The 54436-nt window shown below is 62.0% G+C and carries 60 protein-coding genes (1 of these 60 cut by a window edge); 32 read left to right on the top strand and 28 right to left on the bottom strand.

Features of this window, described 5'->3' with window-relative positions; translation table 11 throughout:
- The 3 genes from fabI to GR197_RS12375 all read right to left on the bottom strand — a co-directional run.
- On the bottom strand, positions 1-507 hold the 5' portion of the coding sequence (fabI, locus tag GR197_RS12385; RefSeq protein ID WP_164009798.1) for an enoyl-ACP reductase FabI. Its footprint begins 312 nt before the window's first position; only the first 507 of its 819 coding nucleotides appear in the window; its start codon is at positions 505-507; its stop codon lies beyond the left edge, outside the window.
- A 122-nt stretch (positions 508-629) separates the two neighbouring features.
- The gene (locus GR197_RS12380; protein ID WP_164009796.1) at positions 630-1835 is read right to left on the bottom strand and encodes a DnaJ C-terminal domain-containing protein; all 1206 of its coding nucleotides are present in this window, start codon (positions 1833-1835) and stop codon (positions 630-632) included.
- Between the two features lie 264 nt (positions 1836-2099).
- A complete protein-coding gene (locus GR197_RS12375; protein WP_037079276.1) occupies positions 2100-2558 on the bottom strand; it encodes an RT0821/Lpp0805 family surface protein in 459 nt (152 codons plus the stop codon).
- A 65-nt stretch (positions 2559-2623) separates the two neighbouring features.
- Between GR197_RS12375 and pdxH the strand changes: the two genes are divergently transcribed.
- A complete protein-coding gene (gene pdxH, locus GR197_RS12370) occupies positions 2624-3244 on the top strand; it encodes a pyridoxamine 5'-phosphate oxidase (RefSeq protein ID WP_164009794.1) in 621 nt (206 codons plus the stop codon).
- Between the two features lie 6 nt (positions 3245-3250).
- On the opposite strand, the gene GR197_RS12365 is transcribed toward pdxH, so the two are convergent.
- On the bottom strand, positions 3251-4288 hold the full coding sequence (locus GR197_RS12365) for a polysaccharide deacetylase family protein (protein ID WP_164009792.1): 1038 nt from the start codon (positions 4286-4288) through the stop codon (positions 3251-3253).
- A gap of 220 nt (positions 4289-4508) precedes the next feature.
- On the opposite strand from GR197_RS12365, the gene GR197_RS12360 reads away from it, so the two are divergent.
- Together GR197_RS12360 and GR197_RS12355 are read left to right on the top strand one after the other, a co-directional pair.
- Entirely contained in the window at positions 4509-5792 is a 1284-nt protein-coding gene (locus GR197_RS12360; RefSeq protein WP_164009790.1) for a D-alanyl-D-alanine carboxypeptidase family protein, read from the top strand.
- 82 nt (positions 5793-5874) lie between these two features.
- Positions 5875-6192, top strand: coding sequence for a pyrophosphatase (locus GR197_RS12355; RefSeq protein WP_164009788.1), 318 nt, complete (start codon positions 5875-5877; stop codon positions 6190-6192).
- Here GR197_RS12355 and GR197_RS12350 read toward each other — a convergent pair.
- The 3 genes from GR197_RS12350 to GR197_RS12340 form a co-directional block, all read right to left on the bottom strand.
- Positions 6164-6703 (bottom strand): GNAT family N-acetyltransferase, encoded by a 540-nt coding sequence (locus tag GR197_RS12350; RefSeq protein WP_164009786.1) that lies wholly within the window; start codon positions 6701-6703, stop codon positions 6164-6166. The genes GR197_RS12355 and GR197_RS12350 overlap by 29 nt on opposite strands.
- A gap of 17 nt (positions 6704-6720) precedes the next feature.
- The gene (tldD, locus tag GR197_RS12345; protein ID WP_164009784.1) at positions 6721-8136 is read right to left on the bottom strand and encodes a metalloprotease TldD; all 1416 of its coding nucleotides are present in this window, start codon (positions 8134-8136) and stop codon (positions 6721-6723) included.
- A 383-nt stretch (positions 8137-8519) separates the two neighbouring features.
- Positions 8520-9191, bottom strand: coding sequence for an invasion associated locus B family protein (locus GR197_RS12340; RefSeq protein ID WP_204330181.1), 672 nt, complete (start codon positions 9189-9191; stop codon positions 8520-8522).
- Between the two features lie 317 nt (positions 9192-9508).
- On the opposite strand from GR197_RS12340, the gene coxB reads away from it, so the two are divergent.
- The 6 genes from coxB (at position 9509) to GR197_RS12315 (ending at position 14819) form a co-directional block, all read left to right on the top strand.
- Complete coding sequence (gene coxB, locus GR197_RS12335; RefSeq protein ID WP_164009780.1) at positions 9509-10393, top strand: cytochrome c oxidase subunit II; 885 nt, start codon at positions 9509-9511, stop codon at positions 10391-10393.
- Positions 10394-10410: 17 nt separating this feature from the next.
- Entirely contained in the window at positions 10411-12117 is a 1707-nt protein-coding gene (ctaD, locus tag GR197_RS12330) for a cytochrome c oxidase subunit I (protein ID WP_164009778.1), read from the top strand.
- Positions 12118-12183: 66 nt separating this feature from the next.
- Positions 12184-13134, top strand: a complete 951-nt coding sequence (locus tag GR197_RS12325; protein ID WP_164009776.1) for a heme o synthase — start codon at positions 12184-12186, stop codon at positions 13132-13134.
- On the top strand, positions 13134-13274 hold the full coding sequence (locus tag GR197_RS31970; protein ID WP_020048779.1) for a hypothetical protein: 141 nt from the start codon (positions 13134-13136) through the stop codon (positions 13272-13274). Before GR197_RS12325 ends, GR197_RS31970 begins: the two co-directional genes overlap by 1 nt.
- Positions 13271-13879, top strand: coding sequence for a cytochrome c oxidase assembly protein (locus GR197_RS12320; RefSeq protein ID WP_164009774.1), 609 nt, complete (start codon positions 13271-13273; stop codon positions 13877-13879). The genes GR197_RS31970 and GR197_RS12320 overlap by 4 nt, the downstream gene beginning before the upstream one ends.
- Positions 13880-13940: 61 nt before the next feature.
- Positions 13941-14819 carry a cytochrome c oxidase subunit 3 gene (locus GR197_RS12315; protein WP_164009772.1) on the top strand — a complete coding sequence of 293 codons (879 nt, stop codon included), beginning with the start codon at positions 13941-13943 and terminating at the stop codon, positions 14817-14819.
- Between the two features lie 552 nt (positions 14820-15371).
- Here GR197_RS12315 and GR197_RS12310 read toward each other — a convergent pair.
- Positions 15372-16013: a chloramphenicol phosphotransferase CPT family protein gene (locus GR197_RS12310; protein ID WP_164009770.1), complete on the bottom strand. Its 642-nt coding sequence runs from the start codon at positions 16011-16013 to the stop codon at positions 15372-15374.
- A gap of 132 nt (positions 16014-16145) precedes the next feature.
- Here GR197_RS12310 and GR197_RS12305 point away from each other — a divergent pair, with 132 nt between their 5' ends.
- From GR197_RS12305 to rnhA, 5 genes are all read left to right on the top strand, one after another.
- Positions 16146-16526: a DUF983 domain-containing protein gene (locus tag GR197_RS12305; protein WP_164009768.1), complete on the top strand. Its 381-nt coding sequence runs from the start codon at positions 16146-16148 to the stop codon at positions 16524-16526.
- The gene (locus GR197_RS12300) at positions 16519-17274 is read left to right on the top strand and encodes an SURF1 family cytochrome oxidase biogenesis protein (RefSeq protein ID WP_164009766.1); all 756 of its coding nucleotides are present in this window, start codon (positions 16519-16521) and stop codon (positions 17272-17274) included. Before GR197_RS12305 ends, GR197_RS12300 begins: the two co-directional genes overlap by 8 nt.
- Positions 17275-17371: 97 nt before the next feature.
- The gene (gene ispH, locus GR197_RS12295) at positions 17372-18373 is read left to right on the top strand and encodes a 4-hydroxy-3-methylbut-2-enyl diphosphate reductase (protein WP_164009764.1); all 1002 of its coding nucleotides are present in this window, start codon (positions 17372-17374) and stop codon (positions 18371-18373) included.
- Between the two features lie 80 nt (positions 18374-18453).
- Positions 18454-19419: a homoserine kinase gene (locus GR197_RS12290; protein ID WP_164009762.1), complete on the top strand. Its 966-nt coding sequence runs from the start codon at positions 18454-18456 to the stop codon at positions 19417-19419.
- Entirely contained in the window at positions 19416-19871 is a 456-nt protein-coding gene (rnhA, locus tag GR197_RS12285) for a ribonuclease HI (protein WP_164009760.1), read from the top strand. Before GR197_RS12290 ends, rnhA begins: the two co-directional genes overlap by 4 nt.
- 248 nt (positions 19872-20119) lie before the next feature.
- Here rnhA and GR197_RS12280 read toward each other — a convergent pair whose 3' ends face one another.
- The 3 genes from GR197_RS12280 to GR197_RS12270 form a co-directional block, all read right to left on the bottom strand.
- A complete protein-coding gene (locus GR197_RS12280) occupies positions 20120-21190 on the bottom strand; it encodes a zinc-binding metallopeptidase family protein (RefSeq protein ID WP_164009758.1) in 1071 nt (356 codons plus the stop codon).
- Between the two features lie 95 nt (positions 21191-21285).
- Complete coding sequence (locus GR197_RS12275; protein ID WP_164009756.1) at positions 21286-21477, bottom strand: CsbD family protein; 192 nt, start codon at positions 21475-21477, stop codon at positions 21286-21288.
- A 113-nt stretch (positions 21478-21590) separates the two neighbouring features.
- Complete coding sequence (locus GR197_RS12270; RefSeq protein ID WP_164009754.1) at positions 21591-22196, bottom strand: YqgE/AlgH family protein; 606 nt, start codon at positions 22194-22196, stop codon at positions 21591-21593.
- A gap of 139 nt (positions 22197-22335) precedes the next feature.
- On the opposite strand from GR197_RS12270, the gene GR197_RS12265 reads away from it, so the two are divergent.
- The 7 genes from GR197_RS12265 (at position 22336) to GR197_RS12240 (ending at position 27414) form a co-directional block, all read left to right on the top strand.
- Positions 22336-23175 carry a protein-disulfide reductase DsbD domain-containing protein gene (locus tag GR197_RS12265; RefSeq protein WP_164009752.1) on the top strand — a complete coding sequence of 280 codons (840 nt, stop codon included), beginning with the start codon at positions 22336-22338 and terminating at the stop codon, positions 23173-23175.
- 141 nt (positions 23176-23316) lie between these two features.
- The gene (locus GR197_RS12260; protein WP_164009750.1) at positions 23317-23802 is read left to right on the top strand and encodes a peroxiredoxin; all 486 of its coding nucleotides are present in this window, start codon (positions 23317-23319) and stop codon (positions 23800-23802) included.
- Positions 23803-24489: 687 nt separating this feature from the next.
- Positions 24490-24648 carry a hypothetical protein gene (locus GR197_RS12255; protein ID WP_164009748.1) on the top strand — a complete coding sequence of 53 codons (159 nt, stop codon included), beginning with the start codon at positions 24490-24492 and terminating at the stop codon, positions 24646-24648.
- A 106-nt stretch (positions 24649-24754) separates the two neighbouring features.
- A complete protein-coding gene (locus GR197_RS32645) occupies positions 24755-24883 on the top strand; it encodes a hypothetical protein (RefSeq protein ID WP_281409520.1) in 129 nt (42 codons plus the stop codon).
- Complete coding sequence (locus tag GR197_RS12250; protein WP_164009746.1) at positions 24880-25629, top strand: metal ABC transporter ATP-binding protein; 750 nt, start codon at positions 24880-24882, stop codon at positions 25627-25629. The genes GR197_RS32645 and GR197_RS12250 overlap by 4 nt, the downstream gene beginning before the upstream one ends.
- Positions 25626-26498, top strand: a complete 873-nt coding sequence (locus GR197_RS12245; RefSeq protein WP_164009744.1) for a metal ABC transporter permease — start codon at positions 25626-25628, stop codon at positions 26496-26498. The genes GR197_RS12250 and GR197_RS12245 overlap by 4 nt, the downstream gene beginning before the upstream one ends.
- A gap of 16 nt (positions 26499-26514) precedes the next feature.
- The gene (locus tag GR197_RS12240) at positions 26515-27414 is read left to right on the top strand and encodes a metal ABC transporter solute-binding protein, Zn/Mn family (protein WP_164009742.1); all 900 of its coding nucleotides are present in this window, start codon (positions 26515-26517) and stop codon (positions 27412-27414) included.
- Positions 27415-27426: 12 nt separating this feature from the next.
- Here the strand turns inward: GR197_RS12240 and GR197_RS12235 are convergent, their stop codons facing one another.
- On the bottom strand, positions 27427-28011 hold the full coding sequence (locus GR197_RS12235; RefSeq protein WP_164009740.1) for a cation transporter: 585 nt from the start codon (positions 28009-28011) through the stop codon (positions 27427-27429).
- 505 nt (positions 28012-28516) lie between these two features.
- Between GR197_RS12235 and GR197_RS12230 the strand changes: the two genes are divergently transcribed.
- On the top strand, positions 28517-28873 hold the full coding sequence (locus GR197_RS12230) for a hypothetical protein (protein ID WP_164009738.1): 357 nt from the start codon (positions 28517-28519) through the stop codon (positions 28871-28873).
- Between the two features lie 249 nt (positions 28874-29122).
- Here the strand turns inward: GR197_RS12230 and GR197_RS12225 are convergent, their stop codons facing one another.
- The 6 genes from GR197_RS12225 to GR197_RS12200 all read right to left on the bottom strand — a co-directional run bounded on the left by GR197_RS12225 (position 29123) and on the right by GR197_RS12200 (position 36342).
- Complete coding sequence (locus GR197_RS12225) at positions 29123-29431, bottom strand: Dabb family protein (protein WP_164009736.1); 309 nt, start codon at positions 29429-29431, stop codon at positions 29123-29125.
- 158 nt (positions 29432-29589) lie between these two features.
- Entirely contained in the window at positions 29590-31770 is a 2181-nt protein-coding gene (locus tag GR197_RS12220) for a methyl-accepting chemotaxis protein (protein WP_164009734.1), read from the bottom strand.
- Between the two features lie 387 nt (positions 31771-32157).
- A complete protein-coding gene (locus GR197_RS12215) occupies positions 32158-32583 on the bottom strand; it encodes a hypothetical protein (RefSeq protein WP_164009732.1) in 426 nt (141 codons plus the stop codon).
- A gap of 149 nt (positions 32584-32732) precedes the next feature.
- Positions 32733-33893, bottom strand: a complete 1161-nt coding sequence (locus tag GR197_RS12210) for a M20 aminoacylase family protein (RefSeq protein WP_164009731.1) — start codon at positions 33891-33893, stop codon at positions 32733-32735.
- On the bottom strand, positions 33890-35134 hold the full coding sequence (locus tag GR197_RS12205; RefSeq protein ID WP_164009729.1) for a Zn-dependent hydrolase: 1245 nt from the start codon (positions 35132-35134) through the stop codon (positions 33890-33892). Before GR197_RS12205 ends, GR197_RS12210 begins: the two co-directional genes overlap by 4 nt.
- Complete coding sequence (locus tag GR197_RS12200) at positions 35131-36342, bottom strand: diaminopropionate ammonia-lyase (RefSeq protein WP_164009727.1); 1212 nt, start codon at positions 36340-36342, stop codon at positions 35131-35133. The genes GR197_RS12205 and GR197_RS12200 overlap by 4 nt, the downstream gene beginning before the upstream one ends.
- Positions 36343-36447: 105 nt before the next feature.
- Here GR197_RS12200 and GR197_RS12195 point away from each other — a divergent pair, with 105 nt between their 5' ends.
- Entirely contained in the window at positions 36448-36930 is a 483-nt protein-coding gene (locus GR197_RS12195) for an Lrp/AsnC family transcriptional regulator (RefSeq protein ID WP_164009725.1), read from the top strand.
- A gap of 15 nt (positions 36931-36945) precedes the next feature.
- Here the strand turns inward: GR197_RS12195 and GR197_RS12190 are convergent, their stop codons facing one another.
- From GR197_RS12190 to thrC, 4 genes are read right to left on the bottom strand one after another with little or no spacing between them, the layout of a single operon-like run.
- Positions 36946-39858: a sensor domain-containing phosphodiesterase gene (locus GR197_RS12190; protein WP_164009723.1), complete on the bottom strand. Its 2913-nt coding sequence runs from the start codon at positions 39856-39858 to the stop codon at positions 36946-36948.
- Positions 39855-40469: a GNAT family N-acetyltransferase gene (locus GR197_RS12185; RefSeq protein WP_164009722.1), complete on the bottom strand. Its 615-nt coding sequence runs from the start codon at positions 40467-40469 to the stop codon at positions 39855-39857. The genes GR197_RS12190 and GR197_RS12185 overlap by 4 nt, the downstream gene beginning before the upstream one ends.
- Before the next feature lie 29 nt (positions 40470-40498).
- A complete protein-coding gene (locus GR197_RS12180) occupies positions 40499-41797 on the bottom strand; it encodes a M16 family metallopeptidase (RefSeq protein ID WP_164009720.1) in 1299 nt (432 codons plus the stop codon).
- Between the two features lie 3 nt (positions 41798-41800).
- Positions 41801-43225, bottom strand: a complete 1425-nt coding sequence (gene thrC / locus GR197_RS12175) for a threonine synthase (RefSeq protein WP_164009717.1) — start codon at positions 43223-43225, stop codon at positions 41801-41803.
- A gap of 276 nt (positions 43226-43501) precedes the next feature.
- Here thrC and GR197_RS12170 point away from each other — a divergent pair, with 276 nt between their 5' ends.
- From GR197_RS12170 to GR197_RS12160, 3 genes are all read left to right on the top strand, one after another.
- Complete coding sequence (locus GR197_RS12170) at positions 43502-44146, top strand: hypothetical protein (protein ID WP_348643277.1); 645 nt, start codon at positions 43502-43504, stop codon at positions 44144-44146.
- Positions 44147-44297: 151 nt separating this feature from the next.
- Entirely contained in the window at positions 44298-44573 is a 276-nt protein-coding gene (locus tag GR197_RS12165; protein WP_164009713.1) for a CopG family ribbon-helix-helix protein, read from the top strand.
- Positions 44573-44935, top strand: coding sequence for a type II toxin-antitoxin system RelE/ParE family toxin (locus GR197_RS12160; protein WP_164009711.1), 363 nt, complete (start codon positions 44573-44575; stop codon positions 44933-44935). The genes GR197_RS12165 and GR197_RS12160 overlap by 1 nt, the downstream gene beginning before the upstream one ends.
- Positions 44936-44959: 24 nt before the next feature.
- Here GR197_RS12160 and GR197_RS12155 read toward each other — a convergent pair whose 3' ends face one another.
- A complete protein-coding gene (locus tag GR197_RS12155) occupies positions 44960-45649 on the bottom strand; it encodes an HAD family hydrolase (RefSeq protein WP_164009709.1) in 690 nt (229 codons plus the stop codon).
- Positions 45650-45800: 151 nt separating this feature from the next.
- Positions 45801-47627, bottom strand: coding sequence for a methyl-accepting chemotaxis protein (locus GR197_RS12150; protein WP_164009707.1), 1827 nt, complete (start codon positions 47625-47627; stop codon positions 45801-45803).
- 364 nt (positions 47628-47991) lie between these two features.
- On the opposite strand from GR197_RS12150, the gene GR197_RS12145 reads away from it, so the two are divergent.
- Complete coding sequence (locus tag GR197_RS12145; protein ID WP_164009705.1) at positions 47992-48210, top strand: hypothetical protein; 219 nt, start codon at positions 47992-47994, stop codon at positions 48208-48210.
- 280 nt (positions 48211-48490) lie between these two features.
- Entirely contained in the window at positions 48491-48919 is a 429-nt protein-coding gene (locus GR197_RS12140) for a hypothetical protein (protein ID WP_164009702.1), read from the top strand.
- A gap of 49 nt (positions 48920-48968) precedes the next feature.
- Here GR197_RS12140 and GR197_RS12135 read toward each other — a convergent pair whose 3' ends face one another.
- Entirely contained in the window at positions 48969-49655 is a 687-nt protein-coding gene (locus GR197_RS12135; RefSeq protein WP_164009700.1) for an ArsR/SmtB family transcription factor, read from the bottom strand.
- 70 nt (positions 49656-49725) lie between these two features.
- Here GR197_RS12135 and GR197_RS12130 point away from each other — a divergent pair, with 70 nt between their 5' ends.
- The 3 genes from GR197_RS12130 (at position 49726) to GR197_RS12120 (ending at position 51681) form a co-directional block, all read left to right on the top strand.
- Positions 49726-50055, top strand: coding sequence for an NIPSNAP family protein (locus GR197_RS12130; protein WP_164009698.1), 330 nt, complete (start codon positions 49726-49728; stop codon positions 50053-50055).
- A complete protein-coding gene (locus GR197_RS12125) occupies positions 50052-50402 on the top strand; it encodes an antibiotic biosynthesis monooxygenase family protein (protein WP_164009696.1) in 351 nt (116 codons plus the stop codon). The genes GR197_RS12130 and GR197_RS12125 overlap by 4 nt, the downstream gene beginning before the upstream one ends.
- A 124-nt stretch (positions 50403-50526) precedes the next feature.
- Positions 50527-51681 carry a site-specific DNA-methyltransferase gene (locus tag GR197_RS12120; RefSeq protein ID WP_164009694.1) on the top strand — a complete coding sequence of 385 codons (1155 nt, stop codon included), beginning with the start codon at positions 50527-50529 and terminating at the stop codon, positions 51679-51681.
- 172 nt (positions 51682-51853) lie between these two features.
- Here GR197_RS12120 and GR197_RS12115 read toward each other — a convergent pair whose 3' ends face one another.
- From GR197_RS12115 to mutY, 3 genes are read right to left on the bottom strand one after another with little or no spacing between them, the layout of a single operon-like run.
- Positions 51854-52219, bottom strand: coding sequence for a nuclear transport factor 2 family protein (locus tag GR197_RS12115; RefSeq protein ID WP_164009692.1), 366 nt, complete (start codon positions 52217-52219; stop codon positions 51854-51856).
- 5 nt (positions 52220-52224) lie between these two features.
- Positions 52225-52839, bottom strand: a complete 615-nt coding sequence (locus tag GR197_RS12110; protein ID WP_164009690.1) for an HAD family hydrolase — start codon at positions 52837-52839, stop codon at positions 52225-52227.
- Positions 52840-52841: 2 nt separating this feature from the next.
- Complete coding sequence (gene mutY / locus GR197_RS12105) at positions 52842-53945, bottom strand: A/G-specific adenine glycosylase (protein ID WP_164009689.1); 1104 nt, start codon at positions 53943-53945, stop codon at positions 52842-52844.
- Between the two features lie 108 nt (positions 53946-54053).
- Here mutY and GR197_RS12100 point away from each other — a divergent pair.
- The coding region (locus tag GR197_RS12100) for a DUF721 domain-containing protein (RefSeq protein ID WP_164009687.1) at positions 54054-54436 on the top strand (383 nt) is incomplete at its 3' end.

The following is a 54436-nucleotide window of genomic DNA, read 5'->3' as shown; positions in this document are numbered from 1 at the left end:
GAGCGCGGCCTTGGCGACGCCCATGACGTTATAGTTCGGCATCACCTTTTCGGCGCCGTAATAGGTCAGCGTCAGCATGGCGCCGCCATCCGTCATCAGCTTCTCGGCGCGGCGTGCGACCGAGGTGAAGGAATAGACGGAGATCTGCATCGTCTTGGCGAAGTTGTCGGCCGAGGTGTCGACGTAACGGCCGGTCAGTTCGTCCTTGTCGGAGAAGCCGATCGCATGCACAAGGAAATCGATCTTGCCCCAGAGCTTTTCGACGTTTTCGAAAACGGCGTCGATCGTGGCTTCGTCGGCAACGTCACAGTGGCCGACGAGCGTCGCGCCGATTTCGGCGGCGAGCGGCTCGACGCGCTTCTTCAGCGCATCGCCCTGGTAGGTGAGCGCGACTTCTCCGCCGTGCGCATGAATGGCCTTGGCAATACCCCACGCAATCGAACGATTGTTGGCGACACCCATGATGACGCCGCGTTTGCCTGCCATGAGGCCGGATGCTTGAGCCATATTTCGCTCCCTAGGAATTCTGATTGATCCTGCCTATGGCATAGGCCGCTAATCGGTTCAAGCTTGGCCTGGATCATCAACTGTTAGGTATCGTAACAAAGGGTGCGAAAGTCATAAATATTTCACAGGAACAGGCCTTCGCGCATGCTCCGCATCAGATCGGTGACTTTGTCGTCGGGTTTTTCCCACAGGATAATGCGCAATTCGACGACGAGATCGCCTCTGCCGCCTTCCTCGCGGGGCAATCCCTGGCCGGGGATGCTGATCGTCTTGTCCGAGCCCGACCAGGCGGGAACCGTAATGTTGAGCGGCCCGTTCGGTCCCTCGATGCGCGCCTCGGTGCCGAGAACGGCATTTTCGATGCTGAGCGGCAGCACGGCGTGCAGGTCGAAGCCGTCGACCGTGAAGCGCGGATCGGGCGCGATGCGAATATTGATGACGGCGTCGCCGCGTTGCATGCCCGGCAGCTTGAAGCCCTGTCCCTTGAGCCGCAGCTCATGGCCATCTCTTGTGCCGGCCGGCAACGCGAAGCCGATTTCGCGACCCTCCGGCAGTGAGGCGGTGATCCAGCCGCTCTTCAGCACGTCGTCGATCGAAACCGTTGCCGTCGCCACCTCATCCGGTGCTTTTTCCAGGCCGGTATCCTTGGCGCCGGTGAAACGGCGCACCAGGGAGGTCAGGATGCTGAGCGGCAGCGGCAGGTTGGCGCCGGCATTTGGCCCAGCCTCGCCGGCCTCCTCGTCGCCCTTGGTGTCGGCCTCCGCGGCGTCGCCATCCACGCGCCTGCCGGCCTCGCCTGCCTGCTGGTTCGGGGCCTGCTGATTCTGTGTCTGCTGGCTCTGGGCCTGCTGGTATTGCGCCTGTTGTGCGCGAGCCTGTGCCTGGCCGCCGGCCGCAGCGCGGGCCTGAGCGCCGAAAATGCGATCGACCATTTCGTCGGCGGGCTCAGCTGATCCGACCTGTTGTCTGGGGCCTTCGGCAGCGGCCTTCTGGGCGGCGCGCGCAAGCTCTTCCATTACCCGCTCGGCATTGGCCTGCGCCGCCTTGGCGCGCAGGGCAGCCTCGCGCGCGGCGTGGCGCTGCTGCATGATCGTCTGTTCGTTTTTCTTGGCTTCCGCCATCCGCACGGCATTGTCGAACAGGCTGCGTTTGCGCGGGTCCTTCAGCGTTTCATAGGCACGGCCGATCTCGGCGAACCGGGCCGTCGCCGTCGGGTCGCTCTGATTGTGGTCTGGATGGGCAGATTTGGCCATATTGCGCCAAGCCGCCTTGATCTCGTCTGCTGCAGCGTCGCGCTTGACGCCCAGAATTTTATAAGGATCGCGCATGTCAAACCGCCGATGTTGCGATGCGGGAAGCCACGTCCTTGCCCGGCATCCCGAAATTCCAATCGTAAAAGCTCAATATCAACTCGGAACGCGCCATCCCGCCGCAAAGGCAAGGACAACCCCTCTCAACGCTGATCGTGCGTCGGAGTTGCTAATCACTTCTTATTTCTGAGGAGAGATGTGCGATGTTTTGCGCCGAATGGTTAGCTCTTTGCTAAGCATGTGGCGGAAAGCCGTCAGGCGTTAACCTGCCGGCGAGCCGGATCAACTTTCTGGCTGAAAGCTCAAAAGCTGCCAGTTGCCGCCGCCGACCAGGCAGGTCTTGCCGTAGAATTTGGCGATGCCGACATAGGAGTGCCGCGTGGTGCGGAACTGGCGGCAGACCTGGCCTGATTCGTTGTTCTCGACGATCGTATCGATGACGCCGGCGCTGCCCGTCGATGCATTCGCCCAGGGAAGCGGCTGGCCCTCGAGCCTTTGCACATCGGCCGAGGTCACAGCGTTGCGCACGGTCATCTCGTCGGAAAGCGTATCGGTGCTCGGCGGCGTCTGCGGCACGGTGCCGGTTGCCACCGACCGATCGACCTTGGCTTCACTGAGAAAATCCATGCCGCCGGCAAGGCAGCCGGAAAGCGAAAGCATTGCAACGCCGATGACGAAGAACACGCTGCTGCGTCGCCGCAGGCCCTTTGTATGGCGATATGACTTTGCTATGACTTCCACCCTGCATCCTGTCCAGTTATCGAAAGCTGGGCGAGTTTTGAATAATCCGGGGCATTTGAACCAATATGTCGGCAAACGAGTTAACAAGCGGTGACTTTACCGAAAGTGGCGAACCCTTCAAGCTCTTTGCCGAATGGCTTGGAGAAGCGGAGGCTTCCGAACCCAACGATCCGAACGCCGTGGCGCTGGCAACGGTCGACGAGGATGGCCTTCCCAATGTCCGCATGGTTCTCCTGAAGGGATTCGACGACGACGGTTTCGTCTTCTACACCAATTTCGAGAGTCAGAAAGGCCTTGAAATTCTGGGCCAGAAAAAGGCCGCCATGTGTTTTCACTGGAAAAGCCTGCGCCGCCAGGTCAGGCTGCGCGGCCCGGTCGAGATCGTCAGCGACGCCGAAGCCGATGCTTATTTCAAGACGCGGGCGCGCGGCAGCCGCATCGGCGCCTGGGCCTCGAAACAATCCCGCCCGCTTGAAAGCCGTTTCGCGCTCGAAAAGGCCGTGGCCGAATATACTGCGCGTTATGCGATCGGCGAGATTCCACGCCCCGCCCACTGGTCGGGCTTCCGCATCCGGCCGACCTCGATCGAATTCTGGAAAGATCAGAAATTCCGCCTGCATGACCGGGTCGAATTCCGCCGGCCCTCGCCGGAAGGCGCATGGGACAAGGTCAGGATGTATCCGTAAGCGGCCCTATTTGCCCATCAGCTTCAGCGGAATGCCGGAGGCAAGCGCGGAGACGTAGCGTCGCTTCTGGTAGAAGCCGTTCAGCGAAATGCGCGAGAGATAGGCGGTTTGCCTTGCCGCCGGCAGGCCCGGCTGGGTGGTGACCGCAGCCTGGAAGCCGAGATTGCGGGCAATCGCCGCCTCGCGCGCGGTCGCAGCCTCCGGTGTGCCGTAGGGATAGGCGATCGTCACGGGGCGGATGCCGGTCACCGCCTCGACGTAATCGGCCGAAACCTGCATCTCGATCCGCGCTTCGGCTTCCGGCAGGCGGGCCAGCGCCCGATGACTGATAGTATGGGCGCCGATTGTTGCGAGCGGATGGGTCACCAGCCTTTGCAACTGGCGGGGCTGCATCACCAGTTCGCGGGTGATATCGGTCGGCTCGATGCCGTTTTCCCGCGCCAGCATGTCGATGGCGGCGACGGCGCGCGCCTCGTCGGAGCGGTGGATATAGGCGGCGAAGCGGTCGAAGGCATCCCATTGCTGCTGCGGATTGTCGAGCGCCAGGCGCTCGCTGCCGCCGCCGAAATCGAAGCGGAGTTCGCTTTGCCGGCGCAACAGGACGGCGAGCGTCTCCCACCAGATGCTGTGCGAGCCCTCGGCAAAACCCTTGGCGACAAACACCGTGAACGGCGCCCGATGCTGTTCGAACACCGGCAGCGCGTGCTCCAGATTGTTAATGTAGCCGTCGTCGAGCGTGAAGGCTGCAAACAGCTTTCCGCCCTCGGGTTCCGCTAGCAGCGCCGGCACCTGGTCGAGCGGTACGAAGCGATAGCCGTCCCGCCGCAGCCGCCGCAGCGCCGTGTCGAGAAAGCGCGGGGTGATTTCGAGATGCGCGTTCGGCTCGAAAGCCTCCGGCACGTGCGGGCGGACATGATGCAGCGTGAAGATGAGGCCGCGTCCACGTGCTTCGCGCATCAACCCGGCGGCGGCGAGAAGCCAGGAGAGCTCGAGCCCGGCGCCGATCGCTGCGCGTTTTGCCAGTCGCTTCAATTGTCCCGTCATCCGGCGTCCGTTCCCAATATTTGCGGGAAAATAGCAAGAGCGACTTAAGCCTTGCTGAATCCCGATTGTGCACAGGTCTCTCATTTCCTGTTAACCAAGACGATGAAAAGACTAGAAAAATGATAGGCGTTGCCTCAAAGTCGCGCCAAACTTACGGCTTCTGTCACATTACGGCACAAAGGCCGATCCATTCGAGAGCCGACGCATCAAGGGGAACTGCATGAGAACGCTTTTGGCGGCTGTTTTGACCGTAACGCTTGCCGTTTCGGCGCCTCTTGCAGCGCTTGCCGGCAGCGCCTCGCTGGTCCTCGATGCCCGCACAGGCAAGGTTCTCGCCGCCGAAAACGCCGATACGCTGAACCATCCGGCCTCGCTGACCAAGATGATGACGCTCTATCTCACCTTCGAAGCTCTGAAGCGCGGCAAGATCGCCTGGGATACGCCGATCAAGATGTCGAAATACGCCGCCTCCCGGCCGCCGACCAAGCTTGGCGTCAAGGCCGGCGGCACGATCACCGTGCGCGAGGCGGTCTATGGCATGATCATCAAATCCGCCAATGATGCCGCCTCCGCCATGGGCGAAAAGCTCGGCGGCTCGGAAAGCGGTTTTGCCGGGATGATGACCGCCAAAGCCCGCCAGCTCGGCATGAGCCGCACCGTCTTCGTCAACGCCTCAGGCCTGCCGGACGGTCGTCAGGTCACCACGGCGCGAGATATGTCGACGCTCGCCATCGCGCTGATGAAGAATTATCCGAACGAATACCGGCTGTTTTCGACGGCAAGTTTCAATTTCCGCGGCCGGACCGTGCGCGGCCACAACAATCTCATGTATCGCTACCAAGGCATGGACGGCATCAAGACCGGCTACACCAACGCCTCCGGCTTTAATCTCGTCAGCGCCGTCCGGGACGGCAACCGCCGCGTCGTCGGCGTCGTGCTCGGCGGCCGCACCGCTCGCAGCCGCGACGACAAGATGGCCGGTCTGCTCGATCGTTATCTCGGCCGTGCCTCGTCTTCCGGCGGTGCAAAGCTGGTGGCGAGCGTCGGCGCCAGGGAGCCTGTCGAAGTCGCGTCCGCCGCCGACGATTCCGATGTTCCGGTGCCGCTCAGCGCACCACGCCAGGCCGACGATCTGGCAGCAAAGAGCCTGGCCTATGCCGATGACACTGTCGTGCCGCTGGAGCGTCCGGTCGCGATGGACGAAATCCTGAACGCCGGCAAGGCGCCGAAAATGTCGGCGGAAAAGAGCGATGGCGACTGGCAGATCCAGATCTCGGCCGCTCCGAGCGCCGATGCCGCGCGCGCACTTCTCGCCCAGGCGAAGTCCGAAGGCGGCGCGCCGCTGGTTTCCGCCTCGCCCTATACCGAGCCGGTCGGGAAGGGCGCCAACAAGATCTACCGCGCCCGCTTCGTCGGCTTCGCAAGCAAGGATGCCGCCGTCTCCGCCTGCGCTGCGCTGAAGCAGCGCTCCTATGACTGCATGCTGCTGCCGGACCACGGCTGATCGTCACATTATCATTCCGGCAATCCCCTCTGGACACACATCGGGAATCAGCGTCTCTTCCATAAACAAAAGGAGAACACTGATGTTGCGTCGTCTTGCCGATCAGTTCGAAATCTCTTCCTCTGCCCATGTCGCCGCCAACGGTATCGAACGCGACGCCGATTGGTTTCTGCTGAAACTGCAGGAGGAAATGGGCGAACTGACCCAGGCATGGAATCGGCTGACCGGCCGCGGCCGTGCGAAAGGCCGCTCGCCTGAGGACATGCGGCGCGATCTGGCCGACGAGACCGCCGACCTTCTCGGTCACTTGCTGCTGTTTGCCCGCCGCAACGATATCGATCTTGCCGCGGCGATCGAACGGAAGTGGCTGTTCAAGCCGGCGGAGGTGCTGAAGGGCTGAGGCATGCCGGCTGCTGGAGTGAGTCGACCTTATGTCGATAAAACTTGCTGTCCACCGCCATCAACGGAAACGAGCGGGGCAGGGCGCTCTTGGCGATCTCGGTGAAGCCGTTCTTCTCGTAGAAGCGATGGGCGGCGACGAATTTGTCTGTCGTGCCGAGGAAGATTTCGATGAGGCCGGCATCCCTGGCGTGGGAAAACATCCGGTCAAGGAGCCGCGCTGCCACGCCGTGTTCACCACCGCGAACCGCGGCGGCGACGAACATCTTGCGCAGTGCCGCCTGATTGTTGCCGATATCCTTCAAGCCCAGCGTGCCGACGATCGCGCCATCCTCGACCGCGACCCAGAACTGCCCCTTGCCGGACTGATAAAAATCCGGGATCACCCGCAGATCCGGCTGCGCGTCGGCTGATATATCGATGCCGAACTCCTGACGCTGGATCGTCAGGATCACAGACAGCACGGCATCGGCGTCGTCTTCGCTGAAACGCCTGATCTCGACCTCCGCCATCACAGGCTCCTTTCGCCTCAGGTCTGGGTGCCGCCGACGGTCACCTGATCCATGCGCAGATGCGGCTGGCCGACGCCGACCGGAACCCATTGGCCGCCCTTGCCGCAATTGCCGATGCCGGTATCGAGCTTCATGTCGTTGCCGATCATCGACACCCGCTTCATCGCATCCGGGCCGTTGCCGATCAGCATAGCGCCCTTGATCGGCGCGCCGACCTTGCCGTTTTCGATCAGATAGGCCTCGGTGCAGCCGAAGACGAACTTGCCGGAGGTGATATCCACCTGGCCGCCGCCGAAGGAGACGGCATAGATGCCCTTCTTCACCGAGGCGATGATTTCTTCAGGCGACTTGTCGCCGCCGAGCATATAGGTGTTGGTCATGCGCGGCATCGGCACATGGGCATAACCCTGGCGGCGGCCGTTGCCGGTGGGCTGCATGCCCATCAGCCGGGCATTCTGCCGATCCTGCATATAGCCGACCAGTTTGCCGTTCTCGATCAGCACGTTGTACCCCGACGGCGTGCCCTCATCGTCGATGGTGATCGAGCCGCGGCGGTTGTCGATCGTGCCGTCGTCGACGACGGTGACGCCGGGGGCGGCGACCATCTGGCCGAGCAGGCCTGAAAAAGCGGACGTCTTCTTGCGGTTGAAATCGCCTTCCAGCCCGTGGCCAACGGCCTCGTGCAGCATCACGCCCGGCCAGCCGGAGCCGAGAACGACATCCATCGTGCCCGCCGGCGCATCGATTGCCTCGAGGTTGACGAGCGCCTGACGCAGCGCCTCGTCGGCGCCGTACTGCCAACTGCCCTCGGCGATGAAATCGCCGAAGCCGATGCGCCCGCCGCTGCCGTAGGAGCCGCTTTCCTGCCGATCGCCTTCGCCGACCATGACCGAGATGTTGATGCGGGTCATCGGCCTGATGTCGCGCACGCGGTGTCCGTCGGCGCGCAGAATGTCGACCACCTGCCAGCTCGCCGCGACCGAGGCCGTCACCTGCCGCACCTTGTCGTTCTTGCCCCGGAGATAGGCGTCGATATCCCGCAGGACCTTGACCTTCTCCTCGAAGCTCGGCTGACCGATCGGGTTCTGGTCGCCGTAGAATTTCTTGTTGGTGCGCTGGGGGGCTGCGGCGTAAGTGCCGGAATAGCCGCGTGTCACTGCGCCCACAGCATCCGCCGCCCGCTTCAGCGCCGCCACCGAGAGATCGCCGGCATGGGCGAAACCGACCGCTTCGCCGGCAACGGCGCGCAGGCCGAACCCCTGCTCGGTGTTGAAGCTGCCGCCCTTCAGCCGACCATTGTCGAAGGTCAGCGCTTCGGCCTGCGCATGCTCGATAAACAGCTCGCCATCATCGGCGCCGGCGAGCGCCTCGGCGACCAGACCACGCATGGTGGCTTCGTCGGCATCGAATAGCGTCAGGAGGTCGGTGGTCATGGTCTGGCTCCAATGGGAATGCGCTTACGCCTTAGATAGGGCTCCTTATGATAAGGAGTGAAGCCCTGCGGTGGAATATTCTTTGTGGGGCAAATTCATTTCAGGAGATGGGAGTGCGCGCGAAGGAGATATAAGCGTTTTGTCGCTTTGCGCTGCAGGGGCGCTCCTGCCGGATGGATTTCCCCGCGCCAGCGTCAAGTTTGGCTGGAAGGTCACCCCATCCTCCGTCCTCCTCGGCCTTGAGCCGAGGATCCATGCCGCCACCGAGGGTGTCGCGTGGATGCTCGGGTCAAGCCCGAGCATGACGGAGGGTGGGATGAGCCTATGGAGCGAGTACAGCAACGGGTGAGGGGGCGAGCGTAGGTGCGCGCGCCCGCAAACCCTCAAGGCAGCGCGTCAAAACCTTCGGCGAAGCCCTTGAGGTCGACGGGGATGCCGATGCCTTCTTCCGGGGTCTGGAAGACGATGAAGGTTGCCTGGGCGCCGCTACGGAAGGTTTTCAGCAGTTCGTCCTCGAGCACGACCTCGGCATAACAACCATCGGCGAAGCAGCGCACGAAATAGGCGCGGCCGATATCCTTGCCGTCGACATTGAGCCCGAGGCCGTTCGGCAAGAGCACGCCGAGCGGCGCCAGCACGCGAAGAATCTTCGACTTGCGGTCGGCCGTCTTCAACACGACGACGGAAAGCCCGACCTCCGGCCGGTCCTCGGCGATGACGTTTTGCATCAGCGCGCATTGTTCGGTCGAGGCGCCGGCCGGCTTGTCGCAGACGACGGACCATGCGCCGTGATTGGATTTCACCGTGCCCGGCGCCTGCGGCTGGGTCTGGCCGGGTGTCACCTGGATATTCGGTTTGGCCGCACTCGGCTGCTGCGGCGTCGTAGCGGGAGCCGGGGCAGGGGCCGGCGCGGCAGCCGGCGGCTTGGCCTGGGCCGGCGCGGGTTGCTGCTGTGCGAAAACGGACGTCGTCGCTGCGGCCGCGATGCTGGCAGTCACGAGAAGCGACTGCGCGAGGGAACGGAAACCCATGGAAACCTCTGGATATCGAATCATTTGCGGCTATTGTTGAAGCTGCCCACCAAAAATGAAAAGCCCCACCCCGTGAAAACCGGGGGACTGCGGCGGAAATTGGACCTTTCCTAAATAATGTGTGGCGCGCGGGTTGGCCGGAAAGCCGATTTTTCATATGCTGATGAAAAACTTGGGATGTTTTGCCGTTCTGGCCTGCCTATGCTTTCAGCAAAAATGCCGCATAGACAATTGCTCTGACCTGTTGCGGCAAATGCCAAACTGTGGTTTGAAGCGCTGAAGATGGCAAGGATTCTGCGTTCTATTTTGCAGGTCAAGCGCTCGAGGGAGATAATAAGGTGATGAAGAAGGCTTATGCAGCTCTGACCGCGCTGGTCTGTCTGCTTTTTGCTTCCGGCACATATGCCGACCAGCCAATGCCGTGGCAGGCGACGCTGCAGCCGGCGGCAACGCCGATCATGCGGGAGATCCACTGGTTCGAACAATATACTTTGTGGTTTATCGTTCCGATCACGCTCTTCGTTCTGGCCCTGCTCATCGTCGTCTGCGTCAAGTTCCGCGCGAGCGCGAACCCGGTTCCCTCGAGGACGAGCCACAACACGCTGATCGAGATTGCCTGGACCGTGGGGCCGGTCCTGGTGCTGCTTCTTCTCGCCATTCCCTCGTTCAACCTGCTGACGGCGCAGCTGACGCTGCCCGAAAACCCCGACGTGACGATCAAGGCGACCGCCACCCAGTGGCAGTGGAACTACGAATATGAAGGTTCGGGCGACAACCCGCTCGCTTTCGACAGCTATCTCCTGAAGGATCAGGACCGCGCTGCCGCCGGCAAGGAAGACAAGTCGGTTTATCCCAGGCTTCTCGCCGTCGATAACGAGCTGGTCCTGCCGGTTAACAAGACGGTCCGCGTTCTCGTGACCTCTGCCCCGACCGACGTCATCCATGCTTTCGCCATGCCGTCCTTCGGCGTCAAGATCGATGCCGTGCCGGGTCGCCTGAACGAGACCTGGTTCAAGGCCGAGCGCGAAGGCCTGTTCTATGGCCAGTGTTCCGAGCTCTGCGGTAAGGACCATGCGTTCATGCCGATCGCCATCCGCGTCGTCTCCGAGGACAAGTACAAGCAGTGGCTGACCGCAGCCGCCAGCGACCTGCCCGGCGCCTACAAGACACTCATGGCCGCAACCGATGGTCCCGCAAAGACCCTCGACGTCGCCGAAGCACAGTAATTAAGGGGATCGGGACAATGGCTGGACCTTCCGCTCACGACGATCATTCTCATGATCACGCCCATCACGACCACGCGCATGATGATCACGATCACCACGATCATGGGCACAAGCCGAGCTTTGCCAATCGCTGGCTGTTCTCGACGAACCACAAGGACATCGGCACGCTCTATCTGATCTTCGCGATCATTGCCGGCATTATCGGCGGCGCGCTTTCCGTCGCCATGCGCATGGAGCTGCAGGAGCCGGGCATCCAGATCTTCCACGGCCTGGCCTCGATGGTCTACGGCTATGAGGGCGATGCCGCCATCGACGGCGCCAAGCAGATGTTCAACATGTTCACCACGGCGCACGCGCTGATCATGATCTTCTTCATGGTCATGCCGGCGATGATCGGCGGTTTCGCCAACTGGATGGTGCCGATCATGATCGGCGCACCCGACATGGCCTTCCCGCGTCTGAACAACATCTCCTTCTGGCTGATCGTCCCGGCCTTCGCACTGCTCTTGCTGTCGATGTTCGTTGAAGGCCCGGCAGGCGCTTACGGCACGGGTGGCGGCTGGACGATGTATCCGCCGCTCGCAACAACCGGTACGCCCGGTCCGGCGGTCGACCTTGCGATCTTTGCGCTCCATATTGCCGGTGCCTCGTCGATCCTCGGTGCGATCAACTTCATCACCACGATCCTCAACATGCGCGCTCCCGGCATGACGCTGCACAAGATGCCGCTGTTTGCCTGGTCGGTGCTGATCACCGCCTTCCTGCTGCTGCTGTCGCTGCCGGTCCTGGCAGGCGGCATCACCATGCTGCTCACCGACCGTAACTTCGGCACCTCCTTCTTCTCTCCGGAAGGCGGCGGCGACCCGATCCTTTACCAGCACCTGTTCTGGTTCTTCGGTCACCCCGAGGTCTATATCCTCATCCTGCCCGGCTTCGGCATGGTCAGCCACATCATCTCGACCTTCTCGAAGAAGCCGATCTTCGGTTACCTCGGCATGGCTTACGCCATGGTCGCGATCGGCGCCGTCGGCTTCGTCGTCTGGGCCCACCACATGTACACGGTCGGCCTGTCGCTCGACGCGCAGCGCTACTTCGTCTTCGCCACGATGGTCATCGCCGTTCCGACGGGTGTGAAGATCTTCTCCTGGATCGCGACGATGTGGGGCGGCTCGATCTCGTTCCGCACGCCGATGCTCTGGGCGATCGGCTTCATCTTCCTGTTCACGGTCGGCGGCGTCACCGGCGTCCAGCTCGCCAATGCCGGTCTCGACCGCTCGCTGCATGACACCTATTACGTCGTGGCCCACTTCCACTACGTTCTGTCGCTCGGCGCCGTCTTCGCGATCTTCGCCGGCTGGTACTACTGGTTCCCGAAGATGACCGGCTACATGTACAACGAGTTGGTCGGCAAGCTGCATTTCTGGGTCATGTTCATCGGCGTCAACCTGGTGTTCTTCCCGCAGCATTTCCTCGGCCTTGCCGGCATGCCGCGCCGCTACATCGATTATCCGGATGCCTTTGCCGGCTGGAACTATGTGTCCTCCATCGGCTCTTACATCTCGGCCTTCGGTGTGCTGATCTTCCTCTTCGGTGTCTTCGAAGCCTTCGCCAAGAAGCGCGTCGCCGGCGACAATCCGTGGGGTGAGGGTGCGACGACGCTCGAATGGCAGCTGCCTTCGCCGCCGCCCTATCACCAGTGGGAACAGCTTCCGCGCATCAAGTAATTGCGCGGGTGTCAGGACGCCGCATGCGATACGGCGTCCTGATATTCTGACATTCAGGACGGAATGATGACGGTCATCGACAATCACGGGACGCTTGCAAAGGACGGCGAATTGTCGGAAGCGAGTGCGCGCGATTATTTCGAATTGCTGAAGCCGCGGGTGATGTCACTCGTGGTCTTCACCGCCCTTGCCGGCCTGGTGCTGGCGCCCGGCCACATCCATCCCGTCCTCGGCCTGATCGCCATTCTCTGTATCGCCGTCGGCGCCGGCGCCTCCGGCGCCCTCAACATGTGGTACGATGCCGATATCGACGCCATCATGAGCCGCACCGCCAACCGTCCGATCCCGGCCGGCCGCATCGCCCCCTCGGAGGCTCTGGCCTTCGGCCTGGTGCTTTCGGGCTTTTCGGTGGTGATCCTCGGCCTTGCCGTCAACTGGCTCTCGGCCGGCATCCTTGCCTTCACCATCTTCTTCTATGCCGTCGTCTACACCATGTGGCTGAAGCGCTCGACGCCGCAGAACATCGTCATCGGCGGCGCCGCCGGCGCCTTTCCGCCGATGATCGGCTGGGCCTGCGTAACCGACAGCGTGACGATCGAGAGCACCGTGCTTTTCCTGATCATCTTCCTGTGGACGCCGGCGCATTTCTGGGCGCTGGCGCTGTTCAAGATGCGCGATTACGAGGCCGTCGGCGTGCCGATGCTGCCGAACGTCGCCGGCGAGCGGGCGACCAAACATCAGATCGTCGCCTATGCGGTGCTGACCGCCGTCTGCGCGGTGTTGCCAACCTTCCTCGGCTTCGCCAGCCTCGGCTATGGCCTGGTGGCCGCCGCCCTCGGCGCGATATTCATCTACTGTTCCATCGCCGTCTGGCGTATGCCCGACGGCGATCTGAAGATGATCCCGGCAAAGAAGCTCTTCGGCTTCTCGATCTTTTATCTTTTCGCTGTGTTCTCCGCCTTGATGATCGACCGGCTGGCGTCGGTGCTGGTCTCGCATACGGGAGGTTGGTTCTGATGGAATTGGTCAAGCTCACGGAAAAGCAGCTCAAGTCGCGCCGCAACCGCAACATCGCGCTCGGGCTGGTGCTAGCCGGCCTCGTCGTTCTCTTCTACGTGATGGCAATCGTGAAGATCGGCGGGGGAACGGCCGGATGAGCGACAACGCCACCGCACCGAAAAAGCCGGCCCGCAACAACGGCGCCGTCGTGATGATGTGCCTGAGCTTCGTGTTCGGCATGGGCGCGATGAGCTACGCCGCCGTGCCGCTCTACCGCATCTTCTGCCAGGTAACCGGCTATAACGGCACGACGCAGCGCGTCGATCAGGTGTCGAGCGTCGTGCTCGACCGCACGATGCGCGTCACCTTCGACGCCAATGTCGCGCCCGGCCTGCAATGGGATTTCAAGCCGGTCGAGCGCGAGGTCAATCCGAAGATCGGCGAAACGATCCAGGTCAATTTCACCGCGGAGAATCGCTCCAACGAAACCCAGCGCGGCCAGGCGGTTTTCAACGTCACGCCGGGCGAGGCGGGCGTCTATTTCAACAAGGTGCAATGTTTCTGCTTTACGGAAACAGACCTGAAGCCGGGCGAGAAGCTCGACATGCCGGTGGCGTTCTACATCGATCCGGAAATCGTCAAGGCCGTGGAATCGAAGAATATCCATACGATCACGCTGTCATACACGTTCTACCCGAAAGAGGGTCCGAAGCCGCTGGCTTTGAATGAGGGTAGAGCGGAAAAGGTTGAAAAGAAACTTTGATCAAGGCTCGTTTCCGGCTATGTCGGGAGCGGAGTGAAGGAAGATATCCGGGGATAGCTACATGGCCGATGCTCATCAGAAGAATCACGACTATCACATCATCGATCCGAGCCCGTGGCCGATTCTCGCCTCGCTCGGCGCCTTCATCATGGCGATCGGCGGCGTCTGCTACATGCGCTACCTGAGCGGTGGCTCCTTCAAGGTCGCCGGTGCCGAACTCGCCAATCCCTGGCTGTTCTACATCGGCTTCGCGCTGGTTCTCTACGTCATGTACGGCTGGTGGGCCGATACGGTGAAGGAAGCCCATGAGGGCGCCCACACCCGCGTCGTCTCGTTGCACCTGCGCTACGGCATGATCATGTTCATCGCTTCCGAAGTGATGTTCTTCGTTGCCTGGTTCTGGGCCTATTTCGACGCCAGCCTCTATCCGCACGAGGCGATCCAGGCCTCGCGCCTGCTCTATACCGGCGGCACCTGGCCGCCGAAGGGCATCGAGGTCCTCGATCCCTGGCACCTGCCGATCTACAACACCGTCATCCTGCTGCTTTCCGGCACGACGGTCACCTGGGCGCACCATGCGCTGCTGCACAACGACCGCAAGGGCCTGATCCAGGGCCTGACGCTGACGGTGGTGCTCGGCGTGCTGTTCTCCTGCGTGCAGGCCTATGAATATGCCCACGCGCCCTTCGCCTTCAAGAATTCGATCTATGGCGCGACCTTCTTCATGGCGACCGGCTTCCACGGTTTCCACGTGCTGGTCGGCACCATCTTCCTGGCCGTCTGCCTGATCCGCGCCATGCGCGGCGACTTCACCCCGAAACAGCATTTCGGCTTCGAGGCCGCGGCCTGGTACTGGCACTTCGTCGACGTCGTCTGGCTGTTCCTGTTCTTCTGCATCTACGTCTGGGGCGGCTGGGGCGCCCCCGTCGCAGCCGGCTGATTGCAGCGATATTCGAATAGAAGGCGGGCCTGGTGCCGGCCTTTTTTGTATGTGGAATTTGGGTCGATTTTGATTCCGCGAAATGCGAGGATAGTTTTGTTTTCCGCAATTCCGGGCGCAAATGGCTACGCGTTTTCACTGGCGTTGCTCGTCGTTCCCCCACGCTCCGTCATCCTCGGGCTTGACCCGAGGATCCATGCGACGAGCACGGAGAAAGGCGAGGGCATTTCACCGATGCCATCCCTCTTCGCGAAGTCTGCCACCGTTCCCGCAGCCTCGCAGCGACGGTCTCCCAATGCTCTCGAGACAAGACGAGGCGTGGGCATGGATGCTCGGGTCAAGCCCGAGCATGACGGAGGGTGGGGGCACGATGGGCAAGAGGCGCACACCCGCCCTCGCTTCGTCATCGGCGACCCGTCCTTCGGACCCCCGTAAACGGGGCGAGGGGACGTGCCCCGCGAGAGCTCAGCGAGGGACGGAGAGGGTGTGCGGCATATTCCCTTCTCCCCTCGCGCGGGGAGAAGGTGGCGGCAGCCGGATGAGGGGCCGATCTCACCGCCCGCCAGCAATGCGCTCGAAAGCCGAGGGCTCGGATATGCCGAGGTCGAGGCGCAGGCGGATCGCCTCGGCGCATTCGAGCGCTGTCAGCACCGACGTGTCGAGTTCCATGTCATAGATACCAGGCCGGTGCACTTCATCCTGCCAGCGTTGCACCGGCTCGGGGATGGCCACCTCTTCGGTGGCTCTTACATACAGTGTCTCGCGGCCTTCCTGTTTGAATTCCCGCCGCTGCATGATCGTCTCGATCGGACAGTGCACGCCGACGAACAGCACGGAAAAGCCTTCCAGGCGCCGGGCGCTGTCGCCGAGAATGCCGAGCGGCTGCGAGTAGCTGTCATGATGGCCGAGATCGGCGACCACATTGAGCCCCAATCCGGCGTGGATGGCGATCGATTCATAAAGGGCCGCATAGAGGAACGGCACCAGTTCTTCGAGCTCCGGCCGCTCGCCGCCCGGCCTCAGGCCGATCCCGGGCAGGTAACGCTTCGGCGTCATGGCATTGTAGCCGTCGACGCCGAGGTTGATCCACGGCCCCTCGAATTCCTCCTGGATTGTGCGCGCAATGCTGGATTTGCCGCTTCTGGGCGCACCGTTCAGAATAATGATCTGGCCGGCATGGTTGTCATTGGTCATCAGTCTTCTTCTTCTGTTTGGCGCGAATCACTGAGGCGAAACCGCGCAGGCATTTCCATTCGGGATGCGAATACTTTATGGGAGAGTTAAGGCAGGATGGACTGCAGAGAAGGAATGGCCAGAAGGAATGGCATGAGCGAAGATAGCGCCCATTTTCCCCCCGTCGACCCGATCAAGACAGGCATCAAGGGCTGCTGCCCGCGCTGTGGCCAGGGCAAACTGTTCGATGGTCTGCTCGGGCTCAAGCCGCGTTGCGCTGCCTGCGGCCTCGATTATTCCTTCGCTGATTCCGGCGATGGCCCGGCCGTCTTCGTCATCCTCATCGTCGGCTTCATCGTCATCGGCATGGTGTTGTGGCTGCAGGTCAATTACGGGCCGCCGATCTGGGTGCACATCCTGCTGTTCGGCCCGCTGACGATCATCCTGTCGCTCACGACGCTGCGTTGGTTCAAGGGCATCCTGATTGCCATGCAGTACCGCCATAATGCCCGCGAAGGACGCCTGAGTGACTGAAATAGAGCATGTCATGCCGCGCCGCCGGCTGCCCGTCATCACCGGCATCCTGGTGCTGATCGCCCTTGCTATCCTGATTTCGCTCGGCACCTGGCAGGTGGAGCGCCTCCACTGGAAGGAAGGCCTGCTTGCCGATATCGCCGCGCGCCAGCTGGCCGCCCCCGTGCCGCTTGCCGATATCGAGGCGATGGCAGCAATTGGCGGCGACATCGAATACCGCAGGGTCACCGCCACCGGCCGTTATCTCAACGACAAGGAGCGGCACTTTTTCGCCACCTGGCGCGGCCAGACCGGCTTTTACGTCTATACGCCTCTGGAGCTTGCCGACGGGCGCACGCTCTTGGTCAATCGCGGCTTCGTTCCCTATGAGAACAAGGAGCCGGAAATGCGCATGCAGGGCCAGCTGACCGATCAGCAGACCGTCACGGGTCTCGCCCGCGAAAAACTTCCCGGCAAACCCTCCTGGGTGGTGCCGGACAACGACGTCGCCAAGAACATCTTCTATTGGAAGGATCTCGACGTCATGGCCGAAAGCGTCGGGCTGGACAAGGCGCGCGTCATTCCGTTTTTCGTCGACGCCGATTCCACCCCCAATCCGGCCGGCCTGCCGATCGGCGGCGTCACCCAGGTGGCTCTGCCGAACGACCACCTGCAATATGCCTTCACCTGGTATGGGCTTGCCGCGGTGCTCATTGCCGTGGTGGCGATCTCCTGGTTCCGCAAACCCGGCAAGCAGCCGGCGCAATAGTATCGCTTCAATTCTCGCTTATATTGGGCTAGAGGTCGATTGCCCCTCGCGGGACCTGTGGCAGGCACAGGGTTGAAGAATGCATGACGGAACAGACATGAATATTGCGGCGAAACCTCCTTTGACGATCAGGCTCTGTGGCCCGCGCGGCTTCTGCGCCGGCGTCGACCGCGCCATCCAGATTGTCGTGCTGGCGCTGAAATCCTATGGCGCGCCGGTCTATGTGCGTCACGAGATCGTCCACAATCGTTATGTCGTCGAGGGGCTGGAAGCCAAGGGCGCCGTCTTCGTCGAGGAGCTGGACGAGATCCCGGCCGAGCATCGCGCCCAGCCGGTGGTCTTTTCAGCACATGGCGTGCCGAAATCCGTGCCGGAGGATGCGGCGAGCCGCAACCTGTTCTATCTCGACGCCACCTGCCCGCTGGTTTCCAAGGTCCACAAACAGGCGATGCGTCACAATCGCCTCGGCCGCCATGTCGTCCTCATCGGCCATGCCGGCCACCCGGAGGTGATTGGCACGATGGGGCAGCTGCCGGAGGGATCGGTATCGCTGATCGAGACGATCGAGGATGCCGACGCCTATATTCCGATTGACGCCGACAATCTCGGTTACGTCACCCAGACGACGCTGTCGGTCGACGATACCGCCGGCGTCATCACCCGCCTGCACGAGCGCTTCCCGAATCTGACGGCGCCGGCAGCGGACTCGATCTGCTATGCGACGACCAACCGCCAGGAAGTGGTCAAGCAGGCCGCCCCCGGCTGCGATCTCTTCATCATCGTCGGCGCGCCGAATTCCTCCAATTCCAAACGTCTCGTCGAAGTGGCGCTGAGGGCAGGAGCGAAGAAATCGATCCTGGTGCAGCGCGCCGCCGAACTCGACTGGAACGCGATCGGCACGATTTCGACGCTCGGGCTTTCCGCCGGCGCCTCCGCCCCCGAGGTCATCGTCAACGAGATCATCGAGGCGTTCCGCGCCCGCTTCGACGCCCGCGTCGAGCTGGCCGAAACGGTGCAGGAAACCGAAAATTTCCTCGTCAACCGCGAATTGCGCAGCATCGAGCTGACGGCGGCCGACATGGCCTTCGTCAACGGCTGATCATATCAAAACCTTATCGCGACGCCGGGTCGTCAGTCCGGTGGATCCAACACCAGCAATGCATGAAGGCGAGACCTCACTTGGCAGTCTATACCGATATCGCCGAAGACGATCTGAAGTGGTTCCTGACGGAATATGACGCGGGCACGCTGCTTTCCTACAAGGGGATCGCCGAAGGCGTCGAAAACTCGAATTTCCTGCTGCATACCTCCGAGGACCCGCTGATCCTGACGCTCTATGAGAAGCGGGTGGAAAAGACCGATCTGCCGTTCTTCCTCGGCCTGATGCAGCATCTTGCCGCCCGCGGCCTGTCCTGCCCGCTGCCGCTGCCGCGCCGCGATGGCGCGCTGCTCGGATCGCTGTCGGGCCGCCCGGCGGCGCTGATCTCCTTCCTCGAAGGCATGTGGCTGAGAAAGCCGGAAGCCAAGCACTGCCGCGAAGTGGGCCGGGCGCTGGCCGAAATGCATGTCGCCGGTGATGGTTTCGAACTGACACGCCCGAACGCACTTTCCGTCAATGGCTGGCAAACGCTCTGGGAGAAATCCGAGGCGCGCGCCGGCGAGGTCGAGGCCGGCCTGCAGAACGAGATCCGCAGCGAACTCGCTTTCCTCTCCGCCGCCTGGCCGAAGGGCCTGCCGGCCGGCGTCATCCACGCCGACCTCTTCCCGGATAACGTCTTCTTCCTCGGCGATCAGCTCTCCGGCCTGATCGATTTCTATTTTGCCTGCAACGATCTGCTCGCCTATGACGTCTCGATCTGCCTGAATGCCTGGTGCTTCGAAAAGGACGGCGCCTACAACATCACCAAGGGCACGGCGATGCTCGAGGGTTATCAGAGTGTCAGGCCGCTAAGCGGCGAAGAGATTGCCGCCTTGCCGGTGCTGTCACGCGGTTCGGCGCTGCGGTTCTTCCTGACGCGGCTCTATGACTGGCTGACGACGCCCGAGGGCGCCATGGTCACCAAGAAGGACCCGCTCGAATATCTCCGCAAGCTGCGCTTCCACCGGCAGATCAAATCGCCGGCCGAATATGGATTGAGCCTATGAAACATGTCGATATCTTCACCGACGGCGCATGCTCCGGCAATCCCGGCCCCGGCGGCTGGGGCGCGGTGCTGCGTTATGGAGACACCGAAAAGGAGCTGTGCGGCGGCGAGGCGGATACGACCAACAACCGCATGGAACTGCTGGCGGCGATCTCGGCGCTACAGGCGCTGAAGAGCCCCTGCGAGGTCGATCTCTATACCGACAGCGCCTATGTCAAGGACGGCATCTCCAAGTGGATTTTCGGCTGGAAGAAAAACGGCTGGAAGACCGCCGACAAGAAGCCGGTGAAGAATGCCGAGCTCTGGCAGGCCCTGGAACAAGCCCGGGACCGCCATAAGGTGACGCTGCACTGGGTCAAGGGCCACGCCGGCCACCCGGAAAACGAACGCGCCGATGAACTTGCGCGCCGGGGCATGGAGCCGTTTAAGAAGGGTAAGGCGGTTTCGTTTTGAGGGCGCGCGGCGATTGTGGGGACTACGCCTGCGCCTGAATGCTGCCCCTCACCCTAATCTTCTCCCCGTAAACGGGGCGAGGGGACGGGCCCTGCAAGAGGTCAGTGGAAAACTGAGAGGTTGCCGCAAATCCCCTTCGCCCCGTTTACGGGGAGAAGGTGGCGGCAGCCGGATGAGGGGCAGGCGGCGATCTCCCACAGTCCCGTGACGAGCACAGGAATGAAGGTGAGGATAACTCACCCCACCCGCTACGACGCGGTCGCCGCCCCCTGGATCAGCCGGTGCAGATATTCGAGTTTTGCCACGACAGGTGAGGACAGCACGAAGGGGTAGGAGTCCGGTTGGCCCATGCTGCGCTGAATGGCGTTGATTGCCAGGCTGAGCGGCACCCAGGCGCTGACCAGTTGTTCGGCGCTCTTTGCCCGGTAGGGAAGGAAATCCACTTCGCCGGCGATTTCCTCATGGCCGCGCGGATCGATGGCGATGCCGAAGGCGCGGGCGGTTTCGAGCGTATCGACGATATGGAGGTAATGGGCGAAACATTCGGCAAAATCCTCCCAGGGGTGGGAGGCCGCATAGGCGCTGATGAAATTGTCCTGCCATCCCATGGGCGCGCCGCCGGCATAGTGGCTTTGCAGGGCGGCTGCATAATCCTGCCGCTCGTCGCCGAAGACGGCACGGAAATCCGCCTGGCCGCCGCGGTCGCGCACCAGCTTGTTCCAGATGAAATGGCCGGTCTCATGGCGGAAATGGCCGAGCAGCGTGCGATAGGGTTCGTTCATCGAACTGCGTGCCTGCTCGCGCGTCGCATCGTCGGCCTCTGCGGCGCGGATGGTGATCAGCCCTTCCTCGTGGCCGGTCATGGCCGGCACGACATAGCCGTTGCTCTCGATCGAATCCTCGAGGAAATCGAACACCAGGCCACCTTCAGGATCCTGCACCCGATCGGGATGCGGCAGCCTCCAGCGCAACAGCGAATAAAACAGATGACGCTGCGCCTGGCTGATGCGCCGCCAGCGATCGATGCCGTTCTGAGTATCGGTGTTCGGAACCAGCCGGTTATGGCGGCAGGCAACGCAGAATTCGCTCTCACCATCGCCATCCACCAGCCAGTTGCAGATGTCGAGGCCGGCATTGGCGCAGAAGCGGACTTCACGGTCGGGATCAGACACAAGCTGCCAGAGCGTCTCGTCGCGCGGCTCCAGCGCATGCATGGCGAGATCGCCGGGCAGGAAGCCGAGGCGATGGTTGCAGCGCACGCATTGGCGGTTGTCGAAGTGGACGACCTGATCGCAATTGTCGCAGGCGGAAAGCTTCATCGTATGTCCCTGCAAAGCATTGGTGTGGCGGATTAAAAATGCCTGCCGCGCGAGGGGCGCAGCAGGCATGGTTCTTAAACGGATGAGCTTGCGGCTCAGAGCCGGTCGACGGCGCCCTTGAGCTTGTCCTTGACCTTGCCGGCTGCGACCTGACCCTTGCCCTTGGCTTCCTGAACGGTGCCCTTGGCCTGCATTTCGTGGTCATCCGTGGCCTTGCCGACGGCCTGCTTGGTCTTGCCGGCAATTTCATTTGCCTTGCCGGAAATCTTGTCGCTGGTGCTACCCATATGTGATGTCTCCTTCGTCAGCCGGGCCTCTTGCCCGTGTTTGCCGAAATGAAACGTCACCCAGCGCAATTCGTTCCAGACCTATTCAGGCCAGTCAGCTCAGGTAAATAATCTCAGGCATGCCCGGCTTCCGCCGAAAGCATGGCAGCGGTAACGCCCATGCCGGCGAGCGCCCGCTCATATTTGTCGTCGAGGCTGCGGTCGAAGATCAGGGCCTCATTGGCCGCGCAGGTGAGCCAGCCATTGTTGACGACCTCGTTTTCGAGCTGGCCGGCGCCCCAAGAGGAATAGCCGAGCAGCATCGTCGCGCGTGTTGGCCCGTCGCCCTTGGAGATGGCGCGCACGATGTCGAGCGTCGCCGTCAGGCAGATGTCGTCGCTGACGGGGATCGAGGAGTCGCTGGAATAATCGTCCGAATGCAGTACGAAGCCGCGGCCGCTTTCCACCGGGCCGCCGGTCTGGATCGGGAATTCGCGCGCCCGCTTCGGCAGCACGATGGAATCTTCCTGCTTGATCATGTCGAGATGCAGCAGCACATCGGTGAAGGTCAGGTTTTGCGGGCGATTGATGACGAAGCCCATGGCGCCGGCATCCGAATGAGCGCAGATATAGATCACCGTGCGCGCAAAATTGCGGTCTTCGATCCCGGGCATGGCGATGAGGAACTGGCCATCGAAGAAGCCACGTTCCCGTCTGTTCTTCAGCGTCGATAAGGACATCGTTCCTCCTGCTGCCAACCGCACCGAGGCTTGACACCGGAAGCATGGGCCAATGTCACAGATCAATCAACCAAAAATGAAGATTTAAATTGCCGCGACTTCTGGCGGCCAAACACCACTTTCGGTAAACCGTTGTTCCATGATGATTATTTCCTCAGTCCCGCGCCGGCTTTTCCTTGCGGTCATCTCGATGGGCGCAACCTTCGCCATCCATTGTTCCGCCCACGCGGAAATGAGCCCCTGGGCGGAGAACGAAGGCGGCCGCATGCGCCTCGTCGCACTCGCGCCCGATGCCGGCGGCAAAATCCGCGCCGCTCTGCAGATCGAGCCGAAACCCGGCTGGATCACCTATTGGAAAGAGCCGGGAAACACCGGCATTCCACCGCAGTTGACCATCCCGGCGGGCAGCGGCGTCAGGCTCGATGCCATCGGCTATCCCGTTCCGAAACATTTCTTCAACGGCACGGTCGAGGATATCGGCTATGACGCGCCGGTAACGCTGCCGCTGTCGCTCAAAGCGGCAGGCAAAGGCGAAGTCGAGATCGACGCCTTGGCCTTCATCGGCATCTGCAAGGATATCTGCATTCCCTTCCAGGCGAATTTTCAGCTGAAGCTTGGTCCTGCCATCCAGTCGCACCCACAGGAAGAGGCGATCCTTGCGGCGGCCGATGTAAGCCTGCCGAAGCCGCCATCGGCCGATTTCGATGTGACGGCGCAGGCGATGGCGGCTGATCAAAAGACGCTGTCGCTGACGCTGGTCTTGCCGGCCGAGGGCAAGGGTGCGCCCGATATCATCGTCACCGGGCCGAGCGGCTATGCCTTCACCAAGCAGATCGGCGGCAAACGCGACGGCGCTGTCTTCAAGACCAATGTCGCCATCGGCAAGCTGCCGAAGGATTACGACATATCGGGCAAGCGCTGGGGCGTGCTGGTGATCGATGGCGAAAGGGCGATGGAGACGACCGTTCCTTTTGAGTGACGGGCTTGCCTTTGAATGCCCGGCCTTGCCTTTGAAGGAGCCGATCTTATAGTCGCCGCAGATCTCTCTGCGGTGCCCGCCGCCGCCAACGCCAGAACCTCAACAAGCCGGCCGCCAAAGCCGGAATTCAAGGAGAAAACCATGACCATCGCAATCGGCGACAAGCTTCCTGCTGCCACCTTCAAGGAAAAGACCGCTGACGGCCCGGTCGAAATCACCACCGACCAGCTCTTTTCCGGCAAGCGCGTCGTGCTGTTTGCCGTGCCGGGCGCCTTCACGCCCACCTGCTCGCTGAACCACCTGCCGGGTTATCTCGAAAACCGCGACACCATCCTCGGCAAGGGCGTCGACGACATCGCCGTCATATCAGTCAATGACTGGCACGTGATGGGCGCCTGGGCGCAATCCTCCGGCGGCATGGGCAAGATCCACTTCCTCGCCGATTGGGACGCCGGCTTCACCAAGGCCGTCGGCCTCGAAGCCGACCTCTCCGCCGGCGGCCTCGGCCTGCGCTCAAAGCGCTATTCGATGCTGGTGGAAGACGGCGTTGTGAAGGCGCTGAACATCGAGGAAAACCCCGGCCAGGCCACGGTTTCGGGTGCTGCCGCGATGCTGGAACTACTCTGAACGTTTGAACAATCTGGCCCTCACCCTAACCCTCTCCCCGTAAAAAACGGGGAGAGGGGACGTGCCCCGCGAGACGTCGGCGAGGGACGGAGAGGTTGCGGCACACCCCTTCGCCCCGTTTACGGGGGTCCGAAGGACGGGTCGAGACCCTTGGCTCGACCCCGGTTGGTGCCGGCAGGCGGATGAGGGGCACACGCCGACGGCGCGTTTGGCAGAAACGTTCCCCCCATCTCCGTCATCCCAGGCCTCCGAGCCTAGGATCCACGCCCGGTGCCGATCGAGGGCAGGGTGGATCCTCGGGTCAAGCCCGAGGAAGACGGAGGGTGGGTTGCTTTGGGAGCAAAGGCAGCGATGTTTGGCGGGATGCAAGCGCATTGCGCCTCCGTCGATCGCTTCCTCTTAGGCCGTGAACTCGTCAATTTGCGGCTCCGGAAAAATTGTCACGGGACCTGAAACCCAATGAAGTTGGCCTAAGAAGGTCGTAAGCCTGTGAAGGGCTCGTTCTGGCGTTTCCGTCCGCGTCCATTGCCTGCGTTCCACAGCCGTATCGATATAGCGGAATTCGATCAGACCCGATGGTTGCGCAGAGATCCGAAGATGGGCCACGGAGGGAGGGTTATGCCCGGTTTGCTGGATGCATAGATCAGCCATTGAGGTCCATCCAAACAGCGCGTGCCGAAGCGAACTATGAGCGATGAAATCGGCAAGCCGCTCAACGCCCCGCAAGGCAGAGGAAAACTTTTCGTCGGCCGAATTTTCTCCCACGCTGCGGATGTGATCAACAATAAGGTGCCAGGGTCTGATCATCCGTTAAGTCTGGCCCGGCAGCGCTTGGCTGTCAAATAGCCGCACCTCCCTATCCAGCAATAACAATTTCGCCAACAAACCTCGCCTCAATCTCGCCGCAATCGTTATAACATAACCGTAATGTTATTACATTGTAGGATCAACCATGCCCCCGAGCCCCGACCGCCCCTCCGTCAGCCTGCTGGGACAGTCGGCTTTTTCAAGGGTGGTCGGCATCTCGTTGGTCGTTGCCGCCCTTTGGCTGGCCATTCATTGGGCGGTTCTGCTGCCATGACGCCGGTGATCCGTATCGACAATCTGACCGTCGCCTATAACCGACATCCGGCCATCCACCATGTCTCCGGCGCCTTTGCGAAGGGCAGCCTGACGGCGATTGCCGGGCCGAACGGGGCGGGTAAGTCGACACTGTTGAAGGCGATCATGGGGGAGCTTCGTCCGGCCGAGGGCAGGGTCGAGCATCGGCTGGGGCGGGCGGAATTCGGTTATCTCCCGCAGGCGGCCGAGATCGACCGGCGTTTTCCGATCTCGGTCATCGATACCGTCATGCTCGGCGCCTGGAAGAAAACCGGAGCCTTCGGCCGCATTGCGCCAAGCGAGATGAAGCGGGCAGGCGAGGCGCTGTCCGCGGTCGGGCTCGAAGGTTTCGGAAAACGTCATGTCGGCTCGCTGTCGGCCGGCCAGTTCCAGCGAGTGCTGTTTGCCCGCCTGCTGCTGCAGGATGCCGGCATCATCCTGCTCGACGAGCCGTTTACGGCAATCGATGCCCGCACCACCAGGGACCTGATCGATATCGTCAGCCGCTGGCACGGCGAGGGCCGCACGGTGATTGCCGTGCTGCATGATTTCGAGCTCGTCCGGGCGCATTTCCCCGAGACCCTGCTGCTTGCCCGCGAATTGGTAGGATGGGGGCCGACCTCCGAGGTCATGTCGTCAGCCAATCTGCTGAAGGCACGCGCCATGGCCGAGCGATGGGATGAGGATGCCGAGGCTTGCGGCCCCGAACAGGTGCCGGCGGCATGACGGTCTACGATCTCTTCCTCGCGCCCTTTGCCGATTTCGGTTTCATGCGCCGGGCGCTGGTCGCCTGCCTTTGCCTCGGGCTCGGCTCCGGGCCGATCGGCGTCTTCCTAATGCTCAGGCGCATGAGCCTGATGGGCGATGCCATGAGCCATGCCGTGCTGCCGGGGGCGGCGATCGGTTATCTCGTCGCCGGCTCGCTGTCGCTGACGGCGATGGGGCTCGGCGGCCTCATTGCCGGCTTGTCGGTGGCGCTGCTTTCCGGCGCCGTCAGCCGGATGACCGTGCTGCAGGAGGATGCGAGCTTTGCCAGCTTCTATCTGGCTTCACTGGCGCTCGGCGTGCTGATCGTCTCGCTGCGCGGCTCGAATATCGATCTGCTGCATGTGCTCTTCGGCACCATCCTGGCGATCGATGCTTCTGCCCTTTATCTGATCGGCGCGATCACCTCGCTGACCCTCGTTACCCTTGCCGTCATCTACCGGCCGCTGGTGGCCGAATGTTTCGATCCCGGCTTCCTGCGCGCCGTCGGCGGGCGCGGGCCGGTCTATCACGTGCTGTTTCTGCTGCTGGTGGTGTTGAATCTCGTCGCCAGCTTCCAGGCGCTCGGCACACTGATGGCGGTCGGCCTGATGATGCTGCCGGCAGCCATCGCCCAGCTCTGGTCGCGCAGCTTAGCCGTGATGATGGCGATATCAGCCGTCAGTGCCGCCGCCTCCGGCTATCTCGGCCTGATCGCCTCTTACCATCTCGAACTTGCCTCCGGCCCGACGATCATCATGACGGCGGCGATCCTCTATGCCTTTTCGATCTTTTTCGCGCCCTCCGGCATCGCCCGGCGCTTCTTTCCCCGCCCGCATTTAAAGGGCTGATCCCAAGGAGACTTCGATGACACCGCACAGACTGCTTCTCTGCGCAGCAATCCCGGCTTTGATGGCGCTGTCGGCCATGCCTGCCTCCGCCGAAACATTGAAGGTTGTGGCGTCCTTCACCGTGCTTGCCGATGTCGTCAAGCAGGTCGGCGGCAACCACGTCGATGTGAAGAGCCTCGTCGGGCCGAACGGCGATCCCCACGAATTCGAGCCGTCCCCGGCCGACGCCAAGAATTTGAACGCAGCTCAAGTGACCTTTGTCAGCGGCGAAGGGCTGGAAGGCTGGATGGACCGGCTGATCACCGCCTCGGGCTACAAGGGCAAGCCGGTGACGGTCTCCGAAGGTATCGACACCCGCACCATGGATGAGGACGGCGAAAAAATCACCGATCCGCATGTCTGGAACAGCCCCGTGAACGTCAAGATCTGGGTCGCCAATATCGAAAAGGCGCTGTCATCGGCCGATCCCGCCGATGCCGCTGCCTTCAAGGCCAATGCCGAGAAATACACCAAGACGTTGGACGAATTGAATGCCTACGCCCATACGAAGTTCGACAAGGTCGCCGACGATCGCCGCAAGGTGCTGACCAGCCATGATGCCTTCGGTTATTTCGGCCGCGAATATAATGTCACCTTCCTCGCCCCCCTCGGCCTCTCCACCGAAAGCGAGGCCTCGGCCGCCGACGTCGCCAAGCTGATCGACCAGATCAAGGGCGAGCATGTGAAGGCCTATTTCTTCGAGAATTCCAACGACCCGCGCCTGGTCAAACAGGTCGCCAAGGCAACCGGCGCCGAGCCCGGCGGCGAGCTCTATGTCGAATCGCTCTCCGACGCCAAGGGGCCGGCGCCGACCTATGAGAAGATGTTCCGCTACAATGTCGACCAGCTCGCCGCCGCCATGGCGAAATCGAGCTGAGCGGGCGCCCAGTCAGGCTGCGGCCCGGTGCTCGTCACGGGCCGCAGTCCATACCTCGCGCGCCGCATCGACATTCATGATTGCGATCCCGATCCCGACGATCAGATCGGGCCACGCGGACGTCCAGAAAAACGCGGTAATCAATCCCGCACCGACGATTGCGATATTCGCGACCGCGTCGTTTCGGGCGGACAGGAAGGCCGCCTTCGTCAGGCTTCCACCGTGATCACGAAAGCGGGCGAGCAGCAAGGCGCAGCCCAGATTGACGACGAGGGCGCCGAGGCCGGTCAGGGATAACGCAAAGGCCTCGGGCGCAACAGGCACGGTGAACTTCTGCCAAGCGGTCCAGATCGTGGCAATCGCCGGTGCGAGCAGAATTGCGGCGAGTGCCATGCCGACACGGGCTCGCGACCGCACCGACCAGCCGAGCGCCATCAGGATCAACAGATTGACCGAGGCATCTTCAAGGAAATCGACCGAGTCTGCGAAAAGCGAGACTGACCCGATCGAAAGGGCGACCGTGAACTCGATTCCGAAATAGGCGAGGTTTGCGAGCGCGGCGATCGTGACGGCGCGGCGAAGGGCGGAGCTATGCATGTCCGTATCAGCCTTTTCCATAAACCAGCCAAGGAGGGGCCGTTTGCTCGCGGCTGCGAGACGCTGCTGCAAGCCGCTCGGGCCGCCAGCCACTAACCTAAATGTAGAATATCAAACTTTGCTTCAAAGCTTCGCTTTGCAAAAAGGACGTGGAGATTTTTCGGAGTCTCCACTCCTATTCACCCAGATGGTCGCTATGGAGCACAGCAGGATGCCTTTTGCTCGTGGCGGAGCACGGAGGTCCAATCCGTGCGGTCTGCGCAACAGAAGTTTGACTTCACCTCGACGCAGCGGAGCAGTATGCTGATAGCGCGGTTGTTCGACCCGCCTCCGTGTGCCTCCACGCATCACGGCGATGGCCCTAGAGGCGCAAGCGACCTACCTGACCGCAAGTGTCTGGTAGCAAAAACAACCAATCGACGTATCGGAAAAGATCGCGCGTTCTTGGCAATCAGTGCGCAACCTCCCGGCGTTTTTCGAGGGGCTGCCTCTAAGGAGGTATGCAATGACACTCGCCACATCAACAGTATCCCTGATCACACTTGGGGCGATCTCCGTCTGCACTATTGTTCGAACCGACGCCCATCAAGCGAAGAGCGGCTGGACCTATCCTCCGGCGTGCTGCAATGCTCACGGTTTGATTGGAGATTGTGAGGCCATTCCCACTCAGAACATCAGTCGTGGGCCTCGCGGTTTTTCCGTCTTCCTGCATGCGGGCGACCACCACCTTGCGACAAAACCACACCTGTTCTTCATTCCGTATGGGGACGAAATCCCCTCCGGCGACGGCCAGTATCACATCTGCCTCCATCCGACGGAAAACGACGTGAACTGTTTCTTCTCGCCGCCTGACAGTATCTAACCACCTTTGCAAGCGGGGCCGCCGCTAGCTTCCCTTCAAGGGCAAGCACGCAGTTTGTCTTTCCTGTATCGCTGGCGCTGATGGTATTCGAAGTCGTCTTTGGCCTTCCAAAGAAATCTCCGGCATGAGCGATACCCCCGATAACCAGCGTTATAAGGGGCATTGCTGAACATGGTTCGAACGATTCCACATTTAAGTTAGTGGCTGGGCTCGGGCCGATCCCGTTTTCTCGCAGACCGCCGGCGGCTCTTACAGATTGAGGTCGAAGACCAGGATGCCGGCGAGGCCTCCGTCCGTCGACGAGACGATGCGCTCGCCGACGGTCACATGTTCGGGATGGATGAGATAGGCGTCGCGCGCCTCGGCACTCTCAAAGGTCACGGCAAAACCGTCGACGAAGCCGCCGTGCAGCCCCTCGGGCGAAACATTCGGCCCGTATTTGATATCCAGGATGCCGGGAATGACCTGCTTGAGCGCGGCGATTGCCGCAAACAGCGACTGTTTGTCGTCTCCAGTCACCGCGGTCTTCAGCCGCAGGAATACGCAGTGCAGGATCATCAGTGCTCCTCCCGATTTTCTGTGTCGGCAGAATAGCCGCGAAAGCCGGGAGGGCAATGAGAATATTTCCACGCCGGCATTGCGGCGTGAAGCTGGCTTTTTTGTTATGCAGGTCGGTGTCTCAGAACCGCTGCACACGTCCTGATGACATGCATTGATCAGCTCGCCAGCTTCATCGCTGCCGGCGACTGGCCGCCGCGCGAAACTGCGCCGCCGAGGCCGAAGCGGCCGACCACCGCTGCGAGGTTCTCCGTTTCCTGCGCAAGCCCCTGTGCTGCCGCCGTCGTCTCTTCGACCATGGCGGCGTTCTGCTGGGTGACCTTGTCCATCAGATCGGCGGCGGCGGAAACTTCCCGCAGGCTGGTCGCCTGCGACTGCGCGCTGGTGGCAATTTCATTGACTGTATCGCTCATGCCGACGACGCGATCGACGATCTTGGAGAGCGCCACACCGGTTTCTTCCACCAGGTTGACGCCGGTCTGAACCTGCGACGACGACATCGAGATCAGCCCGCTGATTTCCTTTGCCGCCTGGGCGGAGCGTTGCGCCAGTTCCCTGACCTCCTGGGCGACGACGGCAAAGCCCTTGCCGGCTTCACCGGCCCGCGCCGCCTCGACGCCGGCATTCAGCGCCAGCAGGTTGGTCTGGAAGGCGATTTCGTCGATCACGCGGATGATATTGCCGATCTTGCCGGAGGAGCCCTGGATTTCGGTCATCGCCTCGATCGCACGGGCAACGACTTCGCCGCCCTTTTCGGCGTCGGCCCGGGCAAGCTTCATCGTTTGCTGGGCGCTGTTTGCCCCTTCGGACGTGTCGTTGACGCCGCGGGTGACGTCACCGAGCGCTGCGACCGTTTCCTCCAGTGAGGCGGCCTGCTGTTCCGTGCGCCGAGCCAGATCGTTCGAGGCCGTCGAAATCTCGCCGAGGCCGGAGCGGATGGTGTAAACGGCGTGGACGACGTTGCGGATGGTGTCTTCCAATGCGGAAACCGACGTATTGAAGTTCGCCCGGATCGTCTCGAATTCCGGCGCCACCTTGTCGTTCATCCTGACGGTCAGATCGCCCGAAGCCAGAAGGCCGAACCGGCTCTGCACGACTTCGACGAAATGGTGCAGATCCTCGGCCTTGGCCTGCTCGAGGTCGCCCTGGCGTTTGCGGTCGGTTTCGACCTGTGCCTGCAGCGTCTCTTGCTCGTCCTTGAGCGCCTCGCCGCGGGCGAGTTGATGGCGGAATTTTTCGAGCGCGCTCTTCAGGCTTCCAAGCTCGTCGGCGCTGCCATTATGAGCGATCTGCTCGCGATAGTTCCCGGCGGCCATCTTCTGGACGGCACTCAGAACGCCCTTCAGCGGCTTGCCGATCAGGGTGCGGCTCGCCGTCAGGATGACGCCGAGCATCACGGCCAGAATAAGAAGGCCGCCAATCACCGTGCTATAGATCTGCTGCCAGACCGGCGCCGAGAAGGTTGCGGCCGGCACGTCGAGGACCGCTGCCCAGGTGGTGTTCATTCCGCGTGCGGTAAACGGATAGACCAGGCGGACGGCGCCATCAGGCAATCCGGATATCACCCGCATCTTGCCGTCGGCCAGCGCTTGCTTGACGTCATCTGCGCCGGCATCGGCATAGTCCTTCATCAGATTGTTTTTGTCGGGATGGGCGAGCCACTTGCCGTCATTGGCAAGCAGCATGACCCGCCCGCCATCGAAGGGGTGCATCTGCGTCAAGGCGGCTGTGAGATCATCGAGCTTGATATCGACGCCGGCAAGGCCAACGACAGTCCCGTTCACCTGCATCGGCACCGAAACCGAGGTGACGAGCTTATTCATGTTGGTGAGATAGGGAGAGGTGATGATCGCCTTTCCGCTCTTCAGGGGCGCGCTGTAATATTCGTCCTCAGGCTTGATGCTCCACGTCGAGAATTCCATCTTGCCGTCATCGCCTTTGGTCCAATAGGGCGTGAAAATGCCTTCCTTGTTCAAGGCCTCCGGTCCGGTTGTCGGGTGAGGACCGTCGATCAGCTCGCACATCCAGGCGCCGAACACGCTCGGATATTGCGGAGCCACGGCCTTGATCATCGCGACGATGTCGGCCCGGCTTTTCGATCCGCCGTCGACGAAACCGGAGAGGCTTGCGGCCAGAGCCGTACCGGCCGAGGTGGCCTCGGTGATATCGGTTGCCACCTGTTGGCTGACCACGGCTGCCTGCTCGGTCGCCAGCGCCATCACCTCCCGCTCGGTATTGGTCTTGGCACTCACCGCATTGAAGGCGGTATAGGCGATCAAGACGCCGGCGATCGCAGTGCCGGTCGCAAGGATGAGTTTCGCTGAAACGGTTCTGACCATCTTGAAAGCCCTTTATTTCGGCTGATGAAATGCGCGGTCACGTGGGGAAGGCTGGCGGCTGAACGAAACGAACATGCGGGGCCAGGCATGCCCGCGATCGGGCACGCTTTTCCTGTCGTCGAAACCAGGCGGTTTGGAATTTCGGCGGGCTCATCCCGAAGGTGCAGACGGAAACATCACCGCGCGCCCTGCGGATCGTCATCGAAGGCGGCAATATCCCCGCTTCGCGATGACGATCATCATTGCATGCAACACAAAATCAGCAGTCGATGAATATAAGTTTAAGGGCTAAAGCAATTCCGGCAAAACCGCGCAGCTGTTTGCGTTCGGAATCCGAAAAGCCGAGTGGCTCACCCAAGCCGATCCCTCAAATTTGGCCAAACAGAACTACATCTGATCGGTCGTGACCATGGCGCGCTTGTAGATCTTCTGGACCAGGTCGCGGGACAAGACGCGGGCCTGGTCTTTCTCAGCCGGCGTCATCGGCCGGCAGGTGTTCTTGAGATTGGAACCATCGAGCACTGTCGCAGCACCCGAATTGGCGATGACGAGATGCCAGCCGCAGGACGCGACCTTGTCGATGGCGACGGCGCCATGGCATCCTGTGGACAGGCAGAAGGCGACGGTTACCTGTGCGCCGTGATCGCCTTTACCCGCCAGTTCCATGGCTGTCTTGAAATCCTTGACCCAGCGCTCGCAATGCCCCTGTTTTTCCCCCGGCAGGCAGCTCTTGGTGGCGGGAGTGAGTTCGCCGGCCTGAAGCGGCGCGACGAAAAAAACACCCAAGGACAGGGTGAGCAGAAATTTGAGCATGGGATTTTCCTTGTGCAAGCCATGAGAGGCGCACATCGCCGGCCGTTGGTCAATGGATTGTCGGAGCGGGTTGCAGACGCCTTCGTCCATTCGCGTAACGCGATGCGATGCGAAAACCGGGTCGAAGACGGCGCGCGCCCGACCGGATGTCAGTTTGCGTTCAGCCGCCGACGCACGACGCTCGCGTGGAAGTTGGCGCCGTGGATCAGTCCGTCGTCGTTGAAATCGTAATTCGGATTGTGAAGCGGCGCGGAATCTTCGCCATTGCCGAGGAACACGAAGCAGCCGGGGACATGGTCGAGGAAGCGCGCGAAGTCTTCCGATCCGGTCATCGGCTCGCGCCGGACCTTGATGTTTTTCGTGGGGAAGACACTGTCGGCTGCGGCAAATGCTTCCTCGACTAGGGCGGCATCATTGAGCAGGGGGATGAATTCTCTGGTGTAATTCACCTCGGCCGAAACATTGTGGGCAAGCGCCGTGCCCTCAGCGATGAGGCGCATCTGCTTTTCGATCGCCGCGCTGACCTCGGGGCGGAAGCTGCGGGCATCGCCGAGGATGCGCGCCAGCCCAGGCAGGGCGTTGCGGGTGCCGTCGGTCAGAAGCTCGGTCACCGAGACGACGCCGATATCGGTCGGATCGAGCCGGCGGGAAACGATGGTCTGGAGGGTCGTCACCAATGCGCAGGCGGCGACCAGGACCTCGTTGCCGGAGTGCGGACGCGCGGCATGTCCGCCGACGCCCTTCAGCACGATCTCGAAATTATCCTCCGCCGACATGATCGCGCCGGCGCGAGTCTCGAAAACCCCGACCGGGAGACCCGGCATGTTATGCAGGCCATAGATCTCGTCGAAGGGAAAACGTATCATCAGGCCATCGGCGAGCATCGCCAAGGCGCCTTTGCCCCATTCCTCGGCCGGCTGAAAGATGAACCGGACCGTGCCGTCGAAATTGCCGTCCTTCGCCAGCATCCTGGCGGCGCCAAGGAGCATTGCCGTATGGCCGTCATGGCCGCAGGCATGCATCACGCCGGCGGTCTGCGATCGATAGGGCCGCTCTCCCTGTTCGCTAATCCTGAGGGCATCCATGTCGGCGCGCAGCGCAATGGAACGGTTGCCGCCGCCACGCTTGAGCGTTCCGACAACGCCGGTGCCGCCAACGCCTTCGACCACCTCGTCGAGCCCGAACTCCCGCAATTTCCGCGCGACGAAAGCCGCCGTCCGCTTCTCGTTGAAGCCGAACTCGGGATGGCGGTGAAGGTCGCGCCTCCAGGTGGTCATGTCCTGTTCCAGCGTCTGGCTGTCCATGCTCATGTCGGCCGTTCCCCTGTTGCAAGCCCGCAAACGACGTCGAGGAGGATATTCGCCCCGGCGACAAGGTCCACGTCTGATGTGAACTCCTTCGGATTGTGACTGATGCCGCCGCGGCTCGGCACGAAGATCATCGCGCTTGGCGCAATGCGGGCAATCATCTGGGCGTCATGGCCGGCGCCCGATGTCATGCGCTTGCATGCCAGGCCGCGATCCTTGGCGGCAGCCTCGATCAGGCGAACGATCGCCTGATCGAACTTGACCGGCTCGAAGCGCGCCAGCCGTTCGACGGATATGCCAACCTTTTCGTCAGAGGCAAGCAGCTCGAGGAATGCGGCGAGCGCGGTTTCCTCTTGCTGCAGCCGGTCTTCGTCCGGATCGCGCAGATCGACCGTGAAGATCGCGCGCGAAGGGATGACATTGATGGCGTTCGGCTCAAAAGCGATGCAGCCGACGGTCGCGACGGTCGGCGTGTTCGATGCCTTCGCGCGGTCGCGCAGAAAGGTGATGACGCGGGCCGCTGCGTATCCGGCGTCCCGGCGCATCGAGATCGGCGTCGTGCCGGCATGGTTGGCATCCCCGTCGATGGTCACCTTCTGCCAGGAAATTCCCTGCAGATTCTCGACCGCGCCGACCGCTACGCCCTCCCTCTCGAGAACAGGGCCCTGCTCGATATGCAGTTCGACATAGGCGTGCGGCGTCATGAAACCGGGCGCATGGCTGCCGGCATAGCCGATCCGCGCCAGTTCATCGCCGAGCACCGTACCATCAGTCCCGACCGTCTTCAGCGCCGCGGTAACATCGAGGCCGCCGGAATAGACCAGCGAACCCATCATATCAGGCGCATAACGCACCCCTTCCTCATTGGTGAAGGCGGCAACGACAATGGGGTGCCGCGGTTCGAACCCTTCGCTTTTCAGCGTCTGGATCACCTCCAGGCCGGCCAGCACGCCGTAACATCCATCATAGATGCCGGCGTCGATCACGGTGTCGATGTGCGAGCCGATAATGATAGGCTTTTCACCACCACCGGCGCCATTCCAGATGCCGAAGATATTGCCGATCCGGTCGACCGCAACCTCCAGCCCGGCCTCCTCAAGCCAGGAGACGAACCGGTAGCGCCCAAGCTTTTCGCTATCGGACGCCGCCAAACGAACAAGCCTTCCCTCCGCATCGCGGCCGATCGCGCCGAGCGCGGCGATACGTCCGAGCAGCCGCACGGAATCGATCGAGCGATGGCTCATGCTGAAGCTCCAGTCCTGTCTCTGCGGGCGACCGCGGCCGCTGACAGCCCGACGATCTCCTCATACTTGCCGGGGTCGGTCGCGCCTTCGGTGTTGACCACGAAGATGCGGGAATGGTCGTGGAGAGACAATGCCTGCTTGATCTCGGGATTGCCGGCAGCGCGGATCAGCCCGGCAAGCCCGACCCCGCCGCTTTCGCCGGCGACAATTGCCGGGTCGTTTCCAGCCGGATCGGCAAGCCGCTTCATCACCGAGATCGCCTCGTCTTCTTCAACGGTCATGAATGCGTCCGCGACACGCGAGAGGATCCGCCAGGCGACGAGCGAAGGTTGGTAACATTCGAGCATCGCCATGACCGTCGGCTCGCCATGGGCAACGGTCACCAGATGTCCGGCCCGCGCCGTTTCGAACAGGCAGGCGGCGCGGGCGGGATCGACGACTGTGAAGGTCGGGCGTTGGTCGCCGAAGGCGATGGCCATGTGGCCGGCGATAGCGGCAGCGATCCCGCCGACGCCGGCCTGAATGAAGACATGGGTGGGCGGCTGCTTCATTGCCCTCAGCGCTTCTCGGACAAGGGCGGTGTAGCCCTGCATCACCAGCCCGGGAATACGCTCATAACCCGGCCATGAAGTGTCCGACACGATCGTCCACCCCTTCTCCTCGGCAATGCGCGCCGCCTCCCGAACGGAATCGTCATAGGTCCCGTCCACACGGATCATCTCGGCGCCGAAGCGGGCGATGGCGGCGACACGTTCGTCGCTGACCCCGGCATGCACGAAAATCGCCGCGCGGGCTCCCAAAAGCTGCGCACCCTGTGCAACCGACCGGCCGTGATTGCCGTCGGTGGCGCAGGCGACGGTCATCGTCTCGGCCACCTCTCGCACATCGGAAGAATGCAATTCGGAGACATCGACGGCGCGGCCGAGCCTATGTGCCGCTTCCTTGAGCACGAGCCGGATCACCGCATAGGCGCCGCCAAGCGCCTTGAAACTTCCGAGGCCGAGCCGGTGGCCTTCATCCTTCACGTGGATCGAACCGACACCGATCTCGGCTGCCAGCGCCGGCAGAGCAACGAGTGGCGTTTCCGCATGGTTTTCCCGGAATGTCAGGTGCCGCTCGACGGCGTCTGCGGCATCCATGTCGAGGGTTTCGGCGTCTCGCGGGTCGAGCGGCTGACGGTAGTCGGAATTGCTGTTCAGCAGAAACATGCGCGCCTCACTTCGGTTGTTCGGCTAAAACATATTGCAGGCTCGGCGAAAAAGGCGCTGTATTTCGAGGGCTGTTTTGCAAGTTTGTTTCGTTGGAGCCCCGTTTTGAGCCGACCGGCAAAATCCCCCTTGGATGCGTTTGACCACAAGATCCTGGCGATCCTGCAAAGGGACAATACCACGCCGCAACGGACGATCGGCGAGGCTGTCGGCCTGTCTGCGCCGGCGGTCCAACGCCGGATCAAACGGATGACCGAGGATGGGGTCATCCGGGCAAACGTCGCCGTTCTCGACTCCGCAGCCCTCGGGCAATCGATCACCATTTTCGTGGAGGTGGAGGTTATCAGCGAAACGGCAAAACAGATCGAACAGGCAAAAAGCCAGTTCGCGGCCGCGCCTGAAATCCAGCAGTGCTACTACGTCACCGGCGAGGCCGATTTCATCCTGGTCATCGTCGTCCCCTCAATGGCCGACTACGAGGCGCTGACGCGGCGGCTGTTTTTCAGCAATAACAACGTCAAGCGCTTTCGGACATTCGTCGCGATGGATCGGGTGAAGGTCGGCTTAAGCGTTCCCATCGAGCGCTGAACTCGCCCCCTCCGCTCACGCCCGCTTGGTCAGCGGAAACCGCTCCCGCAGCAGGCGTAGCACCGATTCCGAAGCGATCGGCGGGCCGAACAGATAGCTTTGCCCGTAGTCGCAGCCCATCTTGGCGAGCTCGATCGCATCCTCGTTGGATTCGATCCCCTCGGCCACCACCTTCATTTCGAGTTCGCGCGCCATTGCGATCACCGATCTGAGCACGGTCGCCTTCTTGTCGCTGCCGTCGCGCACCAGGGCCTTGTCGAGCTTGATCATGTCGAAGGGAAAACGGGTGAGATAGGCAAGCGAGGAATAGCCGGTGCCGAAATCGTCGAGCGCGAGGCCAATGCCGGCCTCCTTCAGCTTCTGCAGCACGAGGCGCGCCTGTTCCGGATTTTCCATCACCATGGACTCCGTCAGTTCGAGCTTGAGGCGCGAGGGCTGGCAATGCGTCTTGGCAAGAACCGAACGCACATCGTCATAGAGCTCGTTGTTGAGCAGTTGCACGCTCGACAGATTGATCGACACGAAGATCGGCAATTCGCCGGTCAGTTGCTGCCAGCTCATCAGATCGTTGGTCGCCTGTTCCAGCGCGAACATGCCGAGCGCGCCGATGAGATCGGAGGCCTCGGCGATCGGGATGAATTCGGAGGGCGGGACATTGCCGCGTTTGGGATGTTCCCAGCGCATCAATGCCTCGAAGCCGGCGACCTCGACATCTTCAAGCCGGGCGATCGGCTGGTAGACCATCGACAATTCCTTGCGCTCGATGGCGCGGCGTAGGTCCGTTTCGAGCTGCAGCCGGTCGGTGCCGAAGTCGCGGAAGGCCGGCTGGAACGGCTCGACGCGGTTGCCGCCCGCCCGTTTTGCCCGGTACATGGCAAGCTCGGCGTCGCTGAGCAGGCCGGTGGCGCTCTCCTGCCGGTCCACCCACGAGGTCAGGCCGATCGAGGCGGTCAGGATGATCTCGCGGTTGGCAAAGTTGATCGGCACCATGATCGCCTTGCTGATCGCATCGGCGAAATCGGCGACCTTGGCCGGATTGTGCTCGGAAACCAGGATCAGGCCGAACTGGTCGCCGGCCAGCCGCGCCAGAGTGTCCTGCGGCTTCAGCAGCCGGCGCAGACGCCGGGTCAGCGCGATAAGGATATTGTCGCCGGCCGCGACCCCGAGCGCATCATTGACCAGCTTGTAGCGGTCGATGTCGATCACCATCACCGTTGGCTTGAGCGTATCGCCGCCCGGCGCCAGCGCCAGCACCGATTGCAGCCGGTCGATGAACACCTGCCGGTTCGGCAGGCCCGTGAGATTGTCGTGCAGCGCATCGTGCAGCAGCCGTTCGACGGAGTTCTTCTGCTCGGTCACGTCGACGATCGTGCCGACGCAGCGGATGATTTCGCCGTTGGAGCCGAGCACCGGCCGGGCGCGGATCAGGAGCCAATGGAAATGCCCGTCCTCCGCGCGGATGCGGAACTCGTGGTTCAGCCGCCCGCGCCGGTGTTCGAGCAGCACGTCGAGCGTGGCGCGGAAGCGGTCGCGGTCATCGGGATGGAGCCGCGGCAGCCAGTTGCGTGCTGCGCCATGCATAGTGCCCGGCGATAGGCCGAGCTTGGTTGAGACATCGGGAATGGTGACGACGCGGTCGCGCGCCACGTCCCAATCCCACACCATGTCGCCGGATCCGGTCAGCGCCAGCGATTGCCGCTCGAGATCGGAAAACAGCCCCTGCTGGAAGGCGCCGCCGGCAAAGGCATGCTGCATGACGGTGAAGCCGATCAGCAGCACGATGAGCACCAGGCCGCCGCCGAGTGCGGGCTGGATGATGTCGTTGTCGAGCCGGCCGGTGACCGTCATCCATGCCCCGAACAGCCAGACGAGCGTCAGCGCCCAGGCCGGCACCAAGAGGATGGCGCGGTCGTAGCGGTTGAAGCCGAGATAGATGATCAGCAGCAGCCCGGTCGCCGCCGTCAGCGCGAAGGACAGCCTGGCAATGCCGGCGGCAATCGACGGATCGTAGATCGCCACGCCGAAGAGCAGCGCAAGGCCGAGCACCCAGGCAAGCGTGGCATAGCCGAGATGCGCATGCCAGCGGTTGAGGTTGAGATAGGTAAAGAGGAAGATGACGAAACTGGAGGCGAGCGCCACTTCCGCGCAGGCGCGCCATATTCGTTGGTCGGCCGAGGCGACGCTGATCAGCTTGCCGAGAAAACCGAAGTCGACGCAGATATAGCCGAGCACCGCCCAGGCAAGGGCGGCGGTTGCCGGCAGCATCGAGGTGCCCTTGACGACGAACAGGATGGTCAGGAACACCGCCAGCAGGCCGGCAATGCCGAGCACGATGCCGCGATACAGCGTGAAGGCGTTGATCGTGTCCTTGTAGGCGTTCGGTTCCCAGAGATAGATCTGCGGCAGCTCCGGCGTCGACAGTTCGGCGACGAAGGTGATGACGGCGCCGGGGTTCAGCGTGATGCGGAAGACGTCGGCCTCGTCGCTCGGCTGCCGATCGAGCGCGAAACCCTCGCTGGGCGTGATGGCGCTGATGCGCTGCGAGCCGAGATCCGGCCAGAACAGCTTGGAATTGACCAGACGGAAATGCGGCGCGACGATGACGCGTTCGAGCTGTTCTTCCGAAACATTGGCAAGCGCAAACACCGCCCAGTCACCCTGGTGGTTCTCCGAGCTTGCCCTGACCTCGATGCGGCGGCGGATGCCGTCGGCGCCGGCAGCCGTCGAAACCTGGAAAGCCTCGCCCTGGTTGACGTAGATTTCGGTCGTCGCGGTCAGGTCGAGCGCGGTGTCGTCACGGGAAATCTTCACCGGTTCGGCCGCCTGGGCAGCGCCCGCCGCCAGGGCGAAGACTGCCAGGAAAAGGGCTGCGATCACCGCGATCATTCGTCCGGACGGTGACGTGGGCAGCATGCGGTCTCTGGTCATCGGCTGTCGGTTTTCCTGCCTTTATCCGTATCGGTGGCGAGACGTGAAAACATCACATGATCATGCCACTGACCGTTGATCTTCAAATATCCGCGCAAATAACCTTCTTGCTGAAACCCGGCCTTTTCAAGCAGGCGGATGCTGCGCGCGTTATCTGGAATACAGGCTGCTTCGATACGGTGCAACTCAAGCCCGGCGAAGATGTAAGGAATAACCAATTGCAGAGCAGCGAACATGTGCCCCTGGCCGGCATGGCGTTCGCCCATCCAGTAGCCGATCATGCAGCTTTGTGCCGCACCCCGCCTGATATAGCCGATGGTGACGCCGCCGACGAGGGTGTGGTTTTCCTTGAGGAAAATGAACAGCGGCACCGCCTGGCCCGAGGCATATTCCTGCTTGCCGCGGATAACGCGGGCGCGGTAGGCGCCCTCCGTCAGTTCGTCGCGCCGCCAGGTCGGCTCCCAGGGTTCCAGGAACTTGCGGCTGTCGGCGCGCAGCCGGTGCCACTGGTTGAAATCCTGGTAACGCGGCAGTCGCAGGAGATATCTGTCGTTTTCCAGCTCGACCGCATCCGGCTGCCGCGACAGAAACCGAAACACCGATTTTGGCATCGATCACTCCCGGCAGGACGGACGCCGGCTCAGCGGCCGGCCTGCATCGACTTCGGTGCCGGGACCGAAAGCGATGCGGTGATGTCTTCCATCGGCGCGAGCTGATCCAGCGGCCCGATCGCCGAAAGCGTCGGCACCGTGTCGTAAAACAGCCGGCCGGCGAGATCCGTCAGCCGCTCGATGGTGATGCCCTCAAGCCGTTCCATCATCTCCGGATTGGAGATCGGCCGGCCATAAAGCATCATCTGCCTGGCGATCTGGCCGGCGCGCGACGCTGGGCTTTCCTGGCCCATCAGCAATTGGGCGCGGATCTGGGCGCGGGCGCGCTCGATTTCCTTCTGGTGGATCTGATCTGCCGATTTGTGCAGCTCGTCGATGATGACGGGCACCAGCTCCGGCAGGTTCTCGCCGCCCGTCGCGGCATGAATGCCGAAGATGCCGGTGTCGGAAAAGCCCCAGTGGAAGGCATAGACCGAATAACAGAGACCGCGGAACTCGCGCACTTCCTGGAACAGCCTGGAGGACATGCCGCCGCCGAGGATATTGGCGAGGATCTGCGAGCAGTAGAAATCGCGGGCGTGGTAGGGTTTGCCCTCGAAGCCAAGCAGGATCTGCGCGTCCATCAGGTCGCGCGGTTCGCGCACGCTGCCGCCGATATAACGCGCCGGTTCCATGACCGGCGGCGCCGAAGGCTCGCTCGGCAGGCTGGCGAAACGATCCTCGACCATGCGCAGGAATTCGTCGTGCTGGACGGCGCCGGTAGCGACGATGAACATGCGGTCGGTCGTGTAGTTGCGGCCGAGATAGCCGCGGATCTCCTGCGGCGTGAAGGAAACGACGGTCTCCGGCGTGCCGAGGATGGCCCGGCCGAGCGTCTGGTCGCGATAGGCGACCTCGGAGAACCGGTCGAACACCACGTCGTCTGGCGTGTCGTTGGCGGCGTTGATCTCCTGCAGGATCACCTGCTTCTCGCGCTCCAGCTCCTCCTCCTCGAAAGCCGATTCCGTCAGGATGTCGGCGAGGATGTCGACGGCGAGAGGCACGTGGTCCTTGAGGACGCGGGCGTAATAAGAGGTCGTCTCGGTCGATGTCGCGGCATTGACCTCGCCGCCGACATCCTCGATTTCCTCGGCGATCTGGCGGGCCGTGCGGCGCCCCGTGCCCTTGAAGGCCATGTGTTCGAGCAGGTGGGCGATGCCGTGTTCGTCTGCCGTCTCGTTACGCGATCCCGATTTGATCCAGACTCCGAGCGCAACGCTTTCAAGGTGCGGCATGGTTTCTGTCACTACGGTCAGCCCGGATTTCAGCCGGGTGCACTCAACTGTCATTGGCTATCTTTCTGCGCCTGCCGTCGTCTTGTCGCGGGCATGTTTGCCGATAAAGGTTTCTACGGCTTTGAGCTCCGGTTCGATGATCTGGAAGCGCTCCTCCCTGTCCATCAGATCAGCAAGCCACGTCGGAAGCGCCGGGTCAATACCGCAGGCCGATTTTACGGCAGCGGGGAATTTCGCCGGATGCGCGGTCGAAAGCGTCACCATCGGCGTATTCGGCTTTTCCTTCTTCTTGGCGACGAAGACGCCGATCGCCGAATGCGGATCAAGCAGATAGCCGGTCTCGGCATGGGTCGTGCGGATCGTCTCGGCCACCTGCTTCTCGCTGGCGCGGCCGGCGCGGAAGTCGCGTCGGATCGCCTTCAGCGCTTCAGCGCCGATCTCGAAACCGTTGGATTGCTTGAGGCTTTCCATTGCCGCGCGGACCTTCGAGGCGTCGCGCCCGTAGGCTTCGAACAGCAGCCGTTCGAAGTTCGACGAGATCTGGATGTCCATCGACGGCGAGCTCGTTGCCTTCACAGCCTTCATGTCGTAGCGGCCGGTTTTCAGCATGCGCTCCAGGATGTCGTTCTCGTTGGTGGCGATCACCAGCCGGTCGACCGGCAGGCCCATGCGTTTTGCGCAATAGCCGGCGAAAATATCGCCGAAATTGCCCGTCGGAACCGTGAACGAGATCTTCCGGTCCGGCCCGCCGAGTGCGACGGCCGCCGTGAAATAATAGACGATCTGGGCCATGATGCGCGCCCAGTTGATCGAGTTGACGCCGGAGAGGCCGACCTTGTCGCGGAACGCCGCGTCGTTGAACATCGCCTTCACCAGGTTCTGGCAATCGTCGAAATTGCCCTTGACGGCAAGCGCATGCACATTTGCCGAAGGCGAGGTCGTCATCTGCCGCTGCTGCACTGGCGAAACCTTGCCATGCGGGAAGAGGATGAAGATGTCGGTGCGCTCGCGCCCCGCAAAGGCGTCGATCGCCGCTCCGCCGGTATCGCCCGAAGTGGCGCCGACGATCGTCGCCCGCTCGCCGCGCTTCTCCAGCGCATAATCCATCAGCCGCGCCAGCAACTGCATCGCCACGTCCTTGAAGGCGAGCGTCGTGCCGTGAAACAGCTCCATGACGAAGCTGTTCGGCCCGGTCTGGACGAGCGGCGCGATCGCCGGATGGCGGAAGGTGCCATAGGCCTCGTCGATCATCGCCCGGAAGGTCGCTTCGGGGATCTCGCCATTGGTAAACGGCGACAGGATGGTGAAGGCGATCTCCTGATAGCTCTTGCCGCGCAGTGCCCGGATCTGTTTCTTGGAGAAGCTCGGAAATTCACGCGGAACATAGAGCCCGCCGTCGCGCGCCAGCCCGGTCAGCAGGGCGTCGCAAAAGCCGAGGGCAGGGGCCTCGCCGCGGGTCGAGATATAGTCCACCTTGGTCATCCTTGATCTATCGCTGGAGGAAATTCGATTGGGCCGAGCCGCGGCCCGCACTGCCGGATTCCGGGCCCGGAAATCGAGAAGGCGCTGCGTTCAGGCCACACCATCGCCGTTATCTTGTTGAAGTTGCCCGCATCCGGCGGCGAAAAGTGCATCAAAACGGCGCGTACCCAATCGATTTTTATTTGCGCCGCTGATATAGACCATCGCAAACCGTCGTGAAAGGCCTCACGGAAAAGACCTGGGGCCTCCAAGAAACGCTTGTGCAAAGGGTGGAACATAGTGCTCGGCAAGGTCTCGCGTCTCATTATCTCAGCTTCCCTTCTTGCCCTGCTCGCCGGCTGCGATACGCTCGGCACCGGTGGTGACAGCAAGTCGGCGGCCCCGACGCAGCCGAACGGCACCGCCCAGATCATGCCGCTGGCACCGGCCAACCCATCCTCGAACAATCCTTCGATCGGCACCGCGACGACCGCACAGGGCGCCGTCGCCCCCGTCGTCCAGGGCGCCTGCCCGCAGATCTTCATGCGCGACCAGGATGCGATCTTCCGCACCTATGCCAAGGGCAAGAAGGATGATCCGCAGCAGATCGTCTTCCAGGCCTCGTTCGGCGATTACACCCGCCAGTGCACGCTGAGCGACACCAATCTGACGATGACCGTCGTTGCCCAGTTGCGCCTGATCACCGGCCCGGCCGGCGCCCCCGGCCCGGTGACCCTGCCGATCCGCGTCACCATCGTCGACGGCGAGACCGTGCTCTATTCCGAGGTCACCAAATTCCCGACCGAGATCCCGGCGGGCGCGCCTGGCACCCAGGTGATCTTCCGCAAGGACGGCATCAAGATGCCGGTCGGTTCTGGCGCCCTGGTGCGCGTCAACGTCGGCTTCGACACCCAGCCGGCGAAGACCAAGAAGAACAGCTAAAGCCGCCCGGTGAAGTGGTCGGCCTAGTTCATCGGAACAGCTGCGGTCGCAGGTTCGCGAAGATGCGCCCTCATGAGGGCCACTTCCTGACTTTGACGTGAATGCGTCGATGGGATACAGTGCATCCCACCGTATTACGAGGATCGAAGTCATGTCGCCGAAGGGAAAATCGCAGATCTCTCTCAGGTTGCCGACGCCGACGGTCGAAGCATTCGATCGCATCGCGCAGGTTCTCGATCGAGATCGCACCTGGGTGATGTTGAAAGCCCTCGATCACTATCTTGCGAATGAGGGCGCCGAGATTCTGCGGGATGCCCATGGCCTCGATGAACTTGACCGCGGGGAAAGCGTCGATCTCGACGACGTGCTTAAAAAGGCTCGGATGATCGTTGACGCTTCGGAAGTTCGACATCGTCGGGTTGGCTGATGCCGGCTGTCCGTCTCTCCAAAAGTGCCGAACGCTGGTTCCTGACCAGAATTGCCGAACTGGCAGAAATCAATCCTGCGGCCGCCAGAAATCTTGTCGACCGGCTTGAAAGACAGAAGGCGCTATTGTCGTCCTTCCCCGCAATGACGGAAAAAGGCATTCTGGAAGGGACAAGGAAAGTCAGCATGCCGCCGCTGGTTCTCACAATCCGTAAACGGAACGGCATCATCGAAATTGCCGCGATCAGAGGCGCGCGGCAAAAACATGCATTTACGCCGACAGAGTTGCGCGATGCCGCTTATGACGAAGAGGCGGATGATCGCCAGCAAACTGACGATGAATCGGCCGGGTCCCGCTTCTGACGGAGCGCCGGCACTTGTCTCAGATCAGAGAACGTTGTCCCAGGCCGCCAGCGCGGCGACGACACCCGGCAGGTCGTTCATGCGTGAGATCGCCGTTTCGGCGCCGGCATCCGTCAGTTTGTCGGCATGGGCGGGATAGCTGTGCGAGGCGCCGGTAAAGCCGATGACCCGCATGCCGGCGGCGCGGGCCGCATGCACGCCGTGCACGGAATCCTCGACGACCACCACCTTATCAGGCGACACGCCCATCTGGCTTGCGCCGTGCAAGAAGATGTCGGGTTTCGGCTTGGCGCGGTCGGGGCCGAGATCCTTGGCGGAGAAGATATTGGGGGCAAACAGCGGCTTCAGCCCCACCTTGCCCAGCATCATGTCGAGCCGCTTGCTGCTCGAATTCGAGCAGATGCAGCGCTTCATCGCCAGCTTGGAGACGGCGAATTCGACGCCTGGAATGGCCTGGACGTCGGCGGCCAGCCTGAGGTCGAGCATCTGCTCGGATTTTTCGAGCAGCGAGGCCGAAAACGGAATGCTCGCTTCGCGCTCGATCTGCAGCAGGATGTTGCGCCATGTCATGCCGGCGAAGCGTTCGCCCATTTCTTCGACGCTGATCGGATATCCGGCCTCCGTCAGAAGCGCGGATTCGACTTCCGCGGCGATGATTTCGGAATCGACGAGAACGCCGTCGCAATCGAAGATAATGAGATCGAAGCCGTTCATATGTTCACGCCTTGCTGGAAATCTGGGTCTTGTCCGGGGATGCAGCGGCTTTACACGAAGCCCGCCCAAAGCTCAACCTGATCTCAAGCATGGCTGCGATGCGGCAAGCGACCGGCTCCGTGGTCGCTGCCGCATTGCCCCCGCCAAGCCGTCAGGCCGCCAGCTGCCCGCCGCGTCGTCCGGACTGCGCCGAAGCGGTCGCACGCAGCTTGAAGCGGGACACGAGTTCACGCAGCTTGGCTGCTTCCTCGGCAAGATGACCGGATGCGGCGGTCGATTCTTCCACCATCGCGGCGTTCTGCTGGGTCACCTGGTCCATCGAGTTGACGGCGGTATTGACCTCGGCAAGGCCGGTCGACTGTTCTCTTGCCGATACGGCAATGGCATCCATGTGCTGGTTGATGCGGGCGATCTGCTCGCTGATGGCGCTCAGGACCTGGCTGGTGTCGAGAACCAGTTTGACGCCGCTTTCGACTTCCACCGACGATTTCTGGATGTGGCCTTTGATTTCCTTTGCCGCCTGAGCCGAGCGCTGGGCGAGTTCGCGGACTTCCTGGGCCACCACCGCGAAGCCCTTGCCCGCCTCTCCGGCGCGCGCCGCTTCGACGCCGGCGTTCAGCGCCAGCAGATTGGTCTGGAAGGCGATCTCGTCGATCACGCCGATAATGCTGGAGATCTGCTGCGACGACGCCTCGATGCGACGCATGGCTTCCTCGGCATGGGACACGACCTCGGAAGATTTGGCGGCATTGCGGTTTGCATCGGTCGCCTCGGTGCGTGCCTCGTCGGTGCGCTTGCTGGAGTTCGAGACATTGGCGGTGATCTGATCGAGGGCTGCCGCGGTTTCTTCGAGAGCGGCTGCCTGCTGTTCGGTGCGTTTCGACAGATCGCCGGCCCCCGATGCGATTTCCCTTGTGCCTTCATCGATCGCAGCAATGGCCGCGGCGATGGCGCCGAGGGTCTGGTCTAGCTGCCGGATCGACATGTTGAAATCATGCCGGAGGCCCTCGAAATCAGACGCGAACGGCTCTTCGATCTGGAAGGCGAGATCGCCGGAGGCAAGCCGTTTCAGACCTGCGGCAAGGCCCGATGTCGCCGCCCGCAGCCGCTCGGCCGCATCCTCCTCAGCCTGCTTGCGGGCCGTGACCCGTTCGGTTTCGCCCTGCAGCCGAGCCGCCGCGGCGTCCTGCTCCAATTGCTTGTTGGCAATGGCTGCCTGGCGGAAGACTTCGACAGCCGATGCCATCGTGCCGATTTCATCGGAGCGGCCAATGCCGGTGCAGGCAATGGCCGTGTCACCATCGGCGAGCCTCTGCATATCGCTGGAAAGCGAAAGGATCGGCTTGGTCACACTCTTGCGGGTGAGGAAATAGAGGCCAATGGCGAACAGCGCGGCAGAGGCCAGAAGCGCCTTGAGAACGATATCGACCGAAGCCTTGATCTCGGAGCTGCGCTTGGAAATATCCTCCGACGCATCGGTGATCTGGTCTCCGGCCTGTTCCATCGCCGTTTCCAATGTCGAAAACTGCTGCATGAATTCCGGCAGCGCCTTCAAGGCCGCTGACGGATCCTTGTCGGCTAGCTCGACCATCTTCGTGGCGCTGTCGACATAGACGAGAAGGGGACGTTCGATGCCGGCAAGGACGGTTTTCGTTTGTCCATCGGAGACCAGAGCCTTGTTGGCGTCGATCATCTCCCGGAACGATGCCTCGTGCTCCACCAGATCCGCCTTAACGGCGGCGGGGTCGATGCCTGCCGCCGGGTTGGATGCCAGCAGGGAGGCGAGCACGTCGGCGCGCAGCGCGTCATGCATCATATCGGCCTGCATGTGATTGCGCAGGATTTGCGCCGACTGGGCGACTTCGGCGCCGTTTGCCGAGAGGGTGGAGGCAGACCAGATGCCGACCTCCGTGGCGCCGCCCGCCAAGGCGAAAATCGCAACGCTTGCCATGATGATCTTGTTTTGGATCGACGCCATATCCGTGCTCTCACGTTAATGTAGAGCCTGAGAATATCGGAACTTGCTTAATGATTTCTCAGCGAGACGTCGCTAAGCCGCATAAAAACAATAGGTTGTGGCGGTTGCCTCATTCGATGAGCAGTTGAATGCTCTGTCGGATGGTGCAGAGGCGGACCGCTTCAAGTACCCGGCGCCATCCGTGCCAACGGGCGAGGGCTCGCCCTTGCTCGGGTGAGGCGAGCCCATCTAACCTACTGTTGCGGCAGGATGATCTTCTGATTGCTGGTGTTCTTGTCCCGCTTCTCGCCGGGCTGGTGCGACACCATCGTCATTGCGGGCTCACGGGCCTGGGCGTAGGATGCAGGGCAATAGGAGAGGGACCATGAAGCTGTCAGCTCTTGTTCGATCGGCGGCAGCTGTAGCGCTGCTCTTTGCCTTCACATCCACCGACGCCACCGCCAAGGGCGGCAAGCACCACAGAAGCTGTGCAGAGCTGCAGGCGATGATGGATAATGGGCTGACCGGCGGAAAACATGCCGGGGATGGCGCCGAAAGGAGGGCCAAGGTCGAAAAGAAGATGAGGAAGAAGGGCTGCATTTAGGCCCGGTCGGCCCGAAACTGAATGCTTCTCTCAATCCGAAAACCACGACGCCAAGACAATTCGACCAAGACAATTCGACCAGGACGTGCGCGACAGGCTGTTGCCTCAAGCGAGGCGGGTGCGAGAGCGATGAAATCCGCGTGATCACCAGCTCGACACAGCTCTGGGACTACCTTTGGCATTCTCATGCACTAGATGGCGCTCGGGGAAGAGGACGCCACCGCCGCTATGGGGAAGAGGAGAGGCGGCATGCCAAGGAACGGACCGAGAGGAAGACTGCATGACGATCGAGGATATCATCGAAACCCTGGAAAAGACGGATATGCCCGACGGCCGGATCGACGCCTTCATCACCTGTGCCTTTTTGTTGAAGCAGCTCCGGCCGGCCGAGCCGAACGATTTCGACAGTCCGCATGACTACATGCCGAGCAGCATCAGGTCGCAGCACGGCTTCCTGATGGCGCGGCCCTTCACCCACGACGTCAATCACGCCATCGATCTCTGCCGGGAAGTCCGGCCGGATGCGGTCTGGCATCTTGCCCGCGGCCAGACGTCCGACGATTGGCTCTACGGCGCGCAATTGCGCGAGATCGAGGAAGGCGAAAACGTGCTGGGTGAAGCCGAAAGCAATCACGCCGCACTGGCACTCACTCTCGCGGCGCTGCGGGCGCATCTGCGCCAGCAGGATGCGTGGAAGGCCGGTCTATAGGCAGCATTAGCCGGAACGGTGTGGGAGGTTTTGCAGATCCGCAGCAAACCTATGCATCGATCGGAAACAGCATCAGAAACTGCCGGTCGCCTTCCGGGGTAAAGAGGATCGATCGGCTTTCGGCCGTGCGCCGCGCCCAGCCCTTGTCGAGGAAGCTGGACAGCAGCGCCTTGCCGAGGCTTCCGGCAAGATGCGCGCGTCTTTCGCTCCAGTCGAGGCAGGAGCGGCAGAGCGGGCGGCGCGACGATCGGAGGTCGCCGACATCGATGCCGATGCATTTCAGATCGTTTTCGCCCTTTTCGGTCAGCGCCAAACCGTCTCCGACCGCGTCGATCGAGCCTGAACCAATCAGGCTGTCGAGCATGCGCACACCGTAATCGCCGGCCAGATGATCATAGCAGATGCGCGCCTTGCGCAGCGCCGGCTCTTTCGGCCCCGGCTGGTGGCGCAGATGCCCGCGCCCGGCGGCAAAGCCCATCATGCTTTCGATCAGCCGGGCGACGGCCTCGTCGGCCAATGTGAAATAACGATGGCGTCCCTGCTTTCGCTGGGCAAGCAGCCCGCCGGCTTCGAGCTTGGCAAGATGCGTGCTCGCCGTCTGCACCGTGATGCCGCCGACGCCGGCAAGCTCGGTCGCCGTCAGCGCCCGGCCGCCGGTGAGTGCCGCCAGCATGTTGGCGCGGGCGGGATCGCCGATGAGCGCGCCGATCTGCGCGATGTCAGGACCTTCCTTCATACTTCGATCGTAACCGAAGCATCGCCGTCAGGCAATGTGCGAAAAGGATGGAGAGCAAAAGGAGAAACCGATGATTACCTGCTTCATCCGCTACGAGATCGACCCGTTCAAGAAGGAGGCGTTTGCCGAATATGCCCGCAACTGGGGCCAGGCGATCCCAAAAAACGGCGCCGATCTGATCGGCTATTTCGGCCCGCACGAGGGATCGGCGACAACGGCTTATGGCGTCCACAACATCGAAAGCCTCGCCGCCTACGAAGCCTATCGCGCCAGGCTGGCCGCCGACCCGCTCGGCCGCGAAAATTACGAATTCGCCAGACACGAGGGTTTTATCCGCAGTGAGGATCGCATCTTCCTGAAAAACGTCTCCGCCCCTCACGCCAAGCTGGTGCTGCCATGATCGCCGTCATCTTCGAAGTCGTGCCCTATATGGGCGAGCGCCACAAATATCTCGATCTTGCCGGCGCGCTGCGCGCCGAACTCGAAAAGATCGACGGCTTCATCTCGATCGAGCGTTTCGAGAGCCTGACGACCCGCGGCAAACTGCTGTCGCTCTCCTTTTTCCGCGACGAGGAAGCGGTCAAGCAATGGCGCAACCTCGAAGCCCACCGGGCAGCCCAACAGGCCGGCCGCGGCGGCATCTTCGCCGATTACCGCCTGCGCATCGCCAGTGTCGTCCGCGACTACGGCATGTTCGAACGCGACGAGGCGCCGGCAGACAGCCGCAGCGTGCACGATGCTGCGTGAGGAGGGGAAGGGGCGATGTCATCAGCAATAAATTCCCGAAATCGGCCACCGCTTCAGGCTTTGGTAACGAAGTTCGGTAACCATAACGGAGAGTTAAGCGTCAAGCGTATGAGTGAGTATCAGAATGGCATCAGTTTTTCCGCTTGCCGACCTCAAGGCTTCCGTCAGGTCGGGTTCCCGGCCGGATTCCAGGTCGGGGTCTTGGGTCGACACGATCATCAAGGGGGATTGCGTCAGCGCCCTTGAGGCTTTGCCCAGCCACTCCGTCGATATCATCTTTGCCGACCCGCCATATAACCTCCAGCTCGGCGGAACGCTGCACCGTCCCGATCAGTCGCTGGTCGATGCCGTCGATGACGAATGGGATCAGTTCGCTTCGTTCGAGGCCTATGACGCCTTCACCCGCGCCTGGCTGCTCGCCTGCCGCCGTGTCTTGAAGCCGACGGGTTCGATCTGGGTGATCGGCTCTTACCACAATATCTTCCGTGTCGGCGCCACGCTGCAGGATCTGAATTTCTGGATCTTGAACGACATCATCTGGCGCAAGACCAATCCGATGCCGAATTTCAAGGGCCGCCGTTTTCAGAACGCCCATGAGACGATGATCTGGGCAAGCCCGAATGCCAAGGCCAAGGGCTACACCTTCAATTACGATGCGATGAAGGCCGCCAATGACGATGTGCAGATGCGCTCCGACTGGCTGTTCCCGATCTGCAACGGCGGCGAGCGGTTGAAGGGCGAGGACGGCAAGAAGGTGCATCCGACGCAGAAGCCGGAAGCGCTGCTTGCCCGCGTCATCATGGCCTCGACCAAACCCGGCGATATCGTCCTCGATCCCTTCTTCGGCTCGGGCACGACGGGCGCCGTCGCCAAGCGCCTCGGCCGTCACTTCGTCGGCATCGAGCGCGAACAGGATTATATCGATGCGGCCTCGGCCCGCATCGCCGCCGTCGAGCCGCTGGGGAAGGCGGAACTGACTGTCATGACCGGCAAGAAGGCCGAAGTTCGGGTCGCCTTCAACGTGCTTGTCGAAAGCGGCCTCATCAAACCCGGCCAGGTGCTGACCGATGCCAAACGCCGCTACAGCGCCATCGTGCGCGCCGACGGCACGGTGGCGTCAGGCGGCGACGCCGGCTCCATTCATCGTCTCGGCGCCAAGGTGCAGGGTCTCGATGCATGCAACGGATGGACCTTCTGGCATTTCGACGATGGGCAGTCCCTGCGCCCGATCGACGATCTCAGGTCCGTCATCCGCAGTGATTTGGCAAAGGTGGAGTGAGCAGCACTCAAATCAGAAAACTGCAGCATGATGTCGTCCCAAAACCGCTTACACTTTTCGGCATCATGCTCCGGCGGATCGAAATACCGTCTTCCGGTTTCCCTCCAGTTGCGGAAGAAGGCCAAGGCGCCCGGGGTTCGAACCCCGGGCGTCTTCTATTTGAGGTGCCGGTTCAGAAATCCTTGTAATCGGTGACGTCGACCCGGGTGATGCGGCCTTCCGAATTGAAGGTGATCGTCTCCTCGCCGTCGCGGATCAGCGGCTTGCCCGTCTGGCTATGGGTGGCGCGAAGCGACCAGACGGCCCGGCCGGACAGCGGTGTCAGTGTCTCCACCAACGAATTTTCCGCCGTCTGATCGGGATAATCGTCGAAATATTTCCGGAAGGCGGCCATGATCTCAGCCCGACCGGCGAGACTGCCGACGCCATTCGAGACATAGGTGGCGTCTTCGGCGAAATAGGCCTCGATCGCCGGGAAATCCAGCGCGTTGATGGCGGCGTGAAAGCGGTCGATTTCCTCTGCCGGGTTGAAAGCCATGGGTCTCAGACCTTCAATCCGTAAGCGGCGAGATCGCTGCGCAGTTTCTCGGCGCCTGAGAACAGCACCGCATTCCAGCCGAAAGCCCTGGCGCCGTCGACATTGACCGGCGCGTCGTCGATGAAGATCGTCGCCTTCGGGTCGAGGCCGAAGCTTTTCGTGTGGGTCTCGTAGATGGCGAGATCCGGCTTGATCAGGCCGACATCGCCGGAAACGGTGACGCCGCGCGGTTTGGTCAGGAAGGGGAAACGCGCCTGCGCCTCGCGAAACGTGTCGGAGGCGAAGTTGGTCAGCATCGTCACATCGCGCCCTTCGGCGATCAGCCCTTCCATGATCGCGACGCTGTCCTCGTACGCGTGCGGCACCATCTCGTGCCAATGTTTGCGGAAGGCGCGGATATGCTCTTCGCGGGCAGGGTGCTCGGCAATCAGCAGCGCTTCGGCCTCAGCCCATGTGCGGCCGCGATCCTGCTCGATGTTCCAGTCATGGGTGCAGATATTGGCGAAGAACCAGTTGCGCTCGGTCTCATCGGGAATGAGCCGGCTGAAGGCAAGATGCGGATCGTAATGAATAAGGACTTTGCCGATGTCGAAAACAATATGCTTTATCTCGGTGGTCATGGTCATCCCTTGGATGTTTTAAACGCGAGAGGAATAGCCGCTGCGATCGCTTTTTTCATGATTGTGGGTAAGGCCTGCGCTTCAAGATTTGTAACCGGCTCCCACCATTCGTCATTCGGGCTGACATTCGTTTTTGGCTTGCCGGCTATCGCCGCCCGCCAGATCGACAGTCTGAGCTCGAAATGAGTGAAGACATGGATGACGGTGCCGCAGGCCTGCCAGGCCGCATCGAAAGGCGCGGCTGAGGCTGAGGTCTCGCCGTCGAGACGGGCCGTCCAGGCCGTTGTCGGCACTTCGGTCATGCCGCCAAGCAGGCCACTGTCGATGCGCCGTCGCAGCAGGATCTCGCCATCGCCAGTCACTGCGACGAAGGCGGCACCCTGCCGCACCGGCTTTTCCTTCTTTGCTGCCTTAACCGGAAAGAGTTCGGGATCGGAAAGCTTCAGCGCCTCGCAGGCACCGCGGAACGGACAGAGTGAACAGGCCGGCCGCTTCGGCGTGCAGATCGTCGCCCCGAGATCCATCATCGCCTGGGCAAAATCGCCGGGCCGATCCGCCGGCGTCAGCAGCGCCACCTTTTGCTTCATCAGCGGCTTTCCCGCCGGAAGCGGCGTGTCGATCGCATAGAGCCTGGAGATCACCCGCTCGACATTGCCATCCATCACAGCCGCCTGCCGGTTAAAGGCGATGGCGGCGACGGCCGCTGCCGTATAGTCGCCGATCCCGGGCAGGGATTTGAGCCCTTCTTCGGTATCGGGAAAGACGCCGCCATGCTCTTTCGCCACCGCTTCGGCGCATTTCTTCAGATTGCGGGCCCGCGCGTAATAGCCGAGCCCCGCCCAGGCGGCCATCACCGCGTCGCTTTCGGCCGCGGCAAGATCGGTCACCGCAGGCCAGCGTTCGAGAAACCTGGAGAAATAGGGTTTGACCGCCTGCACCGTCGTCTGTTGCAGCATCACCTCGGAAAGCCAGACGCGATAGGGATCGGGTTTGACGCCGCGGGCCGCCATACCGGGCGAGATACGCCAGGGCAGGTCGCGGTGGTGGCGGTCGTACCAGTCGAGCAGGGGCTTTGCGGAGGGCGTGTCGGGTTTCGTGATCGTCATGATTTGCCGGGATCGGGGGAAGTGCCTATACTTGGCGAAGCAATGCCGAGCGATCAAGCCGGCAATGCGAATTGCCTGTGCGATTGGCAGGGGCGTCCAAGGGTTTCGATGAGTTATCCACGCAAAGGTGCAAAGCAGATCTCCGAGCTGGCGAACGGGCTGATCGATCCCGTCCTGGCGCGCCGCGCCGGCATCAACACGGCGCTGCTCGGCTCGTGGAGCGAAATCGCCGGCGAGGATTTCGCCGATTGCACCCGGCCGGAAAAGATCGCATGGGCCCGCGGCGGCAGTGAGGCCCGCGGCGGCAATGAGGCCGGCGGCTTCCGCCCCGGCGTGCTGACGATTGCCTGCGAAGGCGCGCGCGCACTTTTCCTCACCCATGCCCAGGGCGAACTCATCCAGCGCATCAACAGCTTCTTCGGCTTCGCCGCCGTCCACCAGATCCGCATCGTCCAGAAGCCGGTCTCAAACCCCGCCCGCCGCTCCCGCAC

The organism is Rhizobium phaseoli (genome assembly GCF_010668805.1).
GTDB classification, from domain to species: Bacteria; Pseudomonadota; Alphaproteobacteria; order Rhizobiales; family Rhizobiaceae; genus Rhizobium; species Rhizobium phaseoli_A.
This window is presented reverse-complemented; position numbering and strand designations above follow the sequence as displayed.

Excerpts from the sequence above, each read along its gene's own strand:
- GR197_RS12380 (WP_164009796.1), bottom strand. The coding sequence starts at position 1,835 with ATGCGCGATCCTTATAAAATTCTGGGCGTCAAGCGCGACGCTGCAGCA.
- pdxH (WP_164009794.1), top strand. The coding sequence starts at position 2,624 with ATGTCGGCAAACGAGTTAACAAGCGGTGACTTTACCGAAAGTGGCGAA.
- GR197_RS12365 (WP_164009792.1), bottom strand. The coding sequence starts at position 4,288 with ATGACGGGACAATTGAAGCGACTGGCAAAACGCGCAGCGATCGGCGCC.
- GR197_RS12360 (WP_164009790.1), top strand. The coding sequence starts at position 4,509 with ATGAGAACGCTTTTGGCGGCTGTTTTGACCGTAACGCTTGCCGTTTCG.
- GR197_RS12355 (WP_164009788.1), top strand. The coding sequence starts at position 5,875 with ATGTTGCGTCGTCTTGCCGATCAGTTCGAAATCTCTTCCTCTGCCCAT.
- GR197_RS12350 (WP_164009786.1), bottom strand. The coding sequence starts at position 6,703 with ATGGCGGAGGTCGAGATCAGGCGTTTCAGCGAAGACGACGCCGATGCC.
- tldD (WP_164009784.1), bottom strand. The coding sequence starts at position 8,136 with ATGACCACCGACCTCCTGACGCTATTCGATGCCGACGAAGCCACCATG.
- GR197_RS12340 (WP_204330181.1), bottom strand. The coding sequence starts at position 9,191 with ATGATTCGATATCCAGAGGTTTCCATGGGTTTCCGTTCCCTCGCGCAG.
- coxB (WP_164009780.1), top strand. The coding sequence starts at position 9,509 with ATGAAGAAGGCTTATGCAGCTCTGACCGCGCTGGTCTGTCTGCTTTTT.
- ctaD (WP_164009778.1), top strand. The coding sequence starts at position 10,411 with ATGGCTGGACCTTCCGCTCACGACGATCATTCTCATGATCACGCCCAT.
- GR197_RS12325 (WP_164009776.1), top strand. The coding sequence starts at position 12,184 with ATGACGGTCATCGACAATCACGGGACGCTTGCAAAGGACGGCGAATTG.
- GR197_RS31970 (WP_020048779.1), top strand. The coding sequence starts at position 13,134 with ATGGAATTGGTCAAGCTCACGGAAAAGCAGCTCAAGTCGCGCCGCAAC.
- GR197_RS12320 (WP_164009774.1), top strand. The coding sequence starts at position 13,271 with ATGAGCGACAACGCCACCGCACCGAAAAAGCCGGCCCGCAACAACGGC.
- GR197_RS12315 (WP_164009772.1), top strand. The coding sequence starts at position 13,941 with ATGGCCGATGCTCATCAGAAGAATCACGACTATCACATCATCGATCCG.
- GR197_RS12310 (WP_164009770.1), bottom strand. The coding sequence starts at position 16,013 with ATGACCAATGACAACCATGCCGGCCAGATCATTATTCTGAACGGTGCG.
- GR197_RS12305 (WP_164009768.1), top strand. The coding sequence starts at position 16,146 with ATGAGCGAAGATAGCGCCCATTTTCCCCCCGTCGACCCGATCAAGACA.
- ispH (WP_164009764.1), top strand. The coding sequence starts at position 17,372 with ATGAATATTGCGGCGAAACCTCCTTTGACGATCAGGCTCTGTGGCCCG.
- rnhA (WP_164009760.1), top strand. The coding sequence starts at position 19,416 with ATGAAACATGTCGATATCTTCACCGACGGCGCATGCTCCGGCAATCCC.
- GR197_RS12280 (WP_164009758.1), bottom strand. The coding sequence starts at position 21,190 with ATGAAGCTTTCCGCCTGCGACAATTGCGATCAGGTCGTCCACTTCGAC.
- GR197_RS12275 (WP_164009756.1), bottom strand. The coding sequence starts at position 21,477 with ATGGGTAGCACCAGCGACAAGATTTCCGGCAAGGCAAATGAAATTGCC.
- GR197_RS12270 (WP_164009754.1), bottom strand. The coding sequence starts at position 22,196 with ATGTCCTTATCGACGCTGAAGAACAGACGGGAACGTGGCTTCTTCGAT.
- GR197_RS12265 (WP_164009752.1), top strand. The coding sequence starts at position 22,336 with ATGATGATTATTTCCTCAGTCCCGCGCCGGCTTTTCCTTGCGGTCATC.
- GR197_RS12260 (WP_164009750.1), top strand. The coding sequence starts at position 23,317 with ATGACCATCGCAATCGGCGACAAGCTTCCTGCTGCCACCTTCAAGGAA.
- GR197_RS12255 (WP_164009748.1), top strand. The coding sequence starts at position 24,490 with ATGAGCGATGAAATCGGCAAGCCGCTCAACGCCCCGCAAGGCAGAGGA.
- GR197_RS32645 (WP_281409520.1), top strand. The coding sequence starts at position 24,755 with ATGCCCCCGAGCCCCGACCGCCCCTCCGTCAGCCTGCTGGGACAGTCG.
- GR197_RS12250 (WP_164009746.1), top strand. The coding sequence starts at position 24,880 with ATGACGCCGGTGATCCGTATCGACAATCTGACCGTCGCCTATAACCGA.
- GR197_RS12245 (WP_164009744.1), top strand. The coding sequence starts at position 25,626 with ATGACGGTCTACGATCTCTTCCTCGCGCCCTTTGCCGATTTCGGTTTC.
- GR197_RS12240 (WP_164009742.1), top strand. The coding sequence starts at position 26,515 with ATGACACCGCACAGACTGCTTCTCTGCGCAGCAATCCCGGCTTTGATG.
- GR197_RS12235 (WP_164009740.1), bottom strand. The coding sequence starts at position 28,011 with ATGCATAGCTCCGCCCTTCGCCGCGCCGTCACGATCGCCGCGCTCGCA.
- GR197_RS12230 (WP_164009738.1), top strand. The coding sequence starts at position 28,517 with ATGACACTCGCCACATCAACAGTATCCCTGATCACACTTGGGGCGATC.
- GR197_RS12225 (WP_164009736.1), bottom strand. The coding sequence starts at position 29,431 with ATGATCCTGCACTGCGTATTCCTGCGGCTGAAGACCGCGGTGACTGGA.
- GR197_RS12220 (WP_164009734.1), bottom strand. The coding sequence starts at position 31,770 with ATGGTCAGAACCGTTTCAGCGAAACTCATCCTTGCGACCGGCACTGCG.
- GR197_RS12215 (WP_164009732.1), bottom strand. The coding sequence starts at position 32,583 with ATGCTCAAATTTCTGCTCACCCTGTCCTTGGGTGTTTTTTTCGTCGCG.
- GR197_RS12210 (WP_164009731.1), bottom strand. The coding sequence starts at position 33,893 with ATGAGCATGGACAGCCAGACGCTGGAACAGGACATGACCACCTGGAGG.
- GR197_RS12205 (WP_164009729.1), bottom strand. The coding sequence starts at position 35,134 with ATGAGCCATCGCTCGATCGATTCCGTGCGGCTGCTCGGACGTATCGCC.
- GR197_RS12200 (WP_164009727.1), bottom strand. The coding sequence starts at position 36,342 with ATGTTTCTGCTGAACAGCAATTCCGACTACCGTCAGCCGCTCGACCCG.
- GR197_RS12190 (WP_164009723.1), bottom strand. The coding sequence starts at position 39,858 with ATGACCAGAGACCGCATGCTGCCCACGTCACCGTCCGGACGAATGATC.
- GR197_RS12185 (WP_164009722.1), bottom strand. The coding sequence starts at position 40,469 with ATGCCAAAATCGGTGTTTCGGTTTCTGTCGCGGCAGCCGGATGCGGTC.
- GR197_RS12180 (WP_164009720.1), bottom strand. The coding sequence starts at position 41,797 with ATGACAGTTGAGTGCACCCGGCTGAAATCCGGGCTGACCGTAGTGACA.
- thrC (WP_164009717.1), bottom strand. The coding sequence starts at position 43,225 with ATGACCAAGGTGGACTATATCTCGACCCGCGGCGAGGCCCCTGCCCTC.
- GR197_RS12165 (WP_164009713.1), top strand. The coding sequence starts at position 44,298 with ATGTCGCCGAAGGGAAAATCGCAGATCTCTCTCAGGTTGCCGACGCCG.
- GR197_RS12160 (WP_164009711.1), top strand. The coding sequence starts at position 44,573 with ATGCCGGCTGTCCGTCTCTCCAAAAGTGCCGAACGCTGGTTCCTGACC.
- GR197_RS12155 (WP_164009709.1), bottom strand. The coding sequence starts at position 45,649 with ATGAACGGCTTCGATCTCATTATCTTCGATTGCGACGGCGTTCTCGTC.
- GR197_RS12150 (WP_164009707.1), bottom strand. The coding sequence starts at position 47,627 with ATGGCGTCGATCCAAAACAAGATCATCATGGCAAGCGTTGCGATTTTC.
- GR197_RS12145 (WP_164009705.1), top strand. The coding sequence starts at position 47,992 with ATGAAGCTGTCAGCTCTTGTTCGATCGGCGGCAGCTGTAGCGCTGCTC.
- GR197_RS12140 (WP_164009702.1), top strand. The coding sequence starts at position 48,491 with ATGACGATCGAGGATATCATCGAAACCCTGGAAAAGACGGATATGCCC.
- GR197_RS12135 (WP_164009700.1), bottom strand. The coding sequence starts at position 49,655 with ATGAAGGAAGGTCCTGACATCGCGCAGATCGGCGCGCTCATCGGCGAT.
- GR197_RS12130 (WP_164009698.1), top strand. The coding sequence starts at position 49,726 with ATGATTACCTGCTTCATCCGCTACGAGATCGACCCGTTCAAGAAGGAG.
- GR197_RS12125 (WP_164009696.1), top strand. The coding sequence starts at position 50,052 with ATGATCGCCGTCATCTTCGAAGTCGTGCCCTATATGGGCGAGCGCCAC.
- GR197_RS12120 (WP_164009694.1), top strand. The coding sequence starts at position 50,527 with ATGGCATCAGTTTTTCCGCTTGCCGACCTCAAGGCTTCCGTCAGGTCG.
- GR197_RS12115 (WP_164009692.1), bottom strand. The coding sequence starts at position 52,219 with ATGGCTTTCAACCCGGCAGAGGAAATCGACCGCTTTCACGCCGCCATC.
- GR197_RS12110 (WP_164009690.1), bottom strand. The coding sequence starts at position 52,839 with ATGACCACCGAGATAAAGCATATTGTTTTCGACATCGGCAAAGTCCTT.
- mutY (WP_164009689.1), bottom strand. The coding sequence starts at position 53,945 with ATGACGATCACGAAACCCGACACGCCCTCCGCAAAGCCCCTGCTCGAC.